The organism is Halorientalis litorea (genome assembly GCF_023028225.1).
GTDB lineage: Archaea > Halobacteriota > Halobacteria > Halobacteriales > Haloarculaceae > Halorientalis > Halorientalis litorea.
The window spans coordinates 1,648,285-1,701,685 of sequence record NZ_CP095482.1 but is presented as its reverse complement, the minus strand read 5'-3'; the positions used below and the strand labels follow the sequence as shown (position 1 = coordinate 1,701,685).

At 67.0% G+C, this 53,401-nt stretch carries 59 protein-coding genes, 1 tRNA gene, 1 other RNA gene and 3 pseudogenes (2 of these 64 running past the window's edge); 25 read left to right on the top strand and 39 right to left on the bottom strand.

What is annotated here, in order from left to right:
* Together MUG95_RS09130 and MUG95_RS09125 are read left to right on the top strand one after the other, a co-directional pair.
* A protein-coding gene (locus tag MUG95_RS09130) for a class I SAM-dependent methyltransferase (RefSeq protein ID WP_247005856.1) crosses the window boundary here: on the top strand, nucleotides 1-394 show its 3' portion. The gene continues 215 nt to the left of window position 1, outside the view; only the last 394 of its 609 coding nucleotides appear in the window; its start codon lies beyond the left edge, outside the window; the stop codon is at nucleotides 392-394.
* A 114-nt stretch (nucleotides 395-508) separates the two neighbouring features.
* Entirely contained in the window at nucleotides 509-1,609 is a 1,101-nt protein-coding gene (locus tag MUG95_RS09125; protein ID WP_247005855.1) for an aminopeptidase, read from the top strand.
* A 57-nt stretch (nucleotides 1,610-1,666) separates the two neighbouring features.
* Here MUG95_RS09125 and rnpB read toward each other — a convergent pair.
* Nucleotides 1,667-2,006: RNase P RNA component (gene rnpB, locus MUG95_RS09120), an RNA gene on the bottom strand.
* Nucleotides 2,007-2,185: 179 nt separating this feature from the next.
* On the opposite strand from rnpB, the gene MUG95_RS09115 reads away from it, so the two are divergent.
* On the top strand, nucleotides 2,186-2,788 hold the full coding sequence (locus MUG95_RS09115; protein WP_372608170.1) for a TIGR00296 family protein: 603 nt from the start codon (nucleotides 2,186-2,188) through the stop codon (nucleotides 2,786-2,788).
* A gap of 109 nt (nucleotides 2,789-2,897) precedes the next feature.
* Here the strand turns inward: MUG95_RS09115 and MUG95_RS09110 are convergent, their stop codons facing one another.
* From MUG95_RS09110 to MUG95_RS09100, 3 genes are all read right to left on the bottom strand, one after another.
* On the bottom strand, nucleotides 2,898-3,317 hold the full coding sequence (locus tag MUG95_RS09110; RefSeq protein ID WP_247005854.1) for a hypothetical protein: 420 nt from the start codon (nucleotides 3,315-3,317) through the stop codon (nucleotides 2,898-2,900).
* A gap of 177 nt (nucleotides 3,318-3,494) precedes the next feature.
* The gene (locus MUG95_RS09105; protein WP_247005853.1) at nucleotides 3,495-4,646 is read right to left on the bottom strand and encodes a nicotinate phosphoribosyltransferase; all 1,152 of its coding nucleotides are present in this window, start codon (nucleotides 4,644-4,646) and stop codon (nucleotides 3,495-3,497) included.
* 31 nt (nucleotides 4,647-4,677) lie between these two features.
* Entirely contained in the window at nucleotides 4,678-6,114 is a 1,437-nt protein-coding gene (locus tag MUG95_RS09100) for an Hvo_1808 family surface protein (protein ID WP_247005852.1), read from the bottom strand.
* Nucleotides 6,115-6,205: 91 nt separating this feature from the next.
* Here MUG95_RS09100 and MUG95_RS09095 point away from each other — a divergent pair, with 91 nt between their 5' ends.
* Complete coding sequence (locus tag MUG95_RS09095; protein ID WP_247005851.1) at nucleotides 6,206-6,775, top strand: cysteine hydrolase family protein; 570 nt, start codon at nucleotides 6,206-6,208, stop codon at nucleotides 6,773-6,775.
* Here the strand turns inward: MUG95_RS09095 and MUG95_RS09090 are convergent.
* The gene (locus MUG95_RS09090; protein ID WP_247005849.1) at nucleotides 6,772-7,221 is read right to left on the bottom strand and encodes a PaaI family thioesterase; all 450 of its coding nucleotides are present in this window, start codon (nucleotides 7,219-7,221) and stop codon (nucleotides 6,772-6,774) included. The genes MUG95_RS09095 and MUG95_RS09090 overlap by 4 nt on opposite strands.
* A gap of 93 nt (nucleotides 7,222-7,314) precedes the next feature.
* On the bottom strand, nucleotides 7,315-8,187 hold the full coding sequence (locus MUG95_RS09085) for a DUF8155 domain-containing protein (protein WP_247005847.1): 873 nt from the start codon (nucleotides 8,185-8,187) through the stop codon (nucleotides 7,315-7,317).
* A gap of 87 nt (nucleotides 8,188-8,274) precedes the next feature.
* Between MUG95_RS09085 and MUG95_RS09080 the strand changes: the two genes are divergently transcribed.
* A complete protein-coding gene (locus MUG95_RS09080; protein WP_247005845.1) occupies nucleotides 8,275-8,985 on the top strand; it encodes a lipoate--protein ligase family protein in 711 nt (236 codons plus the stop codon).
* A gap of 38 nt (nucleotides 8,986-9,023) precedes the next feature.
* Nucleotides 9,024-10,427, top strand: a complete 1,404-nt coding sequence (locus MUG95_RS09075; protein ID WP_247005843.1) for a dihydroorotase — start codon at nucleotides 9,024-9,026, stop codon at nucleotides 10,425-10,427.
* Between the two features lie 17 nt (nucleotides 10,428-10,444).
* Here MUG95_RS09075 and MUG95_RS09070 read toward each other — a convergent pair whose 3' ends face one another.
* The 4 genes from MUG95_RS09070 to MUG95_RS09055 form a co-directional block, all read right to left on the bottom strand.
* Nucleotides 10,445-10,834: a hypothetical protein gene (locus MUG95_RS09070; RefSeq protein ID WP_247005841.1), complete on the bottom strand. Its 390-nt coding sequence runs from the start codon at nucleotides 10,832-10,834 to the stop codon at nucleotides 10,445-10,447.
* Nucleotides 10,835-10,971: 137 nt separating this feature from the next.
* Nucleotides 10,972-11,394 carry a universal stress protein gene (locus MUG95_RS09065; protein WP_247005840.1) on the bottom strand — a complete coding sequence of 141 codons (423 nt, stop codon included), beginning with the start codon at nucleotides 11,392-11,394 and terminating at the stop codon, nucleotides 10,972-10,974.
* Between the two features lie 55 nt (nucleotides 11,395-11,449).
* Nucleotides 11,450-12,019 (bottom strand): hypothetical protein, encoded by a 570-nt coding sequence (locus MUG95_RS09060; protein ID WP_247005838.1) that lies wholly within the window; start codon nucleotides 12,017-12,019, stop codon nucleotides 11,450-11,452.
* 323 nt (nucleotides 12,020-12,342) lie between these two features.
* Nucleotides 12,343-13,002, bottom strand: coding sequence for a DUF5806 family protein (locus MUG95_RS09055; RefSeq protein WP_247005836.1), 660 nt, complete (start codon nucleotides 13,000-13,002; stop codon nucleotides 12,343-12,345).
* A gap of 124 nt (nucleotides 13,003-13,126) precedes the next feature.
* Here MUG95_RS09055 and MUG95_RS09050 point away from each other — a divergent pair, with 124 nt between their 5' ends.
* Nucleotides 13,127-13,495, top strand: coding sequence for a universal stress protein (locus tag MUG95_RS09050; protein WP_247005834.1), 369 nt, complete (start codon nucleotides 13,127-13,129; stop codon nucleotides 13,493-13,495).
* A complete protein-coding gene (locus MUG95_RS09045) occupies nucleotides 13,492-14,016 on the top strand; it encodes a GNAT family N-acetyltransferase (RefSeq protein ID WP_247005832.1) in 525 nt (174 codons plus the stop codon). The genes MUG95_RS09050 and MUG95_RS09045 overlap by 4 nt, the downstream gene beginning before the upstream one ends.
* On the opposite strand, the gene MUG95_RS09040 is transcribed toward MUG95_RS09045, so the two are convergent.
* Entirely contained in the window at nucleotides 14,013-14,462 is a 450-nt protein-coding gene (locus tag MUG95_RS09040; RefSeq protein ID WP_247005830.1) for a universal stress protein, read from the bottom strand. The genes MUG95_RS09045 and MUG95_RS09040 overlap by 4 nt on opposite strands.
* Before the next feature lie 101 nt (nucleotides 14,463-14,563).
* On the opposite strand from MUG95_RS09040, the gene MUG95_RS09035 reads away from it, so the two are divergent.
* From MUG95_RS09035 to MUG95_RS16895, 3 genes are all read left to right on the top strand, one after another.
* The gene (locus tag MUG95_RS09035) at nucleotides 14,564-15,019 is read left to right on the top strand and encodes a universal stress protein (protein WP_247005828.1); all 456 of its coding nucleotides are present in this window, start codon (nucleotides 14,564-14,566) and stop codon (nucleotides 15,017-15,019) included.
* 37 nt (nucleotides 15,020-15,056) lie between these two features.
* Nucleotides 15,057-16,142 carry a DHH family phosphoesterase gene (locus MUG95_RS09030; protein WP_247005826.1) on the top strand — a complete coding sequence of 362 codons (1,086 nt, stop codon included), beginning with the start codon at nucleotides 15,057-15,059 and terminating at the stop codon, nucleotides 16,140-16,142.
* A 206-nt stretch (nucleotides 16,143-16,348) separates the two neighbouring features.
* Entirely contained in the window at nucleotides 16,349-16,483 is a 135-nt protein-coding gene (locus MUG95_RS16895; RefSeq protein ID WP_256463850.1) for a hypothetical protein, read from the top strand.
* Nucleotides 16,484-16,489: 6 nt separating this feature from the next.
* Here MUG95_RS16895 and MUG95_RS09025 read toward each other — a convergent pair whose 3' ends face one another.
* The 5 genes from MUG95_RS09025 to MUG95_RS09005 all read right to left on the bottom strand — a co-directional run bounded on the left by MUG95_RS09025 (nucleotide 16,490) and on the right by MUG95_RS09005 (nucleotide 19,138).
* The gene (locus MUG95_RS09025; protein ID WP_247005824.1) at nucleotides 16,490-16,933 is read right to left on the bottom strand and encodes a DUF5807 family protein; all 444 of its coding nucleotides are present in this window, start codon (nucleotides 16,931-16,933) and stop codon (nucleotides 16,490-16,492) included.
* A gap of 57 nt (nucleotides 16,934-16,990) precedes the next feature.
* Nucleotides 16,991-17,326, bottom strand: coding sequence for a winged helix-turn-helix domain-containing protein (locus MUG95_RS09020; protein ID WP_247005816.1), 336 nt, complete (start codon nucleotides 17,324-17,326; stop codon nucleotides 16,991-16,993).
* 141 nt (nucleotides 17,327-17,467) lie between these two features.
* Complete coding sequence (locus MUG95_RS09015; protein ID WP_247005814.1) at nucleotides 17,468-18,193, bottom strand: RAD55 family ATPase; 726 nt, start codon at nucleotides 18,191-18,193, stop codon at nucleotides 17,468-17,470.
* Between the two features lie 113 nt (nucleotides 18,194-18,306).
* The gene (locus tag MUG95_RS09010) at nucleotides 18,307-18,744 is read right to left on the bottom strand and encodes a DUF7112 family protein (protein ID WP_247005812.1); all 438 of its coding nucleotides are present in this window, start codon (nucleotides 18,742-18,744) and stop codon (nucleotides 18,307-18,309) included.
* A gap of 1 nt (nucleotide 18,745) precedes the next feature.
* Nucleotides 18,746-19,138, bottom strand: a complete 393-nt coding sequence (locus MUG95_RS09005; RefSeq protein WP_247005810.1) for a 30S ribosomal protein S6e — start codon at nucleotides 19,136-19,138, stop codon at nucleotides 18,746-18,748.
* 162 nt (nucleotides 19,139-19,300) lie between these two features.
* Between MUG95_RS09005 and MUG95_RS09000 the strand changes: the two genes are divergently transcribed.
* On the top strand, nucleotides 19,301-19,582 hold the full coding sequence (locus tag MUG95_RS09000; protein WP_247005808.1) for a WNWW family protein: 282 nt from the start codon (nucleotides 19,301-19,303) through the stop codon (nucleotides 19,580-19,582).
* A 45-nt stretch (nucleotides 19,583-19,627) separates the two neighbouring features.
* Nucleotides 19,628-21,406 carry an ABC1 kinase family protein gene (locus MUG95_RS08995; RefSeq protein ID WP_247005806.1) on the top strand — a complete coding sequence of 593 codons (1,779 nt, stop codon included), beginning with the start codon at nucleotides 19,628-19,630 and terminating at the stop codon, nucleotides 21,404-21,406.
* 1 nt (nucleotide 21,407) lies between these two features.
* On the opposite strand, the gene MUG95_RS08990 is transcribed toward MUG95_RS08995, so the two are convergent.
* From MUG95_RS08990 to MUG95_RS08955, 8 genes and pseudogenes are all read right to left on the bottom strand, one after another.
* Nucleotides 21,408-22,271, bottom strand: coding sequence for a DUF58 domain-containing protein (locus tag MUG95_RS08990; RefSeq protein ID WP_247005803.1), 864 nt, complete (start codon nucleotides 22,269-22,271; stop codon nucleotides 21,408-21,410).
* Nucleotides 22,268-22,723 (bottom strand): annotated as a pseudogene (locus MUG95_RS17045) (AAA family ATPase); the annotation flags it as partial. The pseudogene MUG95_RS17045 and the gene MUG95_RS08990, both read right to left, overlap by 4 nt.
* A gap of 12 nt (nucleotides 22,724-22,735) precedes the next feature.
* A pseudogene (locus MUG95_RS16885) lies at nucleotides 22,736-24,994 on the bottom strand (AAA family ATPase); the annotation flags it as partial.
* A complete protein-coding gene (locus tag MUG95_RS08975; protein WP_247005801.1) occupies nucleotides 24,987-25,835 on the bottom strand; it encodes a DUF7502 family protein in 849 nt (282 codons plus the stop codon). The pseudogene MUG95_RS16885 and the gene MUG95_RS08975, both read right to left, overlap by 8 nt.
* The gene (locus MUG95_RS08970; RefSeq protein ID WP_247005799.1) at nucleotides 25,832-26,416 is read right to left on the bottom strand and encodes a hypothetical protein; all 585 of its coding nucleotides are present in this window, start codon (nucleotides 26,414-26,416) and stop codon (nucleotides 25,832-25,834) included. Before MUG95_RS08970 ends, MUG95_RS08975 begins: the two co-directional genes overlap by 4 nt.
* Entirely contained in the window at nucleotides 26,413-28,737 is a 2,325-nt protein-coding gene (locus MUG95_RS08965; protein WP_247005798.1) for a vWA domain-containing protein, read from the bottom strand. Before MUG95_RS08965 ends, MUG95_RS08970 begins: the two co-directional genes overlap by 4 nt.
* Nucleotides 28,737-30,539, bottom strand: a complete 1,803-nt coding sequence (locus MUG95_RS08960; RefSeq protein ID WP_247005797.1) for a DUF7408 domain-containing protein — start codon at nucleotides 30,537-30,539, stop codon at nucleotides 28,737-28,739. Before MUG95_RS08960 ends, MUG95_RS08965 begins: the two co-directional genes overlap by 1 nt.
* A gap of 109 nt (nucleotides 30,540-30,648) precedes the next feature.
* Complete coding sequence (locus MUG95_RS08955) at nucleotides 30,649-31,881, bottom strand: MBL fold metallo-hydrolase (RefSeq protein ID WP_247005796.1); 1,233 nt, start codon at nucleotides 31,879-31,881, stop codon at nucleotides 30,649-30,651.
* 127 nt (nucleotides 31,882-32,008) lie between these two features.
* Between MUG95_RS08955 and MUG95_RS08950 the strand changes: the two genes are divergently transcribed.
* A complete protein-coding gene (locus tag MUG95_RS08950; RefSeq protein WP_247005795.1) occupies nucleotides 32,009-33,658 on the top strand; it encodes a flavin-containing monooxygenase in 1,650 nt (549 codons plus the stop codon).
* A 43-nt stretch (nucleotides 33,659-33,701) separates the two neighbouring features.
* On the opposite strand, the gene MUG95_RS08945 is transcribed toward MUG95_RS08950, so the two are convergent.
* Both MUG95_RS08945 and MUG95_RS08940 read right to left on the bottom strand, forming a co-directional pair.
* Nucleotides 33,702-34,544 carry a lamin tail domain-containing protein gene (locus MUG95_RS08945; protein WP_247005794.1) on the bottom strand — a complete coding sequence of 281 codons (843 nt, stop codon included), beginning with the start codon at nucleotides 34,542-34,544 and terminating at the stop codon, nucleotides 33,702-33,704.
* Between the two features lie 72 nt (nucleotides 34,545-34,616).
* Entirely contained in the window at nucleotides 34,617-35,072 is a 456-nt protein-coding gene (locus MUG95_RS08940; RefSeq protein ID WP_247005793.1) for a hypothetical protein, read from the bottom strand.
* 140 nt (nucleotides 35,073-35,212) lie between these two features.
* On the opposite strand from MUG95_RS08940, the gene MUG95_RS08935 reads away from it, so the two are divergent.
* On the top strand, nucleotides 35,213-36,640 hold the full coding sequence (locus MUG95_RS08935) for an FAD-dependent oxidoreductase (RefSeq protein WP_247005792.1): 1,428 nt from the start codon (nucleotides 35,213-35,215) through the stop codon (nucleotides 36,638-36,640).
* Nucleotides 36,641-36,669: 29 nt separating this feature from the next.
* Nucleotides 36,670-36,918 (top strand): glutaredoxin family protein, encoded by a 249-nt coding sequence (locus MUG95_RS08930; protein WP_247010470.1) that lies wholly within the window; start codon nucleotides 36,670-36,672, stop codon nucleotides 36,916-36,918.
* Nucleotides 36,919-36,948: 30 nt separating this feature from the next.
* Here MUG95_RS08930 and MUG95_RS08925 read toward each other — a convergent pair whose 3' ends face one another.
* The 5 genes from MUG95_RS08925 to MUG95_RS08905 form a co-directional block, all read right to left on the bottom strand.
* Nucleotides 36,949-37,536 carry an FAD-dependent oxidoreductase gene (locus MUG95_RS08925; RefSeq protein ID WP_247005790.1) on the bottom strand — a complete coding sequence of 196 codons (588 nt, stop codon included), beginning with the start codon at nucleotides 37,534-37,536 and terminating at the stop codon, nucleotides 36,949-36,951.
* 100 nt (nucleotides 37,537-37,636) lie between these two features.
* The gene (locus MUG95_RS08920) at nucleotides 37,637-38,617 is read right to left on the bottom strand and encodes an oxidoreductase (RefSeq protein ID WP_247005789.1); all 981 of its coding nucleotides are present in this window, start codon (nucleotides 38,615-38,617) and stop codon (nucleotides 37,637-37,639) included.
* Between the two features lie 115 nt (nucleotides 38,618-38,732).
* Complete coding sequence (locus MUG95_RS08915; protein ID WP_247005787.1) at nucleotides 38,733-39,035, bottom strand: CPCC family cysteine-rich protein; 303 nt, start codon at nucleotides 39,033-39,035, stop codon at nucleotides 38,733-38,735.
* Between the two features lie 69 nt (nucleotides 39,036-39,104).
* Nucleotides 39,105-39,809 (bottom strand): TIGR00266 family protein, encoded by a 705-nt coding sequence (locus MUG95_RS08910; RefSeq protein ID WP_247005785.1) that lies wholly within the window; start codon nucleotides 39,807-39,809, stop codon nucleotides 39,105-39,107.
* 103 nt (nucleotides 39,810-39,912) lie between these two features.
* The gene (locus MUG95_RS08905) at nucleotides 39,913-40,194 is read right to left on the bottom strand and encodes a DUF6360 family protein (protein ID WP_247005783.1); all 282 of its coding nucleotides are present in this window, start codon (nucleotides 40,192-40,194) and stop codon (nucleotides 39,913-39,915) included.
* Nucleotides 40,195-40,814: 620 nt separating this feature from the next.
* Here MUG95_RS08905 and MUG95_RS08900 point away from each other — a divergent pair.
* The gene (locus MUG95_RS08900) at nucleotides 40,815-40,994 is read left to right on the top strand and encodes a hypothetical protein (RefSeq protein WP_247005782.1); all 180 of its coding nucleotides are present in this window, start codon (nucleotides 40,815-40,817) and stop codon (nucleotides 40,992-40,994) included.
* A gap of 19 nt (nucleotides 40,995-41,013) precedes the next feature.
* Nucleotides 41,014-41,250 (top strand): annotated as a pseudogene (locus MUG95_RS08895) (hypothetical protein); the annotation flags it as partial.
* 52 nt (nucleotides 41,251-41,302) lie between these two features.
* Here the strand turns inward: MUG95_RS08895 and MUG95_RS08890 are convergent.
* Together MUG95_RS08890 and MUG95_RS08885 are read right to left on the bottom strand one after the other, a co-directional pair.
* Entirely contained in the window at nucleotides 41,303-43,066 is a 1,764-nt protein-coding gene (locus MUG95_RS08890; RefSeq protein WP_247005780.1) for a nitrite/sulfite reductase, read from the bottom strand.
* An 85-nt stretch (nucleotides 43,067-43,151) separates the two neighbouring features.
* Nucleotides 43,152-43,490, bottom strand: a complete 339-nt coding sequence (locus MUG95_RS08885) for a DUF8134 family protein (RefSeq protein WP_247005777.1) — start codon at nucleotides 43,488-43,490, stop codon at nucleotides 43,152-43,154.
* A 324-nt stretch (nucleotides 43,491-43,814) separates the two neighbouring features.
* On the opposite strand from MUG95_RS08885, the gene MUG95_RS16880 reads away from it, so the two are divergent.
* The 4 genes from MUG95_RS16880 (at nucleotide 43,815) to MUG95_RS08870 (ending at nucleotide 45,266) form a co-directional block, all read left to right on the top strand.
* A complete protein-coding gene (locus MUG95_RS16880; protein ID WP_256463849.1) occupies nucleotides 43,815-43,949 on the top strand; it encodes a DUF8595 family protein in 135 nt (44 codons plus the stop codon).
* 50 nt (nucleotides 43,950-43,999) lie between these two features.
* A complete protein-coding gene (locus tag MUG95_RS08880; RefSeq protein ID WP_247005775.1) occupies nucleotides 44,000-44,668 on the top strand; it encodes a DUF7119 family protein in 669 nt (222 codons plus the stop codon).
* A 41-nt stretch (nucleotides 44,669-44,709) separates the two neighbouring features.
* Nucleotides 44,710-44,821: transfer RNA gene (locus tag MUG95_RS08875), tRNA-Lys, on the top strand.
* Nucleotides 44,822-45,050: 229 nt separating this feature from the next.
* Nucleotides 45,051-45,266, top strand: coding sequence for a DUF8123 family protein (locus tag MUG95_RS08870; RefSeq protein WP_247005773.1), 216 nt, complete (start codon nucleotides 45,051-45,053; stop codon nucleotides 45,264-45,266).
* Between the two features lie 64 nt (nucleotides 45,267-45,330).
* On the opposite strand, the gene MUG95_RS08865 is transcribed toward MUG95_RS08870, so the two are convergent.
* The 4 genes from MUG95_RS08865 to MUG95_RS08850 form a co-directional block, all read right to left on the bottom strand.
* Nucleotides 45,331-45,834, bottom strand: coding sequence for a DUF8231 family protein (locus MUG95_RS08865; protein ID WP_247005771.1), 504 nt, complete (start codon nucleotides 45,832-45,834; stop codon nucleotides 45,331-45,333).
* Between the two features lie 87 nt (nucleotides 45,835-45,921).
* Nucleotides 45,922-47,217, bottom strand: coding sequence for a DUF7405 family protein (locus MUG95_RS08860; protein ID WP_247005769.1), 1,296 nt, complete (start codon nucleotides 47,215-47,217; stop codon nucleotides 45,922-45,924).
* A gap of 72 nt (nucleotides 47,218-47,289) precedes the next feature.
* Entirely contained in the window at nucleotides 47,290-48,186 is an 897-nt protein-coding gene (locus MUG95_RS08855) for a DUF7282 domain-containing protein (RefSeq protein ID WP_247005767.1), read from the bottom strand.
* A 42-nt stretch (nucleotides 48,187-48,228) separates the two neighbouring features.
* Nucleotides 48,229-48,774 carry a DUF6789 family protein gene (locus tag MUG95_RS08850; protein ID WP_247005765.1) on the bottom strand — a complete coding sequence of 182 codons (546 nt, stop codon included), beginning with the start codon at nucleotides 48,772-48,774 and terminating at the stop codon, nucleotides 48,229-48,231.
* Nucleotides 48,775-48,881: 107 nt separating this feature from the next.
* Between MUG95_RS08850 and coxB the strand changes: the two genes are divergently transcribed.
* The 3 genes from coxB to MUG95_RS08835 are packed head-to-tail and all read left to right on the top strand — an operon-like array spanning nucleotide 48,882 to nucleotide 52,631.
* Nucleotides 48,882-49,706 (top strand): cytochrome c oxidase subunit II, encoded by an 825-nt coding sequence (gene coxB / locus MUG95_RS08845; RefSeq protein WP_372608200.1) that lies wholly within the window; start codon nucleotides 48,882-48,884, stop codon nucleotides 49,704-49,706.
* A 1-nt stretch (nucleotide 49,707) separates the two neighbouring features.
* Nucleotides 49,708-52,356, top strand: coding sequence for a cbb3-type cytochrome c oxidase subunit I (locus MUG95_RS08840; protein ID WP_247005763.1), 2,649 nt, complete (start codon nucleotides 49,708-49,710; stop codon nucleotides 52,354-52,356).
* 2 nt (nucleotides 52,357-52,358) lie between these two features.
* Complete coding sequence (locus MUG95_RS08835; RefSeq protein ID WP_247005761.1) at nucleotides 52,359-52,631, top strand: cytochrome C oxidase subunit IV family protein; 273 nt, start codon at nucleotides 52,359-52,361, stop codon at nucleotides 52,629-52,631.
* A 6-nt stretch (nucleotides 52,632-52,637) separates the two neighbouring features.
* Here the strand turns inward: MUG95_RS08835 and MUG95_RS08830 are convergent, their stop codons facing one another.
* Nucleotides 52,638-52,928: a DUF7410 domain-containing protein gene (locus MUG95_RS08830; RefSeq protein ID WP_247005759.1), complete on the bottom strand. Its 291-nt coding sequence runs from the start codon at nucleotides 52,926-52,928 to the stop codon at nucleotides 52,638-52,640.
* Nucleotides 52,925-53,401, bottom strand: the 3' portion of a protein-coding gene (locus tag MUG95_RS08825; protein ID WP_247005757.1) for a hypothetical protein. Its footprint extends 894 nt past the window's final position; the window shows 477 of its 1,371 coding nt (coding positions 895-1,371); its start codon lies off the right edge, out of view; it ends in the stop codon at nucleotides 52,925-52,927. The genes MUG95_RS08830 and MUG95_RS08825 overlap by 4 nt, the downstream gene beginning before the upstream one ends.

The window sequence follows — 53,401 nt, the reverse complement described above, 5'->3', positions numbered from 1 at the left end:
AGGGTTGGAACTGGCAGCCACGAACGTGCCGGCCGCGCGACTGGTGCAGGGCGACATGGCCGCACTGCCGATAGCGGACGGAACTATCGACGCCATCACTGCCTACCACTCGGTGTTCCACGTCCCGAAGGCGCGGCACCCCGAGGTGTACGCGGAGTTCGCCCGCGTCCTCCGGCCCGGTGGGTTCGTGTTGACGACGGTCGGGACGACCGGATACGAGACGACCCGCCGGGGCTGGCTGGGGAGTGACGCGTCGATGTTCTTCTCGACGCCCGGGAAGCAGGCGACCAGACGGCAACTCGAATCGGCCGGGTTCGAGATACGGTGGGAGCGGACCGTCGACGACCCGTTGGGCAGTTCCGCGCTCTTTTTCCTCGCGGAACGGCCCGAGTGAGCGAGGACCGCCGGACCGGGCCGCTCGGCGGTTCGGAAGGACTGGTGTGGCCAGTCGGAGCGACCGGCGGTAAGTGGCCACGGAAGTTATAATGCAACCGGTGAAAGGGTCGACATGGACCAACGAATACGCAACCACGCTGCGACGCTCGTCCACTGGAGCGGGCGGGTCCATCGGGGGGACGACGTTGTTCTCCGGGTGTCGGAGGGAACACACGACCTCGCCGTCGCCGTCGCCGAGGAAGTCGGTGGCCGTGGCGCCAATCTCCTGTCCGTGTACGGCTCTGACGAGGTCGAGCGGGCGTATCTGCGGGCACACGACGACGACTTCGAGACCGACCCCGAGTACGAACTCGCGCTGTACGAGAATGCGGACATCGTCCTCTCGCTCGGGGGCGGACGCAACACCACCGCGCTCGCGGACGTGGCCGCCGACCGCCGACAGGCTGCGGCTCGTGCCCACGAAGGTATCAGAGAGGCGCGGCTCGACACCGACTGGGTGTCGACGGTCCATCCCACGCGCTCGCTCGCCCAGCAGGCGGGGATGGCCTACGAGGAGTATCGGGACTTCGTGTACGATGCCGTCCTCCGGGATTGGCAGTCACTCGCCGAGGAGATGGCGCGGTTGAAGGAGATTCTGGATGAGGGGAGTGAGGTACGACTCGTCGGCGAGGGGACGGACATCACGATGTCCATCGCGGACCGCGTGGCCGTCAACAGTGCCGCCTCCGTCGACTACGACTCACACAACCTTCCGAGCGGCGAGGTGTTCACGGCTCCCGCCGACGCCGACGGGACCGTCACCTTCGACGTGCCGATGACGGTCAACGGCCGTCGAGTGCGTGACGTGTCGCTCACCTTCGAGGACGGCACCGTCGTCGACTACGGGGCGGCACAGGGGGAGGCGGCCATCGAGGAGGTACTCGACACCGACGCGGGAGCGCGTCGCCTCGGCGAACTCGGCGTCGGGATGAACCGCGGTATCGACCGCGTGACGGACAACATCCTCTTCGACGAGAAGATGGGTGGGACAGTCCACCTCGCGCTGGGGCGGGCCTACGCCGCGAACTTCCCGGCCGGTCACGAGGACGAACGGAACGAGTCTGCAGTCCACGTCGACCTCATCAGGCACATGGGCGAGGGGTCACGTCTCACCGTCGACGGTGAAGTCGTCCAGCGGGGCGGGACGTTCCGCTGGGAGGACGGCTTCGAGTAAGAGACGGGTCTCGACTGGTTTTCTTATCGGCGGCGCGGCCGCTCGTCGTGGGAACGTGGCTGAGGGGAGTAAGCCCCCTTCTGTTCGGCCCGGCATTCGGCTGAGCGTCCGCGCGGGTGTCCGGGCTACCAGACTGCGCGGACTTGCACCAGTGAGGATTCGCCGTTCCATCCGTTCTCCGCGGTTCGTGTGATGGCAGGACCACCACGCGCTCGGCGGGTCAACTCCCCGTCCCTTGCGGTTCGGGTTCGCACGCCTCATCGCTTCCGCGAAGCGGTATCGTTTCTGTTCCAGTGCCAGCGGTCTTCCGCTCCGGGCTTGCGCCCGGTCACCTGCCCGGACGGTGGGGGGACTTTCCTCATGGGCGTGGTCTCCGACGGCGGGGACGGCGTCGGCCGCCGACCCGCACACGGAGTGCCCACGGGGGCCGGGCTCCCTCTGCCGGCTAGCTCTACTCGGTGACCCGGATTAAGCCGTTCGGTCGGGGTGGCTCCCAGCGGTCGTGGGTCGTGAGATGTTCACGTTCAGGGGCGAGAAATGAAAGTATTCAAACGGCTGGTCCACATAGACGGTACAATGGCAGGGGCAATGGGCGAACTCACGCCAGCGGACGGACAGCACGCCGTCGAACTGGCACGGAACGCCGTGACGTCGTTCGTGGCGAACGGAGCACGCGAGCAACTGGGCAGTATGCGCGAGGCGTTCTACACCCGAACGGGTGCGTTCGTCCGGTTGGAGAAAGACCGTGGCCGCGGCCGTCTCCGCGGCTGTGCGGGGAGTTACGAGTGGAGCGACCACCTCGGCGAGGCACTGGTGGACGCCGCCATCGGTGCCGCGAGCGAGGACTCCTGTGGCTCGGTCGTCGACGCCGCGGAACTCGACTCGCTCCGGGTGTCGGTCTGTATCGTCGGGAACGTCGTGCTGACCGACGACCCGCTCGCCGACCTCGAACTCGGGACACACGGCGTCGCGGTCGAACGCGGTGCCAAGAGTGGGTGGCTCTACCCGACCGTCCCCGTCGAGAACGGCTGGAGTGCCCGCGAGTACCTCGACCGAGTGAGCCGGACGGCCGGCCTCGCACCGACGGCGTGGGAGGACGAGGACACGATGGTCACGCTGTTCGAGGGCCGCGTCTTCGAGGAGCGCGAACCGGGCGGCACGATTCAGGAACGCACGTAACCGACCCAGCAGTCTCTCTCTGTGGACCGGACCGGTGAGCGACGGCACCGCCGCTCTCGGGGCGGCGGGCCGAAGAAACAGAGTGCCGGGCGCGCCAGCGGGAACCGCGTTACGCGGCGGTTGCGTTGCCGCTCGTCTCGGTACCGCTCGTCTCGTTGCCGTCGTCGTCGGGCGTCACGTCGCTGATGGCGTCACCGAGCGACCCGGAGAGGTCGCCGCTCAGGAACTGCCGAACGGTGTCGTGAATCTGGCTCACGTGGTCGGGCACCTGCTCGGGCAGGCTCACCGGCGGGCCGCGGTCACCCTGTTCGACGGGTGCGGCGTCGGGGCCGCCCGCGCGGTCAGTGTCGTTGGCATCGTCGTCGGCCCGTTCGTCGGCATCGGCGGCGTCCGCCCGTTCGTCGGCGTTGTCGGCCGCGTCGTCGTTCGCGCCAACGTCCACGGGGGCGTTCCCCGGGAGCGCGGCGGCGGTACCTGCAGTCAACACGAGCGCGGCGAGTCCTGCCGCGACGAGTAGTTTGGTTCTCATCGTTGCCTCCACCCGAGTCCAACGGCCAGTGGGTATTGAAGGGGTGCGACGCCGAAGACAAATTTCGGCGGATTCAGGCGTTTTCGGGCCGGTTTAACGCCAGTTAACTCGGATTAATCGGGACGAACAGTGGCGGTCCGAGCACGGTGTCGCGTGGTGGCCCCGAGCGGCGGGCACTCACTCGGCCGCGCCGAGTCCGACCCGAGCCGCGTCGGTCAGCGCCCACTCGCTCGCGGCGTCGATGTCGAAGTCGGCCACGACTGTCCCGTCCTCGACGACCGGTTCTAGCAGAGGGTCGCCGTCCGTGGGAGCATCGCTGTCGGCCAGCGCGACGTGGTGGCCGCCGTCGGCCGTACGGTACACCTGCTTGGCCCCGGAGAGTTTGCCACGCTTTGCGGCCGGTTCGCCGTCGACTGCCACGATGTCGAGGGCGAAGTCCACCGGGTCGGCGTTGCTGACGTACCCGCCGACGCCGAAGCCGTCGGCCACGTCGCGTAGCTCGCGCAACTCGGCCGGGCCGAGGCCGCCGCTGACGAAGATACCGATATCCTCGTGGCCGCGCGCGTCGAGTTCCCAGCGGACCTCTTGGGCGATGTGCCGGAAGTCACCCCGGCGGGACCCGGTGGTGTCGAGGCGGACGCTGTCGAGGTCCGGGACGGCCTCAACGGCCCGGAGTACCTCGTCCACCTCGTCGCTGTAGGTGTCACAGAGCGTGACGCGGGGCACGTCGGGCGCGACGGCCTCGTCGAACGCCCGCCACGCGGCCTCCTGCTCGCCCCGGCCGAAGCAGATGACCAGAGCGTGGGGCATCGTACCGCTCGCTTCGCGGTCGAGGACATCGCCGGCCGCGGCCGACGAGAAGCCGTCGAGTCCACCCACCAGGGCGTTGCGCTCGACGACGGCGGCGATGGACGGGTGGACGTGGCGCGCCCCGAAACTCACAATCGTCGTCTCCGGCGCGGCGCGGCGGGCGCGCATCGCGTTCGTTGCGATGCCCGAGGCGTGTGAGAGAAAGCCCAGTAGAGCAGTTTCGTAGACGCCGAACGCCCGATAGTTGCCCTCGATACGCATCACCGGACCGCCGTCGAAGGCCGTCCCCTCGGGGAGCGCGGACACGTCCACGTCGAGCCCCGAGAGCAGTGCGGCGGCGTCTTTCACGCCACCGAAAACCTCGAACTCGCCGGTCGGGAACTGGTCGGCGGTGACCTCCGCGACGACGTGTGGGTTCCGCCCGGCGTGGGCGAGCGTCTCCGTCGTCCGTTCGAAGTAGGCGTCGGTAGCCCGCCCCGACGCGATGGCCTCGGGCGGCACGATGTCGAACTCAGTCATACCGTGCGCTACCGGTGGCGCGCCGAAAAAACTACGCTTCGGGCCGGACGGCCGACAGGTCGCCGACTGTCGGCGCGTTCGTTATCGTCACCGTCGCACCCGACCGGTCGACCCGGAAGGCGTCCCCGAAGGCGTCCGTCTCGGGGATGCGGTACGTGTCCGCCTGCCCGCCGGCCGACTCCGCGCCCCAGTAGTTCAACAGGGCGCGGTAGCCGCGGGCGAACTCGCGGGCCTCGCCGGGCGAGTCCCACTCGAGACGCCAGACGTAGGCCGTCTCGTTGGTGTCGGCGTCGCGCTGGTAGACGTGGAGTCTGTCGCCCTCCCACCCGCTCGTCACGTCGAGCGCGTAGTCGTACGGGTCCGAGGAGTTGACGCTCCCGTCCTCGACGTTGACGAACGAGCGCGGGTCGACGACCGGCTGTCGGTCCTCGTCGTGAAGCGTGTAGGCGAACATCGACGTGAGGGCCGACTGGCCGAACACCGCGTAGTCCGGGCGGTCCCGGTCGGGTCGGACGCGCGCCCACTCGCCCGTCGCCGTGTCCGTGAGGGTCACGTTCGCTGGCGGGTCGCGGTCGGTGTATCGCGCCGGGTAGATGACCTGCCCGGCACTCTCGGGCGGGTCCTCGAAGGCCGCGTCGACGGCGTCCCATCCACCCTGCCGGACCAGATGCCTGACGAATCCGGGGCCGTCGCTGTACGGGAAGAAGTTGAGGTAGTAGACGCCCCAGTGGAAGTCCTCGCCCACGCCGGACTGGCTCTCCTCGCTGCTCTCGATACAGGTCCACGCGCCGCCACAGCGGGCGGTGTATCGGTCCTGCACTACGCTCGCCTCGCCCTCGATGAGGCCGTTCCGGCCGTTGACGCCGTCGCGGGTGTCGCCGCGGAGCGAGGAGAGGTTGTGTCGCTGGTCCTGTAAGGCGTGGACGAGTTCGTGTGCCAGCGTTCCCTCGCCGTCCAGACTCGGGCTGTCGGACTCGGCGACGATTTTGATGGAGTCGTTGCCCGGAGCGTAGAAGCCGAGGACGTTCGACCCGCTGTTGCCCTCTTGGACCGCGAGCGAGTCGGTGTCCTCGCCGATCAACATTAGTGCCTCGAACTTCGCGTTGTCGAAGGTTCGGAACGCCGCGGAGTGGTTCGAGTCGCCGCGCTCGCGGAACTCCGCGCGAGAGATGATGTCGACGGGGACCGTCTCCTCGAACTCGGCGTCCCGGACGTACTCGACGCGGGCCATCGCACGGGCAACGACTGCCTCGCGTTCGTCGGCGGCGAGGCCGTCCTCGTTGGTCACGTCGAGCGTCTCGTTGTGCCAGTAGCCGTTCTCCCAGCCAACCCGGTCGGTTTCCGGGTCCGGCAGGGTGGCACCCTCGCCCTCGTCCGCACCGGGGTCGGTACCGCCGATGCCTGCGGGGAGGTTACACCCCGCGAGGGCGACGAGGACGACGAGTGCGAGGGCCGGGACCAATCGCATACCACGAGCCACGGCCCGCGCGGCCAAAAGCCCCGCGCATGTGTCCGGCCGCCGGGAAACGGTTTTTCGAGTGCGTCGTCTACACGCAGGCATGGAGTTCGACACCGACAGCACCGCAGTCGTCGTCGTGGACATGCAGAACGGCTTCTGTCACCCCGACGGGAGCCTCTACGCACCCGAGAGCGAGGCGGCAATCGACCCGGTGGTGAGTCTCGTCGAGCGGGCACACGATGCCGGTGTGCGGGTCGTCTACACCCGCGACGTACACCCGCCCGAGCAGTTCGAGGACGCCCACTACTACGACGAGTTCGAGCGGTGGGGCGAACACGTCACGGAGGGGTCCTGGGAGGCCGAACTGGTCGCAGACCTGCCGGTCGGCGAGGACGACCACGTGGTCGAGAAACACACCTACGACGCCTTCCACGGGACGGAACTCGACGGGTGGCTGTCGGCCCGCGGTATCGACGATTTGGTCATCTGCGGGACGTTGGCGAACGTCTGTGTCCTGCACACCGCGGGCAGTGCCGGCCTCCGTGACTACCGTCCGGTGTTGGTCGAGGACGCAATCGGCTACATCGAGGAGGCCCACCGCGAGTACGCGCTGGACCACGCCGACTGGCTGTTCGGCGAGGTGACGGCTCGCGAGGCGGTGCAGTTCTAGTCCGTTTCGGCGCGGAAGACACCCTGCCCGGTGGCCATCGGTTCGACGTTGCCCTCGGGCGTCTTGCTCTCGACGGTCACCGAGGCGACGGCACTGGTATCGTGCGTGTCGACGACTTCCGCAGTCGCAGTGAGGTCGTACACCGCGTCGTAGAGGAAGTTGATGTCGAGACTCAGCGGTTCGACCGTGTCGTTGACCGGGTCCGGCATCGTCGTCCTGATGGCGAGTTCCGCGGCCTGTTCCAACAGCGTCGCCGCGATGCCGTTGTGGACGGTCGGCGGGTCGCGTTCGTCGTCGGTCAGCGACTCGTCGAACGGAATCACCAGCGTCGCGCCACCGTACTGCAGGTCCTCCATATGGACGTCCAACCGCGAGAGATAGCCCTTCTCGCGCTCGACGGACATTCGGAGCATCACCGGTGCACCCTCCGGCAAGTCCTTTGCCATGTAATAGCGTACCGTCAGCACGGTCTTTTGTTTGTTGGTTCATTCACACGAGCGTGTAAATTAGTGCGAGACTACTTGTCGCGTGTTAGCAATTCAGTGGTCGATTATTACGGTCACCCGGTCCCCGACCGCGAAACCGTGGTCCGGACAGACCAGTTTCACGCCCACTGTCTCGCGCCCACAGAACAGCGAGAGGCCGGTAATCGGGTCGCCGGCGGGTCCGTCCGAGTCCGGCGACCCCCGCCGCACCCGAACAGTCGGGTCGGTCCACGACACGGTTCGGTCCTCGGCGACGCCGACGCGGGTGTCCAAGAGGGACACCGGACCGTCCGGGCCGCCGAGCGCGCCGCCCCCGTCGTAGTGGGGGAGGCCGCCGTCGAGGACGCACCCGCCGCCGTCGAGGCCGGCGAAGCAGTCGCCGGGTGCAGGGTGGGTCGGCGCGTCGAGGACGGCGTACGTCTCGCCCGTCTCGACGACAGTCCCGGTCCCGTCCCATCCGACCGGTCGGAGGTCGAGTGCCGGGTCGAGTGTCATCCGGACGGACCCCGAGGCGCGGTACGGGTTCGCGTCGGCCGCCCGGAACCCGAGGTGAAGGTGGTCGTCGACCCACGGCGCGAAGAACCCGGAGCGTGCGAGCGACCCCAGCGAGTCCCCGATGCTCACGCTGTCGCCCGACGCGACGGCGGGGTCGACGTGGAGGATGCGCGCGACGGACTCGCCGGTGTCGAGTAGTATCAGGTGGTCGTGGTCGGCGGCGTAGGGCTTGGGCGGCGCGTCCACGGTCCGGGTGTCGAGTACCTCCCCGGCGACCGGGGACGGTGCGGGGGTGCCGACGTGGGACGCCTCGTCGTGTGGTTCCGGGTAGAGGTCGACCGCCGCCCCCGCGTCGTGGGCCGTGTACGGCGAGTTGTAGAGGGAAAAGCGCGGATACCGACGGAGTACGTCGGCCGAGAGGCGAACTGCCATCGTCCGACGTTGGGCGAGTGCAGGCTTGAACCTCACGACCCGGTGTGAGCCGTCAAGCCCTTATCCGGTGACATCCCTCTCCCGAGTATGCGCGTGGTCCGTGGCCGCGGCGAGGACGCCGACACCGACCGAGCGGTCACCCAGCGACTGCTGGAGTGGGTGGGAACGACGGGCGAGTCGGCGGTGCGCGTCTGGCGACCCCACCGACAGGTCGCGTTCGGCCCGCAGGACCGGACCGCAGCCGGGTACGAGGCCGCCGTTGCGGCGGCCAAAGAGCGCGGGTACGCCGTCCACGACCGACAGGTCGGCGGCCGACCCGTCGCCTACACCGGCGACACCATCGCGTTCGCCCGCATCGAACCTGTCGCCGACGAGCGGACTGGCCTCGACGAACGCTACGCGGGCGTCCGGGTCGACGTGCGGGACGCCCTGCGGGAACTCGGCGTCGACGCCGAGCGCGGGGAACCCGAGGACGCATTCTGCCCCGGCGGCTACTCGCTACAGGCGACGGGCGGGAAACTCGTCGGCGTCGCCCAGCGGGTCACCGGGGACGCCGCACTGGTCGCCGGCATCCTCGTCGTGGACGGCCACGAGGCAATCGCCGCGGTCCTCGAACCGGTGTACGAGGCGTTGGGCGTGGCCTTCGACCCCGAGTCGGTCGGGAGTATCGACCGCGCCGGTGGGGAGGTCGACCCGGTCGCCATCATCCTCCGGGTCGAGGACGCCCTCGTCGGGGACACGCTGGGGAGCGTCGAGTGGGTCGACGACCTCGCCGCCGTCGAGTGGGCGGGCGAGTAGTCCCCGAGATTTAGAACCCCACGGGACGGAGAGGGTGTATGCTCATTCGGAACGCGACCCTCCCGGACGGCCGCGTCCGCGACGTGCGCGTCGTGGACGAGGAGATAGCGGCCGTCGGCGAGGACCTGCCGATGCCCGACCGGGCCGACGCCCGCTTCATCGACGCCACGGGACTGCGGCTCATGCCGGGGATGATAGACACCCACGTCCACTTCCGCGAACCGGGCTTTGCCCACAAGGAGACGTGGGAGACGGGGAGCGCGTCGGCCGCGGCGGGCGGCGTTACCACCGTCGTCGACCAGCCGAACACCGACCCGCCGACGGTCGACGGCCCGGCCTTCGACGAGAAGGCAGACCTCGCCGGGGCATCGCTGGTCGACTACGGTATCAACGGCGGCGTCACCGCGGAGTGGGTTCCCAGCGCGCTCTTCCAGCGGCCGATGTTCGCGCTCGGCGAGGTGTTCCTCGCGGACTCGACCGGCGAGATGGGCATCGACGTGGACCTGTTCGCCAGCGCGGTCAAGACCGCCGCTCGGCAGAACACCGTCGTCACGGTCCACGCCGAGGACGCCACGGAGTTCGAACCCGGCGCGAAAGAGCGGGACGACGCCGACGCGTGGAGTGCCTACCGCACCGCCCGCGCCGAGGCCGCCGCCGTCCGGGCCGCCGGGGCTGTCGCCGACCGCTTCGAGGCCCACCTCCACGTCGCCCACACCTCCACCCCCGAGGGCATCGACGCCGCCACGGAACACGGCATGACCTGTGAAGTGGCACCACACCACATGTTCCTCTCGCGGCGTGACTTGGACGAGTTGGGGACGTTCGGCCGCATGAACCCGCCGCTCCGGCGCGAGCGGTTGCGGAGCAAGGTGTGGGAGCGCGTCGTGGACGGGACAGTCGACATCGTCGCCACGGACCACGCTCCCCACACCCGCGAGGAGAAAGACGCGGGCATCTGGGACGCGCCCTCGGGTGTCCCCGGCGTCGAGACGGCCCTCCCGCTGTTGCTGGCACGGGCCGCGGCGGGGGAACTCTCCTACGAGCGCGTCCGCGACCTGACGGCCAAGAATCCTGCCGAGATATTCGACGTGCCCAACAAGGGGACCATCGCTGAGGGCATGGACGCCGACCTCGTGCTGGTCGACCCAGACCGGCCCCGCGAGATTCGCGGCGACGCCCTCCACTCGAAGTGCGGGTGGACGCCCTTCGAGGGGATGGAGGGCGTGTTCCCCGAGTTGACGGTCGTCCGCGGCGAAGTCGTCTACGAGCGGGTCGGCCCGGACTCGGCACTAGAGAAGGCGGCGGCCGGCGAGCAAGAGGGCGAGCGGTTCGGGACCGCAGTCGGCGAGAACGTTCGCACACTCGCGCGTGACCCCGACACGGCGGGGGCGGCGAACACACCGACCGAGACGGCCGACGGCGAGCGTCGCGACGAGCACTGAGCCGCCGGGTCACATCGTCACACGGCTCGGTCGCGGGCACGCGCGAGTCGCTTCTCCGGGACGGGTCTGAGGACGCCGAAGACGAAGCGGTACCCGACGACGGCACCGCCGAGGCCGAGACAGACCGCGAACGCCAGTGCCGACCCGAGTGGCGGCCGGACCCACAACAGGCCCAACGCCAGCAAGCCCGGGAGGCCGACGAACAGTGCCATGAGGACGACAGCGTAGCCCCTGCTCGCGAGCGCGTCTCGCTCCTCGGAGAACAGCACCGCGGCGGTCCCGAGCGTGGTCACGCCTGCGAGCGGGACTAACCACCACCGGAAGGGGACTGCGAAGGCCATCCCCGTGGCGAGCGCGAGGACGCCGACGAGTCCGTCGGTGAGAAGTACCCTCCGTGTCGGGTCCATATCTGCGGTTCAGGCCGTGGCTACTTCAGCGCGCCGTCGGGCGACCCCTCGAACGGCGGAGATGGTCGCGGTAGTGGGTCGGCTCCCGTGCGTGGACGCAGTCGTAGTTCACCGGAGTGACGAGGCGTCGACTGGTATCACCGTTGGACCGCCAAGACGGGTGTGTCGCTGGCTTGGATGACCTGCTCGGTGACGCTGCCGAAGATGAACCGCTTGGCACCGGACCGAGCACGGGTGCTCATAACTGCGAGGTCGACCCCAGCCTCCGTCATGTACTCCGCGATGACCCGAGCGGGGCTGCCGACCCTGACAGCGGTGGTCGAGTCGACACCCTCGGCGGCGTGTGCCTCGACGAGTCGTTCGGCTGCTGCCATCCGTTCACGCCGTCGCCGGTCGAGTTCTTCGTCGTCTCGCCCGGCGGTCCCGGGGCCACTGGAGAGTTCGACGATCGACAGCACGTGTATCGTGGCGTCGTACTGCTCGGCGTGGCTGAACGCGTGGATGGCGGCGTCGGTCGTTGCCTCGCTACCGTCTGTCGGGAGAAGGATGGTGTCGTACATGAGTTGGCTCGTCGGTCGGTTGCGCTTCTGTCATTCTGTTACTCCGGTGAGGGACCTACTGTGCGCGAGCGATGAGCACTGCGTCGGCGAGCACGTCGTGGCCGATCGGGGCGAGTTGTAGCACTCCACCGAGTACGAACACGTTGGCGGTCACGAACCCGAGCAGCGGTCCCGTACTCGCGGCCAGCAGTCCGAGCGTAACCAGTCCGGTGGCGATGTAGACGTATCGCTCTTGGGGCCGAATCTGTGGACTCTGCCAATTGTACAGCCCCGTTACGAGATAGCCCGTCCCCATCACTGCAAACCACGGGTGCCAGTACGCGTAGGTGAGCAGTTGCGGCGGGAGCGTTCCAGCAATGGCGGCGACGTTGACCACGGTCGCGGCCACGTTGAGCCCGCCCCACACCAACCAGACCCGGTTTCGTCTGACGGTCGGTGCGGTGTAGGTCACGCCGACGAAGATAATCCCGCCGGTCAGGCCGATCCACGTGAGGACGATAGACGGAATCAGTCCGACCGGAGCGAGGCTCGGGTTCTGGCTGAACAGCCAGGACAGTCCCCAGCCGAGCACTCCCTCGAGGAAGCCAAACAGCAGCAGTCCATCGCCCGGAAGCGGGGGGGTCAACAGCCGCCGGAAGTACTGCGACAGTACGACGCTCGAGCGGTGAACACGACCGACAGCCCCGGCAGGTTCACTGGGCACTGGTGGCCAACCCCGGAGACTGTCTGTCTCCAACGAACTCCGCCGTGTAGCGAAGACTGGAACGGTCCATCGTCTACGGTAGGGGCTATAATGTAAAGTCACCTGTGGTTGATATTCGTACTATACTATCGGCGTCTCGATGTGTTACACCGAGTCAGGAGCCGGTTCGACCACGAATGCACGCGCGCTACTCAGCACGATTGCTCGAACGTAGCATCGATAGAAGAGTTCAGACGTGGGACGTTCTAATCGTCCGCTTCGGCGGTCGTCCCGCCGTCGGCGTCCTCGCCGTCGAGGTCGCCCCCGCAGTGTGGACACTCGTCGTGGCGGAGTTGCGTGCTGTGTTCGCGGACTTCCCGCATCACCTCGGAGATGCGGTCCTCGGCCTCCAGTTCCTCCTCGACGGAGAGTTCGACGCCCTCGACTTCCAGCAGGAACTTGGCGACTTCGGTGGCCTCGTACATCACGTCGTCCAGTTCCTCGGCGGTGAAGAAGTCACACATCGCGCCGTAGAGGAAGGTAGCTCCGGCCTTTCGGACCTTCTCCTCGAAGGACGCCCGGGCCTGATTGACCGCTTGGGGCGTGTACGTGTCCGTCATGAAGGGAACGAGGTCGGGTAGGTTCTCGCCGATTTTCGTCATCTCGACGCCCGTCTCGGTGCGGAAGTCCGCACACAGGCGGGCGATGGCCCACTCGCGGGCGGTCACGTATGTCCGCTCCCGGAGGAACTCGTTGGCCCGGTCGTAGGTCCCGCCCTCTATCTTCTTGAACCGGTCGTACTTCTGTACGTCCGCGGGCGGGGCCGCCGTCTCCGGGTCGTCGTCCCCGCCGCCGACCGTCTCCGGGTCGGCGTCGTCCTCGTCGGCGGGCGTCTCCTGACCGTCCGGCAGGGAAGAGTCGGGCATAGCGGCTATCGTCACCGGACGCGAAAAAGCGTATCGGCGGTGTCTGACGCGCGAACGACGGTGTTTCGGGCACCGCCGGTCCCCGAGCGAGCGTTTTTTGACCGCCGGCCGAGAGAGATGACGTATGAAGGTCCTGCTTGCCGTCGGCGGCACCGAGGGGTCCTACGCCGCACTCGACGAGGCGATCGCGCGGGCGGCGGAGGCGGGTGACGACCTCACCGTCGCCGTCGTCGAACGCGACGACGTGGGCGCGACTGCCGAGGACATCGAGGCGGCAGTCCGGGACCGGGTAGCCGAGAGCGACGTGGACGCGGCGGTCCGTCGGGTCGATGGACACGCCGGCGCGCAATTAGTGGAACTCGCGGACGACGGCGGGTTCGACCGACTGGTGTTGACCGGCGGAGAGCGCAGTTCACTCGGGAAGATACAGCTCGACGAGATGATAGAGTTCGTCCTCCTCAACTCCGAAACGACGGTGACTCTCGTCAGATGAGAGCGGAGATATTCCCCGACGAGTCGGCAGGTGAGTTCCCGGAACCGCCGACGACGTTCACCGACGGCGAGGACCGGGACATCAGCGTCCAAGTCGCCGACGCGGACATCCTCGAAGAACTGGTCGAGATGTACGTGGAGTTCGACCCGGAGGACCGCGCACAGGGGATTCCGCCGGTCCGCGAGGACAGCATCCGCGAGTGGCTGGACACACTACTCGACTCCGACTGTCTGAACGTCGTCGCCCGCCACGGCGACAGTGCCATCGGCCACGCGACGCTGGTCCCGGACCGCGGCGAGGCGTACGAACTCGCTATCTTCGTCCTCCACACCCACCAAGGGGCAGGCATCGGGACGGTGTTGCTGAAGCGGTTGCTCGGGCACGCACAAGCCTCGGGCATCGAACTGGTCTGGCTGACCGTCGAACGGTGGAACAAGCCGGCCATCACCCTCTACGAGAAGGTGGGGTTCGAGACGGCCAGCACCGAGGGCTTCGAGTTGGAGATGGGAATCCGGCTCTAGACCGAGAGCACGGGCTGGCTGGCGTACATCAGGACGTACTCGGCGGCTTTCCCCAGCACCGCCTCGGGGGCACCGGTGACGGGTTCGCGCGGGACGACGAGGAAGTCCGCGCCCACGGCGTCGGCGGTGTCGAGGACGACGTTCCCGGGGTGGTGGCTCAGTCGTGACTCGGAGAAGCCGAGTGCCGTCGAGTGGTTCAGCGGCACGTCGTGGTCGCTGGCGAGTCGGTCCACGTCGTCCATAAACTCCTGTGTCCGGGCGGCGACGGCGTCGTCGTCGAGTTCGCCCGCCTCCAGACTGCGGGCGACGGACTCTTCGAGGACGTACAGCGCGTGGACGGCCGCGTCGTAGCGGGCGGCGATTGCGACGGCGAACTCGGCGGCGTCGAGTGCCGCCTCGCCCCCGTCGAGAGATACGAGGACACGGTCGATAGCCACGCCGGTCATATCCTGCTGTCCGTCGGGGAAGGGCAAAAAGCCACCGAGCGACCAGCGCGCGCTACGGGGACGCGTGGAATTTAAGCCGAGAGGGGCGATAGACACGCCCAATGTTCGACACCGTGGTCATCGCGACGGACGGGTCCGAGAGTGCCGCGCGGGCCGTCGCCGTCGCGCTCGACCTCGCGAAGCGGTTCGACGCGACTGTACACGCGCTGTACGTCCTCGACGAGGGCGACATCGAGGGGTCACCCGAAGAAGTGAGCGACGACCTCCGGAACGCATTGACCCAGACGGGCGAAGAGGCTCTGGACGCCATCACCGGGCGGGCCGACCGGGACGTCGTCACGGCCGTCCGGGAGGGCGACCCGGCCACGGAGATAATCGATTACGTCACGGAGGTCGACGCGGACGTCATCGCCACCGGGACGCGGGGCCGGCACGGCGAACACTCGTTCCTGCTCGGGAGCGTGGCCGAGGCCATCGTTCGACGCTGCCCCGTGCCGGTGCTGACCGTCAGGCAACTCGACGGCGACGAGGAACCGCCGCCGGGCGTCCGGCCGTAGCCGACGGCTTCATTGGCCGGGGACCACTCCGAGGAGTATGGACGACTGGCTCATCGACGACGACAGACTCTCTCTCTCGCGGAAATCCCGCCTCCCCGGAGAAGGCTTCTTCCACCCCGATTCGGTCGAGGAGGTCGAACGGGAGCGCGAAGCCGAGGCGACGCTCACCGACGCACCCGCCGTCGTCGTCGCCGACCCCGACGCCGACGGCCTCGCCTGTACCGCGCTGGTCCGGGAAGCCGTCGCCGACGCCGCACTGCTCCCCGCTGGACCGCGGGACATCAAGCAAGCACTCACCTTCGTCACCGAGTACGCCGACGCCGGCGTTCCCGTGTTCGTCTGTGACCTCTGCCCGGACTCGCCCGAGGACGTTGACCCGCTCGGTGCCGTCGCAGAACTGGCGAGCGAGGTCCACTGGTTCGACCACCACCAGTGGGACGAGGCCCTCGGCGAACTCGTGGACGACCACGTCACGCGGCGGGTCGTCGGCGAGTCCGAGGAGGAGTGTACCGCCGACGTGGCGGTGCGGTCGCTGGACTACGACTTCCCCGACCACCTCGAAGCACTGGCGGTCGTGACCCGCGACCACGACCTCTGGCTCCGGGAGGACCCCCGGAGCGACGACCTCGCGGACTACGCCTACTGGGCCGACCCCGAGGAGTACGTCGACGTGGTGCGCGAACACGGCCCTGACCTCCCGGCGGCGGTCGAGGAGTTCCTCGCCGAACAGCGCGTCGAGAAGGAAGCACTCATCGAGTTCGCCGTCGACCGCGCCGAGATTCGGGACATCGGTCCGTGGACCGTCGGCATCACCTACGGCCGCTGTTCCCAGAACGAAGTCGCCGAAGCACTGCGCGAGCAGGGGACCGACGCCGCCGTCATCGTCAAGCCCGCCGGGTCGGCCTCGATTCGCGGGACGGACTCCTTCGAGCACGCACACGAAGTCGCCGGCAAGGTCAACGGCGGCGGCCACCCCAAGGCCGCGGGCTGTAAGCCCGACATCTACGACGACATGCTCGACTACGCCCACCACTGGACGACGGAGGGTGCGGTGGCCAAGCAAGTAATCATCGAGGCGTTCCACGACGTGAAGCGCGAAGTCGAAGCGGCGGACGAGGAGTAGGACAGCCACGAGCGGAGCGAGTGGCTGCTTTTTCGCCCACGTTTTTCGCCGAGCGGTGCGCGGAGCGCGCCCGAGGCGAAAAAGGTGGCAGGTCATCATCGAGGCGTTCCACGACGTGAAGCGCGAAGTCGAAGCGGCGGACGAGGAGTAGGACAGCCACGAGCGGAGCGAGTGGCTGCTTTTTCGCCCACGTTTTTCGCCGAGCGGTGCGCGGAGCGCGCCCGAGGCGAAAAAGGTGGCAGGTCATCATCGAGGCGTTCCACGACGTGAAGCGCGAAGTCGAAGCGGCGGACGAGGAGCGCGGAGCGGAGAGCGGCGAGGAAGTAGACGCCAGCGAGTAGCGATCCCTACCGCTCGCCGGCGACCCACTTCTGGGAGTAGGCGGTGCCACACTCACAGAGCGCGTAGGCGTGAATCACGTCGCCCTCGGCGTAGAGGTCCCCGACCTCCTCGTTCTGGGCCTCGGCGAACGCGAAGATGAAGCGGGGGTCGTGGACGGCACTCTGTTCACCCTCGTCCACGACGGCCGGGCAGTCGCCGCCGGTGCAGTCCGGGGCGATTTCACCCTCGACGCCCATCGCGGAGCCGGCGAGCGACATCGGGTCCACGTCGGTCGCCTGCTGGAAGGCCGTCCGGCCCTTCTCGGCCGCGAGAACGAGGACGACGCCGCCGGAGACGGACTCGCCGACCTCCGCGAGGCGGTCGAGTCGCTCGACGGCAGTCTCGCTGAAGAAGATGAGCACGTCGTCGGGGCGGTCGCCTGCGAGGAACTGCTCGCGTGTCTCGTGCATACTCCGGGTCGCCGACGCGGATACAAAAGCGACGCGACACGCGGAGGCGTGGAACCGCTAGCTCTGTGAGACGCTCCGCCACGCCTCGTCGAGCCGGTTCGTCACGTCGGCGCGTTCCTCGACGGCCACCGAGAGCGACTCCGAGAAGTCGATGGTCACCTCGTCGACGTTGCGCCGGTAGACCTTGATGCGCCGCCTGTCGTCCGAGAGGACGCTGTCGTGGAGTTCCAACAGGTCGTGGTCGGTGAGTTCGTCGATGCGGCGGTAACACGTCGCTATCGGGATGTCCAACTCCTCGCTGAGTGTCTGTGCCGACAGCGGTTCGTCTGTCGCATCGAGGATTTCCGCGCTGTACTTGTTCCCCAGTGCCCGAAGTAGCTCTGCAGGCGGCATCTAATATCAGCATTTATACTCTCCGTATTATAAAATTGACGGGACGGTGCAAATATCCGAAAGCACTGGCGGAAAATGCGCAAAAAAGACGGTGTCTCCGCCAGTTCAAACCGGGCAGAAGTTCGTTATCAGCAGTGATATTCAGATAGGAGAGTCGTCGCCACTCATCATCGAGAAGGCACTCGCGTTCTGGTGGACTTTGATACCGCCCTCCTGAATCTCCAGCGGGAAGATGTCGGTTTCGATGTTCTGCTTTCGCATCTTGGCGACCCAGATGTAGCGGTTGACGCCCGACTCGGTGGGCGTCTGGATGAGGTAGATGTTCCCGTCGGTGAGGTAGTTCTCCAGTCCGATGTCCGTCTCCGGGAAGACGGCGGCCTGTTCGTTGGTCATCAGGGTCGTCAGTTCGTTCTGCCGGAGGATGTCGGTGAACTTCAGGAGGTACGTCCGCTTTTCCGTCTCGTCCTCGAAGAACAACTGGAACATCGTCAGCGAGTCGATGACGATGCGGTCGTAGTCGTCGTCCTGAATGTCGTCGAGCAAGAGGTCGAGCGACGCGCTGAAGTCGTTCTCCCGGAGCAGCACCTGCTTGTCGAAGATCTTTATTTTGCCGTCCTCGACGTACTCTCCCCAGTTCTCGAAGCCGACCGATTCGGCGGCCTCACGGACGTCCTGTTCGTTCTCCTCGAACGAGAGGTAGATGCCACGTTCGTCGAACATCTCGACGCCGTTGTAGATGAACTGGAGTGCGAGAATGCTCTTCCCCGCCCCCGGATTCCCACTTATCAGTGTCGTAGAGTTCTTGACGATACCCCCGTTGAGAATCTCGTCGAGTCCGTCGATCCCCGTTTTTGTGAGTTCAATCATCGTTGCAGTGTCGTAGACGCGTACAGCGGACTATTCGACACTCTGAGTGGCGAATAAAAAAGTCTTGTTCCCGCGTTGATGGTCGCTGCATCGGCAGAGCGTCGCTCGGACGGTCACTCCTCGACATCGCTGGCGATGGACGCGAGGGAGTCACTCGGGGCGTCGGTGGCGTCGTACACCGCCCGGTCACCGGGCGCGCGCAGGCCATACTTGTACTCCGGTGTCACGACGTCGAGGAGGACCGACCCCTCGAGCGACACGTCCGCGTCCGCGACCCACTCGGCGAGGCGGTCGGTTCCGGCCCCGGGGTCGCGAGCGAGCGTCGGCGAGTCGTAGGCTCCCCGGAGTTCCGGCCGCCCGTCGAAGTCCGTCTCGACGCGACTGTGGTAGGTGTCCCCGTCGAGCACGAGGCGAACCACCTCGTCGGTCGGCAGCGTCACGGCCGAGTCGGCGGGCACTGCCACTTTCCGGCGGTCGGTGCGGCCGACCCGTTCGAGGGTGGCACGGACCGTCTCGACGCTGTCGTGGTCACTCGGGACGCGGTCGGCCACGCTACTCGTCGTCGCTCTCGTCGAGCAGGTCGGCGACGGACTCGTCGCCGCGCTCGACTATCTTCGCGTTTATCTGGCGGGTGTCCTCGCTGACCTCGCGGCCGCGGACGGTCACGCGTCGTCGCTCGCCGGGACGGGACGGCTCGTAGCCGGTGCCGCCGTCCGAGAGGAGCGTCGTCAGGTTCGGCCCGCGAACGTCGGCGCGCATCGGCCGACCGGCGGTGTCGGACCCGCCAGTGAGTTCGAGCGTGTACCCGTCGAGGCCGACGGCACTCCCCTCGACCTCGTCACCGATGTCACGACCGATGAATCGGTTGGCGTCCTGTCCCTCCGCATCGAGTTGGCGCGTCTCCCCGTTCTCGGGGTCCGCGACCACGACGGTGAAATCTGCCATTGGTGGCAGAACCCAGTCGGTCCCGCATAAAAACCCTGTCGAACTACCGGCGCGCCCACCGGCCGAGCGGCGGGACGCCGCCGCCCTCCGGGTGTCCGACCCGCGGGAGTGCCAGTGTCTCGGCTTCGAGAGGGTCAAGTACCGTCGTTTCCCAGTGCCGGTGTGGACAGAGCAGTGTTGGAACGCGAACTGGCCGAATCGTTCGGGGGGAGCGAACGGGCCTGTCGGACCATCGCTCGGCAAGCCCGCGACCTCGTCGACGCCGGAACCGCCGAGGAGTTGCTGGGCGGCGAACTGACAGCCAAAGACATCGTCGGCCACCTCGACGACGCGCCCGACGACTACTCGCTGGTCGAGCGGTGGAACTGGTGGCTCGGGTCCCTCGAACTCGCCGAGGGCGGCTACAACCGGTTCCGCGTACGGCCCGACGTTGTACAGGACTGACCCGGACCGCCACCGCCTTGACGCTCGGGGCCGTACGACGGGTCGATGGCGAGCGCGCCCGCGACGACCGAGTCCGATGCCCACACCCGCCCCGAGGACGTGACGTGGTTCCGAACGCGCGTCCTCTGGCGACTGCTGGTCGTCTCCTACCGGTTCCTGCCGCTCGCGCTCACGTACGCCCGTGACCGCCGCCGCTTCCTCCTGTTCGGCAGTGGCCGACAGGTGACCGGCGAGCAACAGGTCGAGCGGGCGCGACGACTGCTGAACGTCTTGGTCGCGCTGGGACCGACGTTCATCAAGGTGGGCCAGATTCTCTCGACCCGCCCGGACGTTCTCCCCGGCCCGTACATCGCCGTCTTACAGGAGTTACAGGACCGTGTGCCGCCGGCCGACTGGGCAGAGGTGAAACCGGTTATCGAGACAGAACTCGGCCCCATTGAGGAGACGTTCGAGGAGTTCGACACGGAGCCGATAAGCGGCGCGAGTCTCGGACAGGTCTACACCGCCACGCTCGACGGCGAACGCGTCGCGGTGAAGGTGCTCCGCCCGAACATCCGCGCCCGCGTCGCCGCCGACCTGCGCGTCATCGAGGCGGTGGTCCCCCTGTTGATTCGCGGGGCCGAACCCGGGCAGGCGTTCACCCTGGAGAACGTCGCCGACGAGTTCGCCGCGACCATCCGCGAGGAGATGGACTACCGCCACGAGGCGCGGATGCTCGAAACGATACGCGCCAACTTCGCCGACGACGACTGGATTCGGATTCCCCGCGCCATCGAGAAAGCCTGCGGGGACCGTGTGCTCACGATGGAGTACGTCGAGGGGACGAAGATAACCGATATCCACACCCTCAACGCGAAGGGCATCGACCGCGAGGAACTCGTCGTCCGTCTGGAAGAGGCCTACGTCCAGATGATACTGGAGGACGGCCGCTTCCACGCCGACCCCCACCCCGGCAACCTCGCGGTGCAGGACGACGGGACCATCGTGTTCTACGACTTCGGCATCACCGGCCGAATCGGTCCCCGACTGCAGGAGCAGATTTTCGACTTCTACGTCGCCATCGCTCGCGACGACATCGACGGCGTCATCGACTCGTTCGTGGCGATGGGGGCGTTAGACCCCACCGCCGACCGACGGCTCCTGCGCGAGATGTTCGAAATCGTGTTGGAGAGTTTCCGCGGACAGGACGTCGACCAGTACCGCGTCCAGCAACTCGTCGCCGACTTCCAGGCGGAACTGTACGAGTTCCCGCTCCGACTGCCACAGGAACTCGCGCTTATCGTCCGCGTCACGACGGTCTTGGAGGGAGTCTCGCGGACGCTCGACCCAGATTTCGACCTCATCGCCCTCGTCACGGACTACGTGCGCGAGGAGGGGTACGCCGAGCAGGGCGTCCGAGAACTGCTCGACAGGGCGGGCGACGAACTCGAAGCACTCGCCCGTGGACTGGTCACCAGCGGCCCGACACTGGAGCGCGTCCTCGACCGGACGAACCGCGGCGACCTCACAGTCCGAGCCGACCTGACCGACGACGGCGGCCTGTTCGACGACGTGGCCGGCCTCGTCGTCTGTGGCTTGGGCTTCGTCGGCTTCGTGTTCGCCGCGCTGGTTCTCGCGCTCGCGGGCGAGTCGACGGCGGCCCTCCTCGCGGGCGGCGGCGCGGGCCTGTCCGTCCTCGGCGTCGTCTGGCTCGGACGAACGCGGTCGGGTGTCAGCGCGACCCCACAGTTCACCCGGCAGAACCTCCGGGCGCGCGAGGACGGCCGGGCCGACGAGGTGGACGGCGGCTACGCCCAAGCCTACGGGGACGTTGGCGAGGAGTGAGTCATTCGACCCACGCCGCGGCGAAAGCATCGAAGAAGTCGGTCCCGGTGTCGACACCGACGTAGCGCGTCCCGGTCCGGTCGGCGGCGGCCTCCACCGCGTCGCGGTGGCCGGTGAGGCGGTCACGGTACTGCCGACGGACGCGGTTCCCGAAGTACGTGCGGCGCTCTCGCTCGCGTTCGGGGTCGCTAAAAATCGTGTCGCCCTGCACCGGCGGGTCCCGTTCCGCGGGCGAGAGAACCTGTGCGAGCGTCACGTCGTTTTTCGAGAGCGCGCGGATACCGGCCTCTATCGCGCCGGGGTCGTCGAGACAGTCGCTGGCCACGAAGACGAGCGATTTCGAGTCGATAGTCGAGGCGTAGTCCTCACAGGCGCGAGCGAGGTCGGCCTCGCCCGAGGGCGTCGTCTCGTTGAACGTGTCCAGCAGGCGGCGGACCTCCCCGAACGTCGAGCGGTCACGGTCGATTCGCTCGAAGGTATCGCCGACCAGCGACACCCGGAAGTCGTTGTGGTCGGCGGCGGCCAGCACCGCGAACCCCAACCCGAGTTTGGCGGCGTACTCGAACTTGTGTGCCGGGTCGTCACGGTCCGGATAGTCCATCGACGCGCTGGCGTCCACGAGGACGTGGACCGTCAGGTTCCGCTCTGCCTCGTACTGTTTGACGTACAGTTCCTCGGTGCGGGCGTACACCCGCCAGTCGATGCGGCGCGTGTCGTCCCCCGGCGAGTACCGGCGGTGGTCGCTGAACGTCAGCCCCTCCCCGACAGCGGTCGACTGTTGTTGGCCCTGCAGGCGTGACTCGACGCGCCGCTGGAGCGAGGCGTCGAACCGCGCCAACTCGTCGAGGAAGGCCGGGTCTATCATAGCAAGTCGCGGATAATCTCGTCCGGCGTGACGCCGTCGCGTTCGGCCTGAAAGTCGACGACGACGCGGTGACGAAGCACCGGCGGTGCCATCGCCTCGATGTCCTCGCTCTCGACGTGGTTGCGCCCGTGCATGAACGCGCGTGCCTTCGCGAGGACGACCAGCCCCATACTCGCCCGCGGACTGGCACCGTATTCGAGGCGGTCGGCCTCACGTGTCGCCCGCACGAGGTCGACGGCGCGGTCGGTCAGGTCGTCGGCGATGGGGACCTGCCTGACGTACTCCTGTGCGGCTACGAGGTCCGTCCGCGAGAGCGTCTGCTCGACGGGGATGTCGGCGTCGAGTCGCCCGGTGTATCGGTCCACGATTTCCCGCTCTGCGTCCCGGCCGGGGTAGTCCACGAGGATTTTGGTCAGGAAGCGGTCGGTCTGAGCTTCCGGCAGCGGGTAGGTGTTGTGACTGATTCCACAGCCGCCGAGTCCAGCGACGTAGTTGTGGTGCTCGGGAACGGAGAGGCCGATAACGGGTCCGTCGTACGGTCTAGAGTCGATGGACGTGATGCGGTCGAAGAATACCTCACCATCAGCTAGGTTCCGGTAGTACTCGGTCAGAGCCTCCGCTTCCTCGATTCGGGACGTGTATTCCTCTACGACGTACTCGGTTGCCTCCCGTGGTTGCGCTTCGGACTGGTACGCCTGCCAGACACGATGTTTCGTGAGCGATGTTTCGTCGACAATATCAGTCATCGACAGGCCGCAGGCTCTCGCAGTGGACTGAATGTCGTTCTCGGCGGTTCGGCGAACACTTCTCAATTTCCGCTCTTCGAGGGTCGATTCGACATCCCTGAGGAACGTGTCGAAGTGTGAGACGGCCATCCTGCCGCGGTCGGAGACCGCAGCGTGGGAGTTGTACCACGGTCGCTCCGACAGAGCACCGTCGTATTTCATCCCGAGCACCGACACGAGACGGGATGTATCGTCCGCTGACAGCGGTATCGTCCGATGTGCAGACTCGAATTCGGTGACGTCCGGTACTTCGCCGCGCCACTCGAATCTCTCAACGTAGCGTTCGGTGTCCTCGCCCTGAATCCTGAGTTCGTATCGGTCGTCGCGTTCGTACACCCACGGAACGATGCCTTCCCCGAGTAGCAGATGCGCAATCAAGTTCGTTGTTTCGCGGTCTTTCTGAACGAACGTAATTCGCCGTCGCTCGGTATCGTAGTGAGACTCAGTGAGGAGGAATATCTCCAAGAACGCGCGTCTGAAATCTTCGGGAGCAGTGAGGAGTCGCTCCGGCTCCTGCAGGTGGAACCGCTCGTCGAGGTAGTCGACGAAGGGCTTTGAGTCGATACGTGCGACGCGACCGGTTGGATGTGACTCGACTGTAACATCCAGACCGATGTCCTCCGCAATGGCGACCCATCTATCGAACGCCTCGGAGAGGTTTTTTTGCGTGATGTCGAGGGACTTGTCGGTGAGATGCCCCTCCGCCAGCACGAACCCGACGAAGAACCCTGCATCCGCGCCGGAGAGTCGGTCGTCGATGCGGTGGCGCGTGAACGCCTCGACGTAGTCGCCGACCTCGATAGCGAGCGTTTGGAGCGTGTCGGCCAACTGTGAGTCGATACCGTTGTCGACGCCTTGGAAGAAGTTACAGACCCGGTCGTAACTGACATCGGCGCGTTCGGCGAGGTCCTTTTTCGAGAGGTCGGCTGCGATTCGGAGCGCGTCGAGAGTACCCACGTCGAGCGGTTCGCCGGCATCGAGTCGTGCTTTCGCTCGGCGCAGTTCGTCCCGTCGAACCACCGTGTACCCGTTCGATTCGAGTTGTGTCAGTGCCGTCTCGTGCCCGCCGAGTTGCCGTGTCGGAAGTGACAGTTCTGCCGGCGTCACGAGCGCGTCGTCGGATTCCAGTTCGCTGGCTTTCTTCCATCGAATTACTCCAGCACAGTTGACGAGGAACGGGTGGTTTCCGGACACCTCGATGGTCCGCCCCGTTTTCGTCTCGAAGGTGTATATTTCGCCCTCGTACTCCGTCTCGTACACCAGACACTCGGTTTCAGTCATCTCACCGTCCGGCGTCAGAGCCTGTGTCGTCGCGTCGACATCGTACAGTTTCGTCGACCCCGAGTCGTGGACGAGTTCCCCCTCCGTCTTTGCGTGCTCAAGGGCCTCTGATGCCGTCCACAGCTGACCGTCCATGTACACGGATTCAGCAGGGTGCAAACTCCCCTCCTGTTCTATCGGGTTCTGTGTCGCCAGCACGAAAAACGGGTCCGGGAGTTCGCGCGTCTCCCCGCCAGCGGTGACCTGTCGCTCCTGCATCGCCTCCAGAAGCGCGGCTTGGGTCTTCGGCGTCGCGCGGTTGATTTCGTCGGCCAGCACGACGTTGGCGAACACCGGGCCAGGTTCGAAGGTGAACTCACGGCCCTCGCGGGTGTCTTGGATTATCTCGGTCCCGGTGATGTCGCTCGGCATCAGGTCGGGCGTGTTCTGGATGCGGGAGAAGGACATGTCCGTCACCTCCGCCAGCGTGCGGACGAGCATCGTCTTGCCGAGGCCGGGCGTCGATTCGAGCAGCGCGTTCCCGTCGGCCAACAGGCTGGCGAGAATCTGGTCTAACACTCGCTCCTGCCCGACGAGGCGGCGTTGCACCTCCGTCCGGGCCTGTTCGAGTCTGTCCTGCAGTCGGTCCACCTCGTCGGTCGTGTCGTCCTCAGTCATCTGAATCGTCCTCGTTGAGTCGTACGTTGTACTCGCGAACCAGGTCCGCGTCCTCGACTGTCTCCGAGTCGTCGAAACCCGCCTCCTGCGCGCTGACGGACGTGTCGTCCGCGGAGAGCCCGCTGTTTTCGTACTGGGTCGTGTCCTCGCCCGACTCGCCGCCGCCGGACGTGGAGACGTTCGCCAAGATATCCTCCGTGCCGCTGTCGATGTCTTTCGGGTCACCGAGTACCGACCCGCCGTCCTGCAGTCGCGTCTGTGACGGCTGACCGCCACCGCCGTCGGTGTTGTTCGAGGAACTCGTCGTGCCGGTGGTGGGGCCGTTGGTCGCGTCGTTCCCGGACCCGTCGAGCGAGATGTCGACACCGACGGACGCGACGCCGAGGGTCGCCCCGCTCAACACGAGCACCGCGAGGACGCTCGCGGCCAGCAGGCGGGCGTTCACGAAGCCGGTCGCCGACGTGTCGCCGAGGCGGTCGGTCACGTCCGCGTACAGCCGCCGGGCCATCACGGAGTCGGAGTCGGCCGTCGTCGCGTCGCGGGCCGTCCGCAGGGCGTCCGCGACGACCGGGTTCTCGGCCTCGAACCGCTCGACGGTGTACTGGCGGGCACGCAGTCCGAACTCGGCGGCGAACGCGAGGAGACCGACGAGGCCCGCCACCGCCAGCACGCCGTCGGCGGGCCACGGACCGGGGACGGTGAGGCCGAGAACGGGACCGGCGACGAGGTTGACCGCCAGCGCGACGACCACAGCGTCGACGAGGCTGTGGACGAACGCCGCCTTGTACCCCTCGTGGCGTATCTCGCGGACCGCCTGCCGGATGGTCTCCGTGTCGGTCACGGCGGACACCGTCCCGAAACGTCGACGCGGGTGCGGTTGACGCGGTTACAGAAGTAACGCACGTCGTTTTCCAGTTCGTCGATGCGGTTGTCCCGCTGGGTGATTCTGTCGTTCAGTTCCTCGATACGGTCGTCCAGTTCGTCGACACGGTTTTCGAGGCGGACGTTCTCGTCTTCGAGTTGCGAGATGTTGTACCGGAGGTTCTGGTTTTCCTCCTCCAGCCGGTTGGCCTCGGCCCGCGAACGGTCCAATCGGGTGCGAGTCCCGTTGAGTTCCTCGCGGGTGTCGGCCAGTTGCCGCTCGGTCCGTTCCAGCCGCGACAGGAGGTCCTGCAGGTCGGTCTGTCGTGTCTGGAGCGACCGGTTCAGGGATTCGAGGCGGTCTCTGGTCCGGTTCAGTTCGGACCGTAACTGTTCGGTTCGGTTCTCCAGAGCTGCGTTCTCCTGTCGGAGTTGGTCGGTCTGTCCTCTCGTGTCCTCGACGGACTGCTGGTAGTACACCGTCGCACCGGCGGTTCCGACGACGCTGAGGCCGACGAGCGCGACGAGGACGACGTTGAGTCTGGTTCCGATGAGCGTCATGTTCTGATGCGTGTCAGTCTGCGGGCACTTGTTTCGGCCACGTAGGCGAGGAGTGCGACGAGGAGTGCGAGCCACGTCCAGTCGGTCCGCACCGTCCGAACCTGAGTCGCGCGCTGGCGCACCTCCCGTGCGATGGTCGCCGCCTGTGCGGGTTCGTACACCCGGCCGCCGGTCCGGTCGACGGCGTCTCGGAGTGCCGGCGCGATGCCGAAATCGGCGTACTCGGCCGGGTAGTTCACGGCGTACTCGGCTCCGAGGACCGACTCGTACCCCGGCGACTCGGGGACGAACGTCGCGCGGTACTCCCGTGGCCCGACTCGGGAGAACCGGACGCCGTCGGCACTCGGCCGTTCCTCGCCCTCGTAGGTAACTGTTGTCGGCGAGCCGACGCGCGCACCGTCGACGCTGGTGACGCCGGTTTCGAGGCGTTCGGGGTCGCCGATGGCCCAGTTGACCGCCTTCGTCACGCCGAGAGAGTCGGGCCGGGAGAGCAGGCCGTCGAGCGTGCCGTCGGGGCCGTAGGCGGTGATGGCGACGGTCCGCCCGAGACCGTACCGCCACGCGGTGATGGCGGGCGCGCCCGACGGGCCGGCGACGAGGAAGTCGGCGCGCTCCTCGACGGCGACGGCGTTGCTCTGGCCGGGGTTGGACTCGAATTGGACGCCGCTCGTGACGAAGTGGTCGTCGTCGACGACGGTGAGGCCGGTACCCTCGTACTCGCGGGACTCCCCGCCGAAGCGGATGCGGAGGCGGTTCGTCTCGTCGGCAGAGAGGTACGTGCCGCCGCCGGCGTTCGCGGTGCGACGGAGGTACTCGTCGTCGACGATGCCACCGACGCCGACGGTGATGACCCGGACCCCGTCCTCGGCGACACGGGCCGCCGTCGCCGGCGCGCCACCGTCGTCGCGGCCGTCGCTGATGAGGATGACCGTCCCGCCGCCCTCGCCGAGCATCTCGGCGGCCCCGTCGATGCCCGCGGCGACGTCGGTGCCGCCGCTGCTCTGTAGCCGTCGTATCTGGGTCGCCAGTGCCTCGCGGTTGTTGCCGAGTAGCGACAGCCCCGCGATGGCATAGGGTTGTTCGTTGAACGCGACGAGGCCGACGCGGTTCTCGTCGCCCAGTTGGTCGAGTGCGTCGAGCGCGAGGGCCTGCTGGACCGACAGCGTTCCCCGGGTACTCCCGGAGATGTCCACCGCGAGCGCGACCCGTGCGGTTCGGCCGCCCTCGCCGATGCTGACGGGGAGCATGTCTGCCAGCAGGGACTCCCGGTAGTCGCCGGCCTCGAAGGAGTTCCGGCCCCCGACGGTCACGAGTCCCGTCCCGTCGATGACGGCGCGCTGGAGCGATGCGACGTTCCCGAGGTCGTCGGCCGCAACGTCCTGCACGACGACGGCGTAGTAGTCGGAGACATCTTCGGGGATGGAGCGGGCGCGGTCCACGTCGTACACCTGCCCGAGGAACTCTTCGAGGGGGTAGTCGCCGCGGGCGACGTACAGAATCTGCGACGGTTCGACGACGCGGACCGTCTTGCGGGCCACGTCGTTGCGGTCGAAGCGGTCGTCACTCTCGATGCGGGCGGTCACGCGGTGGCTCCCGGTCGTCGCGAACGTCTCGGCTACTTCGAACCCCCCGCCGGTAACCTCCCGCTCCGCGACTGTCTCGCCGTCGACGCTAACCGTGACGGTCACCGGGTCGTTGAGGCGGACACCGTCGAGCGAGACGAGGAAGCTGTTGCGGACGCCGGTCGACGTCTTCGCCGGGCCCGCGACCGACACCGCCCGTTCGGTCGCCGTCGCGGTCAGGTTCACCGCGTCGATGGTGGCGTTGACCTGCCGGGCGATGCTCGCGGCCGCCGGGAGCGAACGACCGTCGGTGACCTGTCCGTCCGAGACGACGAGGACGCTCCCGTTGGTTTCGAGCGAGTTGGCGATACCGTCGCCGACCGGGGAGCGGTCGCCGTCCGCGACGACACGGGTCGACACGTCGACCCCGCGGTCCTCGATGGCCGCCGCGAGGTCACCGGAGATGTTGCCCGTCACCGACGTACTGGCCGAGCGGTCGGCGAGCATCGTCACCGACGGGTCACCCGTGGTCTGGCGTGTGTCGGCGGTGTACGGCCCGGCCGCACCCACGACCAGCAAGGCGACGACCACCACCCGAGCGGCGAACACGAGCGTGCGCGTCCGGCGGTCGAAGGTGGTCCCGTCGCGGCCTCGCAACAGGAGGACGCCGAGGAGGGCGACGACGACCGGCACCGCGATCAAGAGGAGCGGGCGGGCGAGTCCGACCTGCACACCGGCCACGGTCGTCTCGACCGCCATCAGATGTCACCCCGGTAGCGGAGGTAGCCGAGTTCGCCGACGACGACCAGCAGCACGGCGAGGACGGCGAACGGCGTCAGGTCCTGCCGGACCGGGTCGCTGGCCGCTGTCCCGTTGCCCGCACTGCCGGCCACGTCGGCGTCGGGCGCGGTCACGTTCGACTCGGCGGCTGAGAGCAGACTCGCGCTCGCACGCCGCTCGCTCGCGGTGTAGACGCCGGCGGTGTCGAGGCGGACGGTCGCGGCCGTCCGCGACCCGGTCGGCGTCTCGACGGTCGTTCGCTCCGCGAACTGGAGCGTCGTGCCGGTCCGCCGGTTCAATTCGGACAGCGACGGCCGTTCGGCGAGCCAGTTCGTGGCGCGCTTCCAGAAGACGGGGTATCGGTAGCTGTATCGGAAGGCCGTCTGGTCGGGCAGGTATCCGTAGTAGAGGACGCGCCCGGCCCGCCGGTCGGCCGCCGCGAGGAGCGGGGACCCGTCGGCCGTCGAAACGAGCGTCGTCCCCTCCGTGAAGTTCGCGGTCAAGTGCCGGTCTGGTCGCGGGAACTCGAACGAGCGAGTCAGCGGATGGGGCGCGGCGTCGCCGACACCCGCGGTATCGCGCACGCCCTCCGACCGGAGGGGCAGCAGGTCGCCGTAGCCGACCGACCCCACGTCCGCCTGTGCCTGAATCGCCACGCCCCCGCCGTCGGCGGCCACGTCACGGGCCACAGAGACGGTCGAACGCAGCAGTCGGTCCCCGTCCACGTCGGCGAAGACGACGACGTCGTAGTCGCTCGGGTCGTCGACGGCGGCCGGCGGGCGGGCGACGGTCAGCGACACCGTCTCGATGACCGACAGCGCGGTTTCGAGGTTGCGGTTGTCGCCGTTGGTCACGAGCAACACGTCGACGGTGCTGTCGGCCGGTGTGGCGACGTACGCGACGTCGTCCGTCGGGAAGTCGTCGGCCGGCGAGAGCCGTGCCTCGCCGCCGTCGGCGGGGAGGGTGAGCGTCTCGGTGGCCACGTCACCGGGTTGGAGCGACAGCGACCGGGACTGGTCGCCGAGCGTCAGCGTCCGGTCGGCCGCCGTCCCGCCGGTGTTCTTCACCGAGAGCGTGACCCGATTCCCGCTGAACTGCCGGTCGACGATGCCGACGTTCCCGTCGCCGCCGCCCGAAACCTGCCGGAGCGACACGTCGAGGCCGGCGGCACGGGCGGTCTGGACGGCCCCCTGCCAGTCACCGTCGGCCGCGAAGTCGCTGACGACGACCAGCCGCGACTCGTCACCGGCCAGCGACGCGGCCCTGCTGATGGCCGCCCGGAGGTCACCCGGCGCGTCGGTCACGCTCGCCCCGTCGAGGACGTCCCGGACCGCCGACGGCGAGTCGGCCTCGACCGGCACCCGTGTCACCGCCCCCGCGACGACCAGCGTCGTCGGCCGCCCCAGTTCCGACTCGGCGGCGGCGACGGCACGCGAGAAGCGCGTCCCGTCGCCCGTCTCGGTCGCCATGCTGGCCGAGGCGTCGAGGACGACCACCGTCGGCTGGGTACTCGTCGCTTGCGTGGTCGTGACGGCGGGGCCGGCGAGTGCCACCGCCAGCAGGGCGATGGCGAGCAACTGGAGCAACAGGAGCGCGTTCCGGCGCAGTCGTTCGAGAACCGGGTTCGACCCGCCCTCGTCCGGGTCGTCGGTGAGGAACTGCATCGTCGGCAACTGCATCCGACGCGGGTCCGGCTGGATGAGATAGAGAACGACGAGCGGGATGGCGGCGGCTACCGCGGCCAACCCGAGCGGGGTAGCGAACGCGTCTGCGAGCACCATGGGGACCAATCCGCTACCGATGCTGTGAGCCAGAGAACTATAACCCCAGCGGACGGTGAGATGTCGCTTTTAGTTTGTGTCTCGTTCCCACTGAATTATCGCCGACAACTCACACCGTCACTGTCTCGCCGAGGTCCGGGGCCGACGCCCGGTAGCCGTCGGCGGTGAGTTCCTCGGCGAAGGCTCCACAGCGGTCGCCGTGGTTGACGAGGACGGGCGTCTCGCGGTAGGCGTCGAGGAACGCCAGCAGGCCCGTCCGGTCGGCGTGGGCGGAGAAGTCGTACGATTCGACCTGCGCGGCGACGGGCATCACGCGCCCGTCGATTTCGGCACTCCCGGTGTCCAGCAGTTCACGGCCGGGCGTCCCCTCGACCTGATAGCCCGTCATCGTTATCTTGTTCGTCGGGCGGTCCCGGATTTCGGGGATGTACGTCATCGCGGGGCCGCCCGAGAGCATCCCGCTGGTCGTGACTATCGCGGTGTTCTGGTCGGCGACGCGCTTTCGCTGGCCGTCCCGACCGGTGACGAAGCGAGCGTGTGATTTGGCCCGCTTGAGCGCGTCGGCGTCGCGGACGAACTCGGAATGGCGGCGGAGCATCTCGGTGACCTGTTTTCCCATCCCGTCGACGTAGCAGTCGATGTCGTGGGCCGCACAAATCAGGAGCATCTCCTGTGTCCGCCCGATGGCGAAGGCGGGGACGACGACGGTGCCCCCCTCCCACAGCGTCGTCCGGACGCTCTCGGCGAACCGCTCCTCGATGTTCGCGCGCTCGCTGTGTTCCACGTCGCTGTAGGTACTCTCACAGAGGACCACGTCGGCGTCGGGGCGGGCAGTCGTCCCCGAGACGAGACGCTGGTCCTCCGTGTGGAAGTCGCCAGTGTAGAGGAGTCGCGTGTCGCCGTCGTCCACGAGGACGTGCGCGCTCCCGGGGATGTGGCCCGCGTTGTAGAAGGTGATTTCGTGGCTCGCCGCGGTGAACGTCTCCCGGTAACCGTGGGCCTCCGAGACTTGGGTGACCCGCTTGACCTCCGTCTCGGTGAACGGGCAGTCGTACGTCCCGCCGTGTAGCTTGAGGGTATCGCGGGCCAGCGTCAGTGCCAACTCCCGCGTCGGTGGCGTCCAGTGAATCGGCGGGCGGCGGTCCCCCGAGAGGAGCGTGGGAATCGCCCCCACGTGGTCGAGGTGCCCGTGAGAGACGACGACGGCCTCGGGGTCGACCGAGCCCACGGGGTACTGTGGCGGGGTGTCGGTCTTCATCCCGTAGTCTAACAGGAGCGAGTCGTTGACGAGAATCGCGCTCCGGCCGACTTCCCCCGCGCCGCCGAGGAACCGCAGGTCCATGACGAACGGCTTGGCGGCGGGCGCGTTTGGGTCCGTCGGTTCGGCCCGGTCACACTCATATACGGCCGATAGTGTGGTGGAGTGGATTTAATGAGGGGCATCCCTAGCCTCTGGACAGTGAGAATTAGTGTCTAGCACGGAGACGGACACGGGCGGTGGAGAGACGGACACCGACGTCGACGCCGTCGTCATCGGGGCGGGCTTTTCGGGGCTGTACATGCTCCACCGCCTGCGCGAGCAGGGACTCGACGTTCGCGTCTTCGAGAAAGGCGGCGAGGTGGGCGGGACGTGGTACTGGAACCGCTACCCCGGGGCGCGCTGTGACAGCGAGAGCCACATCTACTGTTACTCATTCGACGAGTGCCTCCACGAGGAGTGGGAGTGGAGCGAACGCTACCCCGAGCAACCCGAGATACTGGAGTACCTCCAGTGGGTGGCCAACCGACTGGACCTGCGCCGGGACATCGCGTTCGAGACGGAGGTGACGGGGGCCACCTACGACGAGGGAACGGGGACGTGGACAGTCGAGACGGCAGACGGCAACCGCGTGACGACACGCTTTTTCGTCACAGCCGTCGGCTGTCTCTCCAAGCCCTACCGCCCGGACTTCGAGGGGATAGAGGAGTTCGAAGGCGAGTGGTACCACACCGCTCGGTGGCCCGAGGAAGACCCCGACTTCTCGGAGAAACACGTCGGCGTCATCGGCACGGGGTCGACGGGTATCCAGTTCATCTCGGAGATGGGCGGCCGGGCCGGTCACCTCACCGTCTTCCAGCGGACACCCAACTACGCGGTTCCGGCGCGGAACCGGCCGCTCTCGGAGGACGAGTACGAGGACATCCGGGAGAACTACGACGACATCTGGGAGCGGGCGCGGGACTCCCGGCTCGGGATGCCCTTCGACAGCGAGGCAAACTCCGCGTACGACCTCTCGGAGGGTGACATCGAGGAACTGCTGGAGCAGCGCTGGCAGGAGGGTGGCTTCCGGTTTTTCCACACTTTCGAGCCGGGGACGATTCTCTCGGACGCCGACCTGAACGAGACCGTCGCCGAGTTCATCCGCGGGAAGATACGCGAGAAGGTCGACGACCCCGAGACTGCAGAGAAACTGGTGCCGACCGACCACCCCTACGGCGCGAAGCGGCCGCCGATGGACTACAACGACTACTACGGGACCTACAATCGCGACGACGTGAGCCTCGTCGACGTCGACGAGACCCCCATCGAGCGGCTGACCGCCGATGGCATCCAGACGACGGCGGACCACTACGACCTCGACGTCGTCGTCTTCGCCACGGGCTTCGACGCCATGACCGGCGCGATTCTCGCACTGGACATCGAGGGCCGGGACGGCCGCACGCTCGAAGAGAAGTGGGAGGCGGGGCCGCGGACGTACCTCGGCCTCGGGACGCACGGGTTCCCCAACCTGTTCACCATCACCGGCCCCCAGAGCCCGTCGGTGCTGACGAACATGCCGCTGTCCATCGAGCAACACGTCGAGTGGATAGCCGACTGCATCGCGCACATGGACGAACACGGGTACGACCGCATCGAAGCGACCGCAGACTCCGAGTCACAGTGGGTACAGAACACCAACATGCTCGCCGATAACATGCTGTTCTCGGAGGCGAAGTCGTGGTATCGCGGTGCGAACGTCCCCGGGAAGACACAGGTCTTCACGCCCTTCCCGGGCGGCCTCGACAACTACCGCGAAATCTGTGACCGGGTCGCCCGAGAGGACTACGACGGCTTCGAGTTCGACCGGGTGGGCGGCTGATTCGTGGTCAGGAGCCTCGGGAACTGGGGAACGGTACCCGGCGTCAGTACGGGTATTCGATGACATTCGTCCCGGTGTCGTCGTAGACGAAGACTGTATCACCGGAGTTGTTCCAGACTGGCGTCCCGTTGCCCCAGTACAGTTCTATGTCGCCGTTGTTCGCCGTGTTGTCGGTCCCGCTTCCGGTGCGGAGGGTGATGGTCGCACCCGGCGCGACGGCGGTAATATCGACACTCGCATCGTCGAACGCGTAGGTCTTTGCGACTTCGTCTTCGATGGTCCATCCCGACAAGTCGAGAGCCGTCGGGCCGTCGTTCTCGAAGACGACGTACTCCCGATTGAGTGAGCCATTGCCGTCCGCTTTGACCCGCTTGACCGCGAGCGACGTCGTGTTCGTCGACTCGGGGAACTGGTCGCGGAGTGTCCCGCTCGCGTCGTAGAGGTACGCGATATCGCCGTTGTTGTTCCAGATGGCCCCCCCACCCCAGTACAGTTCGGTGTTCGTGTCGGTGCCGTTCCCCGACCGAAGCCTGACGGTCGCTCCGGGGTCCAGTGTGAACATCGGGAACGTGTAGCGATTGCCGGCCTTGTCCTCGACGTACCAGTTCGTCATGTCGGCAGGGTAGCCGCCGGTGTTCTGGAAGTCGACGTACTCGCCGTTCGGCCCTTGGTTTCCTTGGTCGTACTTGATATTCGTAATCTCGACGGTCACACGGCCTGCTTCGACGCTCGCAGTGGCGGTTCCGTCGTCACGTAGCACCGCGTCCGTGCTGTTGCTGACGAGCGAAGCAACAGTACCGACTGCGAGGACGGTCCCGAGAAGGAACCGGCGACGTGACAGTGGGCGGAACCGGCGCGAATGGCCGCGTTCAGGCGGGTCAACCATCCAGTTGCAGTTCTCGTTGGCTCGTATGTCGCGGGGAGCAAGTGTTTTTTGTCTGCCGGAGCGGCGGCCGTCTCACTGCGTGCCGTTCGCGGGGGCCGCGTCGAGACTGTGGAGGACTTCACCCGCGTACGAAGAGAGGTCGTCGGCGTCGGGGTGGACCAACTGCTCGCCGTCGGCGATATCGTGGAACGGTGACTGGTCGGTGTCCGGGGGCCACCGCCACGGGAGCAGGCGTTCGAGCAAGGACGGCGACCTGATGATTTGGACGTCCCAGACGTCGGTACAGACCCGTTCCGTCGTCACTATCTCCGCGGCGTCGGCCGGACACTCGAAGACGACGGTTCGTTGCACTCCCACGCTCCCACCGGTCGCGGCGATGTCGGTGACCTCCACGAACGCCAGTTGGCCGTCGCGGCGGGCACAGTAGTTCGCCTCGACCGTCCGCCGGTCACCGTCGACGCTGACGGTGTACTCGAACCGCGGCCGCTCGTACTCGTAGGCGATGGTGACTGGGCTCGGGGAAGTCATGAGCGGCGTGGCGTCTACGTGACGCTTCGGCCGACGGACTGTTGCCTATTACGATGTTCCGTGGTGCGGGCCGCTCGGGCGCGGTGTGGTTACCCGGAACTCACAGAGGAACTACATGGGAGGGCGGCGACGGTGTGGACATGAGTGCCCCCTTCGTGGTCGTCGGCGGCGACGCCGCCGGGTTGAGTGCCGCAAGCAAGTGCAAACGCGAAGACCCGGACCGCGACGTCGTGGTCTTCGAGAAGGGTCAGTGGGTGTCCTACGCGCACTGTGGCGAACCGTACTTCGTCAAGGGGGAGGTCGACACGCTGGCAGACCTCCTGTCGCTGACGCCCGAAGACGTCGCCGAGCGTGACATCGACCTCCGACGAGGTCACGAGGTGACCGGCGTCGATACCGACGCACAAACCGTCACCGTCGACGGACCCGACGGCACCTTCGAACAGCCGTACGGCGACCTGCTCGTGGCGACCGGTGGACGTGCCGTCACCGCCCCCATCGAGGGGGCCGACCTCGGCGGCACGTTCCCGGTCCACGGCCTCGACGACGCGGCGGCCATCCGGGCGTACCTGCTCGACCCCGACGTGGACGCGCTCGCCGACGTGGGCGGCGAGGCGTTCGTGGACCGCGAGCGCGTCGAGCGATACGGCGCGATGACCCCGCCGGAGACGGCGGCCATCGTCGGCGGCGGGTACGTCGGCGTCGAGATGGCCGAAGCCCTCGCCGACTGGGGACTCGACGTCCACGTCTTCCAGCGGTCGGCACACGTCCTCGGGCCGTTCGGCGAGGCCGTCGCCGAGGTAGTCGAGGACCACCTCCGCGAACAGGGCGTGACGCTCCACCTGAACGAGGAAGTGGCTCGTCTGCGCGGGGACGAGGAGGGCCGTGTCGAGAGTCTGGAGTGTTACGACGGGTCGGAACTCGATGTGGGCCTCGCCATCGTCGGCGTCGGCATCCGGCCGAACACCGAGTTGCTCTCGGGGACCGGCGTCGAACTCGGCGAGTCCGGTGCGGTGGCCGTCGACGAGTACGGCCGGACGAACGTCGAGGGCGTCTACGCCGCCGGCGACTGCGCCGAGGACACCCACACCGTCAGCGGCGAGCAGGCGTGGGTGCCGCTCGGCCTCACGGCCAACCGGGCGGGGCGAGCCATCGGCCAGACCGTCGCGGGCGACCCGGAACCGGTCGGCCACATCGCCGGCACGGCCGTCGTCAAGACCTTCGAGATGGAGTGTGGGCGGTCGGGACTGCTCCCCGAGGAAGCCAGCGACGCCGGGTTCGAGCCAGTGAGCGAGACCATCGAGACGCGCTCGCGGTCGGGTTACTACCCCGGTGCGGCCGAGACGACGGTGACACTCGTTGCCGACGAAGGCACCGGAAAGCTCCTCGGCGGGACCATCGCCGGCACCGACCGGGCGGCCGTCCGCATCGACACCGTGGCGACGGCCCTCGAAGCCGACATGACGGTCGGGGAGTTGGAGCGGACCGACCTCGCGTACGCGCCGCCGTTCAGCCCAGTGTGGGACCCGATTCTCGTCGCGGCGAAGGTGCTGAACGGCCGGTTGTGAACGCGAGATTAATGCCGCCAGCGGCCCGAGTGTCGGCCGTGCCGACGGTCACCGTCTACTCCCGGGAGAACTGCCACCTCTGTGCGGAGGCACTCGACACCGTGCGGAGCGTCGCCGACGAACTCGACGCCGACGTGTCCGTCGACGTCGTCGACGTGGACGAGGCGGGCCTGCGCGAGGAGTACGGCGAGCGCGTTCCGTACGTGTTCGTGGACGGGACGCCGAAGTTCAAGTACCGCGTCGACGCCGGCGAGTTGCGCCGGACACTCACGGCGTGAGCGGCCGGACGCGCCGCGTCCGCCGGCCCGTCACTCGTCCTCGACCAACCCGCCGAACACCTCGTCCGCCGTCGCTGGCGTGTCGAAGTCGTGGAAGTGTTCCCCCTTTTCCTTCGTGAGTATGTTGAGGGCAGCGGCGGCACCGTCGCCCGCGGAGATGACTGCCTGCCACTCCTCGGCGCGGACCATCGCGCCGGTGGCGTAGGCGTCTGCGACGCTCGTCTCCATGGAAACGCCGACGTCGACGGTTCCCTCGTCGGTGTGGTCACAGCCGAGACTCTCGGCGAGGTCACGGTTGGCACCGGTCGCGAGGACGACGTAGTCGGCGTCGTAGTCGTCGTCCTCGGTCGCGACGGTGAAGCCGTCGCCGTCACCGTCGACGCCGGTGACCTCGGTGCCCTGGTGACGTTCGACGCCGAAGTCGTCGGCCTGCTGTCTGAGCGTCGCCATGTACGCGCTGCCGTCGACCGACCCGATACCGGGGTAGTTGAACAGGTGTGCCTTGTGCATCCACGTCCCGTCGGTGTCGAAGACGGTCGTTTCGAGGCCGTTCTTAGCAGTGAACAGTGCCGCGCTCAGTCCGGCGGGGCCGCCGCCGACGATTGTGACAGTCGCCATGGCAACTGAGTACGGTCGGCTCACATATATCGTTCCGGGGGCTGTGAGATGCCGACCGCCGGGCGGAGGGGGCTGTCACAGTCCGATACGGGGCGGCCGCTCAGTCGGCCGTCGTCGTCGGCCGGAGGTCGAAGGAAACGCCGGTCAGTTCCTCGGAGGCGGTCCAGACGCGGCGGGCCAGTTCCTCGTCACGGGCACGACTGCTCGGCGTCTGTCGCTCCGGGTAGCCCCGCATCTGCATGAACCCGCCGGGACCGACGTACTCGCCGCCCTCGATGCCGTCGGCTGTCGCGGCGTAGCACATCGGGAGCGTGCCCGTCTCGGCGTCCTGTGCGACGACGGCGTTGGCCACCTTCATCATCAGCAACCGGAGCGTCGACCCGGCCTGTTCGGGGCCGCGTCGCTGGAGGCCCGTGTCGGCGTAGCCGGGGTGACAGCCGAGGCTGACCACCTCGTCCTCGCCCGCCGCCGCGAGTCGCCGGTCCAACTCGAAGGCAAAGAGGAGGTTCGCGAGCTTGCTCCGTCCGTAGGCGTCCCACTTGTCGTACGCGGCCTCCGCGTGGAGCAAGGACGCGGCATCCTCGTCGGTCAGGTCCGGGAACGCGCCGCGCTCGTGGAGGCCACTGGACTGGGTGACGACGCGGCTCTCACCCGGCGTGGCACACAGCACGTCGAGCAGGTGGCCGGTCAGCGCGAAGTGACCGAGGTGGTTGACGCCCATCTGCCGCTCGAACCCGTCGGCCGTCTCGCCGTACGGCAGGGCCATCACGCCCGCGTTGTTACAGAGGACGTGCAACTCGTCGTACTCGTCGGTGAACCCCTCGGCGAAGGCCGCGATGGAGGCACCGTCACCGAGGTCGAGTTCCCGCACGTCGAGCGTGGCGTCCGGGACCGACCGCCTGATGTCCTCGGCCGCGGCCGCCCCCCGGTCGACGCTCCGGCAGGCCAGCACGACGGCCGCGCCGTGCCGGGCGAGGACGCGCGCGCCCGCGAGACCGAGGCCGCTGTTCGCGCCGGTCACTACGACAGTCCGACCGTCGAGATTGGGTACGTCGTCGGCCGTCCACGTCCCGTCTGTCATGGACTGACGTAGAGCGGCCAGCTACAGAAAGCCACCGGCGAAGCCGAACGTCGGGTCGGGCCCGGCACGGACCTCAGACGGTCAGGTCTCTCGTGTGGATTTCGGCGGGAGCGGGCTACCCGTCGGCGTCCTCGTACGGCCAGTTCGGGTCGCGAACCTCGTCGTGGCGGGGGTGTCGGGTGTCCTCGGCGGCGGCGGGGACGCAGGCACCGTGTCGCTCGAAGTTCCGCCGGGCATCGGACAGCGACACGTGGTTGGTGTCGCTGACGTACCCCGTGTTGTGGAACTGGACCGGGTCGTCTATCCAGTCACAGACCGGACAGACCTCGTAGGACCCCGGTTGGTCCGCCGGGAGGGTCCGGTAGCCACAGCAGGGGCAGAACCCGAGTTCGCGCGACGCCGGGTTTCCCGGAGGCATGGCTGTGAGATACGGTTCCAAGCCACATATACCGTCTCCCGTGCTAGTTGGGTACTCGGGTGCGAGCGGTCAGAACTCCACGTCCACGTCACCGTCGCCGTCACCCGAGCCGGGAATCACGTCGGCTATCGTCTCCGCGAACGTGTCGAGTCCGCGGGTCTGGTACCACACCGTTCCGGGGCCAGTGAACTCCATCACGAGGCCCTCACCGCTGAGGAGGGTCGACTTGAGTCCGCCGACGCGACGCGCGTCGAACTCGACGCCGCCCTCCCACGCGACGACGTGTTCGTTGTCGACGACGTAGGATTCGCCGTGGTCGAGTTCGACACGCTCGATACCGCCGAACGCCTCGACGAAGACGCTGCCGCGCCCCTTCAGTGCCAGCGGCGTGATGCTCGCACCCGCAAGCATCGACTTCAGGCCGCCGAACTCGGCGTCGATGTCGATGGCCGGGTCCGACGCGAGGAACGCGCCGTCGACGGCGTAGAGCGTCTCGTCGGCGAGTTCGTGGTGCTGGACGTCGCCGGGCGTCGGCGGCGAGAGCGTCACGGTGCCGGGTTCGCCCTCGGCGGTGAACTCGTTCGCGAACATCGACTCGCCGCCGAGCATCGACTTCGCGGAACTCAACAGGCCGTCGCGACTGGACGTGGTCGCAATCGAGACGGACGGAGAGTGGCTGACCATCGCCCCGGGTTCGGCCAGAATCGTCTCGCCGGCGGCGAGTTCGACGACTAAATGCGTGTACGACGGTCGGTGAGTGAACTCGAATTCCATAGTGAGACCGGACGGCAGTGCGTCCGTCGGGCAGTTCGCCGACGCGTCCAATAAAACGTCGTGCCGAGTTTCCGTGTCAGAAACACAGCCGATGCCGGCGGTGCTACTCCTGTGCGTCCTCGACCTGCTGGGCGTACTCCTCCAACTCCGCGGCGAGTTCGCGTGCCTGTGCCGCCGAGAGCGTCACCTCGTCGGCGTGGGGCGTCACCGCCGAGAGTTGCGTGTTGTCCATCTCCAACTGGAGTGTGACGTGGTCGGGGTCCTTGCGCGGTGCCGAGACGTTGAGGACGGCCATCGCGTCCTCCTCGAAGCCGTGGCCCTCGACGCGGCCGTCGAGCAGGTCGAAGGTTGTGTACGCGTTGACCGTCATGATTCGGTCGACCATACACCACGGTTGGGGCGGATGGCCCTTACAACCCACCTTTTTCTATCGTTCGAGAGAGACATGTGCAACCGGTTACGGCGCGATACGGGACAAGAATCGACGACCGGCCCGACAAATGCCGAGGACAGTGAGAGCAGTAACATAGGTAATGAGCAGCGCGACGAATTTTAGTACAGAAGCTAGTGCGGGCCGTGGCAGGTTGTTCCGCTGTGAAGTGTTCTCTTCTGTGTGAATCCTATCGCTGAGAGCCGGGGATTCTCTGACTCTGCGCGGTTCAACCTGCGGAGACATGCATCTGTCTATGCAGCGGGCCGGTATAGTAAGACGTGCACTGATTCACTGTGAGAAACTCTGAGCGTCGCATAGCACCGTCGAACCTTGCACTCTGATTTCGTCAGTGTCTGTAACCGTCGAAACGGGCGTCCGAGATGGACAGCGTGTCTCGCGCTAGCTCTCGGCATGTCCAAGAGGGGCTGAACTGGTCAACAGAGCGCGTATGCTTCCCTCTGTGAAACGGTGCAATAGCCCTGGCGGGCCATCCTCCGTGTCGGATACGCTCTGGCCGCTACACGTGGTAACATATCGGTGCCGTTTTGCGGTGTTTGCCTGTACAGGTTGGTATGGGGAAGACGCTCGAGCGAAAAATCAGCCAAGTGGCCGGTCTGCTGTTGGTAGGGGTTCTCGGGCTCGGAATCACCGAGTTGGTCGGCGTAACCGATTTCCTCTCCTTGCAGTCGTTTGTAATCCTCTTTTTCGGCCTCGGTGCTTGTATGACAGTACTTCGGTGGGTGGCGTCTTGAGTCGAAAGTAGCGGTTACGCCACCCCCGACAACCGGTCGAACTGTGGAATTTTCAGATGCGATCGAGCAGTTCCAGACAGAACGACGAGAGATGGCACTCGTCATCGAAGACAGCGTGGTCATTGGACTGGTGACTGTCACTGACCTACTGGAAGCGGTCACCGGTAATATCGAAGCCCCACTCGACCGAGGCAACCGAGAGACGACTGTTGTTTCTGACTGCCGTGGTATCTCGTTTCTCCGTACCGAACACTGACATCCGCGTAAGCAGCGCGAGCGAGGAAATCCGCCGCAGTGAAGCGTGGCCGTCAGTCGTCGGACGGAATCGGTTCGCCGGCTCCGTCCGTCGGCGCGGGCGAGGCACCCATGTCGTCCTCGTCGGCGTAGGGGTACCACGTCATCTTCGTGTTGTGCATGTACGGGTCCTCGTAGCTGGTCTCCTCGGGGTCGGCGAGGGCCTGTAACTCCTCCTCGTCGCGGGCCGCGACGAACTCCCGGAACGACTGCCCGTCCGCGCGTTCGTCCTCGAAGGCCGCGAGCAGGTTCTCGATGTAGCCGGGTACCTCGTCGGCGGCGACGCGCATCTCCACCCAGTCGGCGAATCGGGGGTTCTCCCCGAGGCCACCGCCGAGGCCGATGTCGAACGCCTCGACTGGGTCGCCGTCCTTGCGGGTCTTCATCCCCCGCAGGGAGATGTCCGCAATCTGGGGCTGGGCACACGAGGCGGTACAGCCCGAGAGGTGGATGTGGAAGTCCTCGACGCCGGCGGGCAACTCGACGTTGTCCTTCAGCCAACGGGCGTAGCGGACCTGTCGGTTCTTGGTCTCGGTGATGGAGAGCGAACAGAACTCCGTGCCCGTACAGGCGATAGAGCCACGCATGAACGGGTGCGGGTCCGGCGAGTAGTCTTCGAGTAGGGGTTCGTCGAGGAACGCGTCGAGGTTCTCCTCGGGCACGTCCGTGACGATGATGTTCTGGCGTTGAGTCAGGCGGACCTCGCCGGAGCCGTACTCGTCGGCGAGGTTGGCAAGTTCCAGCGTGTCGTCGGCACCCATCCGGCCGACGAGGACGTCGAGGCCGACGTAGTAGTTGCCGTCGGGTTGCTCGTGGACGCCGACGTGGTCGCCGTGTTCGTCGGTGCGGCCGGCGTTGTAAGTGTAGTCCTCGCGCATGTCCTCGCCAGCGGTCGGGAGTTCGAAGTCGACGAACTCCTCCTGCAGGACGCGGCGCATCTTCTCGGGACCCCACTCGTCCACGAGGAACTTGATGCGGGCGTTGAAGCGGTCCTCGCGGTCACCGTACTCGCGGAACAGCGCGGACATCCCGGCGGCCACGTCGCTGGCCTGCTCCGGGGGCACCCACACGTCGATGTCGCGGGCGAAGCGGGCCTCCTTCCGGGAGAGGCCGCCGCCGACCCGGACGTTGAAGCCGAGTTCGCCGTCCTTCTCGGCGGGTTCGAAGGCGAGGTCGTTGATGTCGCCCTGCCCACAGCCCTGGTCACAGCCGGTGACGCTGACCTTCCACTTCCGGGGGAGGTTGGCGTAGTCGTCGTTGCCCTTGAACGTCTCGTGGAGTTCCTCGGCGACGGGCCACGCGTCGATGTGTTCGTGTTCGTCCTTCCCGGCGACGGGACAGCCGACGATGTTGCGCCACGAGTCACCACAGGCTTGCTGGGTCGAGAGACCGTGTTCCTCCAGTTTCTCGAAGATGTCCGGCACGTCCTCCAGTTTTATCCAGTGGAGTTGAATCGACTGGCGGGTCGTCCAGTCACAGTACGCGCCGCCGAACTCGGGGTTCTCGGCGGGACCGGTGGCGTACTCCTTTGCCACCTCGCCGACGACTTCCAGTTGGCCCGGTTCGAGGACGCCGTTGGGCGTCCCGATACGCATCATGAAGTAGCTCTCTTGGCCGGACCGCTGGTGGTACAGGCCCCACCACTTGAACCGCTCGAACCACGCGTCGTGTTCGTCGTCGGGGATAGCGTCCCACCCCTCCTCGGCGAAGCGCATGAGGTGCTCGCGGATTTCGTTCCCGTACACCTCCGATTTCCAGTTCTCGACCTTGCTCGGCATATCGACTCTCTAGCGGGTCACACATATACTACCATCACCTCCGACAAGCCTGCCCACCTCTGCAGGATACCAGAACTTGTTGCCGCTACTCGGGCGTCGCCAGCCGCGTCCGCTTCCGGGGCACGTGAACGCTCTCGGGGACGACGGAGTAGAATTCGCCGTCCTCGGGGTTGATGACGCGGCCGACGGTGAGCCAGTCGGTTACGCCACTCTCGCCACACTGGATACACTGGCCGGCGAAGCGGGCGGCGATGTCCGGCGGGTCGACGCCGACTTCGACGACGCCCTCGGCGAGGAAGTCCGCGAGGTCGCAGGGACAGAACTCGTGGCGGGCGACGCGCCACAGGTCGCTGACGTTCACTTCCCGAGAGTCGTTGACGCTTATCCACGCCCCGTCGTCTAACTGGTGAACGTCCGTCGTCATTCGTCCGTGCTACGCCGTCCGGGCATGTGAGTCGTTCGTTTCCGGTCAGTGTTCGGGATACACCACGAGACTGGCGCGACAGCCCACGAGAATGGCGATTCCACGCCGAGGGTCGACCGGCGGTGGCCGTCAGAGATAGGGCACACGTTTTGCCGGTATGTGGGAGTACGGGTATGGTTTACGCCTGAAAGAGCCCTTATTGTGTCGGGGTTCGTATAGAGAACCGATGAGAGAGACCGACGGTGTGGCGCGAGGTGTTCGGCAGCACACCTCCGCCGACGTTGCACCCGAACTGTACGAGTTGCCACGGGAGCGGGGATACCGATGACAGAGGAATCAGACCCCGAAGAGGAACCGGAAGTCTCGACTGACCACCTCGACGACATCGACGACGGCTGTGGCTGTGCCGAAGTGTGGGAACACACGAGCGAGCGTCGGCAGGCTGACGCCGACGACTGAGCCCGCGACTACGGGACGCTTTTGTCCGTTGGCTTCCATAGCCACGAGTGATGACTGACCGGCCCACAGAGGGTCCGCCGACCGACCGTGAGTCGCCTGTGGGGCACCCGGTCGTGCGTGGCGACCCGCGACTCACTGGCGAACACGCCGAGCGTGCGGTCGCGTTCGACCCCGAGGACCCCGAGAGCCTCGCCCGGGCCGCCGAGACAGTCGCGCAGTTCTCACAGAACACCGCCGGAGCCGCCGACAACGTGTACGTACTCCGCGGTGCCGCGGCCTGTGCCGCGCTGGTCCGTGGCGAAGGGTCGTACAAGGCCGCCGCCGAGCGCGCCGGTGGTGAGGCGACCATCGCCTTCATCCGCAAGTGGTCCCGCGTCCACGACCTCCCGCGAGCCATCCGCAAACACGTCGCAATGGGAGAAGTCGCACCGACGGCGGCCAAACACATCGCCCGTGTCAGCGGCGAGGCGCGCCTCCTACTCGCGTGGGCCGTCCTCGACCACGACATGACCGTCCGGCAGGTCCGATCGGTCGCCAGTACCGTCAACGACGGTGCCGACGTGGAGCGTGCCCTCGCCGACGAGGGCATCACGCTCGGCCACATGAGCCTCGACCTGCCCCGCGAGGAGTACTGTGAACTCCGTCGTCGGGCCTCCCTCGAGGATGTGGCACCCGGCGCGCTCGTCGCCGACGCCCTCGCGGAGTACCTCGATTCCTGAATCGTAACTGTTTACCACTCGACCGCCCGACTGGATTACGAGGGCCGGTAGCTCAGTTAGGCAGAGCGTCTGGCTTTTAACGAAACCGCACGCCGGGTTTGGGTGGTTTCGGAAGATACCAGATGGTCGGGGGTTCAACTCCCTCCCGGCCCGCTCCTGTGACGAACGGACGTGAAGAGCGGAGCGGCTACGGAGGGAGTTGAACCCAGTCAGTCGCGCACAGCAGTCTTGAGCACGTCTGGCTCCGGTTCAACTCCCTCCCGGCCCGTTGTCCCGCGAACAGTAGTGAGCAGTGACAACGCCAGTGGGAGAATCGAACGGTCGGCGACCCCAGTCCGTTCGAACCGCACGATTTACCACCGAGACGACAGAGAGAGACGGTATGGACGGGACACTGTTCGCTGACAGACTAGAGGTACTGGGGTTGGTCATGGGTGCGTTTCTGGTGCTCGTGGGGTTGGGCGCGCTCGTGGGACTGCCGTGGCAAACGTCACGGACGCTCCTCGTGGGACTCGTGCAGGTCATCGGCGCGCTACTGGCTATCGCAGTCGGGGCTGGACTGGCACTGCTGACGCGGGACGGCCAGCCGCTGGCCTGATCGGTTACGCGGCGTTTCGTGTCGAGACGTGGGGGTATCGGCGGCGAGTCGAAAACGAGGCTTCTCAGTCCTTGACGGGCAGGTACGCGGCGGCGAGCAGGATGATGGCGGCGAAGAGGCCGACGATTGTCACGCCCCAGAAGCCGTTCATCCGCTCGGCGAAGTACGCCTGCCGGTCGAGGTCGGCGGCGTAGTTCTGGTAGTTGGCAGTGAGTTGGACGGTACTGTTGTCGGGCATGTACGCCAAGTACGTCTGGCCGTTGAGCGTCGTGTTCGCGCCGCTCGCGATGTTGACTTCCTCCGTCGTGGCGTTCGCGCCCGACTCGTTGGTCCATTCGAGAGTGCCGCCTCGCTCGATTTCGCCCTCCTCGGTCGACTCGGCGGTGATTTCGGCGAGGGTGTACTCGCGGCCGTCGACTGTGAACGATTCACCCTGCGACACCGTGTAGGCGGGGTCTTCGAGTGACACGGTCGGTCGTTGGGCGTCGGCGACCGACATGTACCCGAAGGCACCCGCCCCGATGACGAGGAAGAAGACGAAGTAAATCGCCGCGGCTCGTCGTTGCATATTCTGAGCGACGGTAGCCCCGGTTTTAACGGTTGCTTTTCACCACGAGACGAGCAGATGCGGAGCGTTCCGCCGTTGAGGCGGCCGTCACTCGGGTCGCGGGGTCGGGAGCGCGCGGTGGCGACGCGGCGGCACGAGGAAGTTCCCCCGGTGTTTGACGAAGATGTATTCGAGAATACCGTTGTTGACCCGCTGGCGGATGGCGGGGTTGTCGGTGAGGTCCGCGCCGTTCATCGCCTCGCGGACCGCCTCGAAGGCCGAGATGCCGCGCTGGAGCGAGGGGAAGTGGAGGCTCGCCACGTCGTCGTCGGTGGACTCGAAGTGCCGCCGGAGCAGGCGGACGTTACCGTCCGCGTCGCGATTGGCGCGGGCGGCCTTCTGTGCGTGGCCGACGCGGCCGTGTTCGCGGATGTGCTCCCGTATCGTCTCGGAGTCGAGGAACTGGTCGATGCCGCTGTCGCTCCCGAGATTGTCCCCGACACCGGAGACTAGTTCCTGCTCGGCGTGGGCAGGGCTGAACATCTCCATCACCCGCTCCTCGAAGGTCTGCTCGCCGTACCAGTCGTCGAGCCGCTGGCGGAGGTTCGAGACGTGTTTGGTCGTCCCGCCCGCGAACGGCCCCGCGTCGATGGTGACGTACTCCTCTGTGGCCTGATTGCCGCGAAAGCCCGCCTCGAAGCCCATGAACAGCGGGGACGCCTCGGGGACGGGGTTGGAGTCGGGGATACCCGCCACGTCCTGTCGCTCGGCGGGCATCCCGGGGCCGACGAACCCCGTCCGACGGTCGTCGACGGTCATCGCGTCGGTCAGTTTCGCGTCCACGCCGACGCCGTTGGCCTCGCTCCGGTCGCCCACGACGGCCGCCTCGGCTTCGAGCACCACGTCGGCGCGGTCGCTGGCGAGGTGGAGCAGGGCGTCTTGGGTGTCGAGCGTCGGCGTCTCGAACCCCGACAGGCGGCGTGGCTGTGGGAGGTCGATTTCGTCGGGCAGGGCGGCGTCGAACCGCTCGAAGTACGACGGGGAGTAGGCCATCGAGTAGACGAGGCCCTCGTTGCTCCGCTCGTAGGCCCGGTCGAGGGTGGCGAGGGCCGCCTCGACGGTTTCGCGGTCACCCGCACCGGGCGGCCCCGTCCCGTCGAGGGTGAGGTACAGGAGCGTCTGGTGACGGGGGAGGCTGGTGTTGCCGTCGGCGTCCGTCCGCACGTGGTCGTTCCACGCGTGCTGACGGTCGGGGAGGGTCGCCGGGTCGTCGACGCCGGCGGGAACGGGGTCGGCCGAGCGCGGTGCGGCGTCGAGACACGCGCTCAGCGCGCTCGCGCCGCCGGCCGCGACGGCGGCCTTCAGGAACTGTCTGCGGGGGAGCGAGTCGTCGAGGTCGGTCATCGACTCACCTCGCACCGTCCGGTCATGGGTTCGAGGTAGCCGCCCGGGACAAAAGACCGTTCTGTTTGCTCGTCACCGGTCCCGGACGACGGCGGCGAGGGCGAGGAGTGCGAGGAACCCGAGGCCGACACCGAACCCGCCGCCCGTCGCGTCCGTCGTGGTTCGTCCGGGTGCCTCACCCGGCGTCGGAGTGGTGATGCTGACCGACTGGCGCGCAGTCGGGTCGTACCGGCTGGCGACCGGGTTCCCGGCGACCCGGACCGGCGGGTCCGCGGTGGGGTCGAACTCGCCGTCGCCGTCGTCGGCGTGGACCGCGACGACCACCGACCCGTTCGGTCGTCGGTCCAGCGGCACGGTCACGTCGGTGTGGTGGCCAGCCGAGAGCGACAGCGACCCGAGCGGGTCACCGTCCGTCCCGTTCGCGGCCGGGTAGACGGCGAGGTGTCCCGGACGGGCGAGACTCGTGGCGGCGACCGGGATGCCGTCCGCGGCGTCGCCGGCGCCGGCCGTGACGACGGTCACCGGCGCGTCGCCCGTCCGGAGTGGGAACCGGTCACCGGCCGGCTCACCGAGCCTCAGCAACATGCTGTCCGTCTCGGGGTCGAACTCGCCGTCGCCGTCGTCGGCGTGGAGGACGGCCCACACCGTCGTGTTGCCGGTCACTCGGTCCCACGCGTCGGAATCGAACTGCACGCGGACGCCAGTGTGGCGGCCCCTGTCGAGCGGGCGGGACCCGAGGACGCGCCCGGGTGAGCCCCCATCGTCTGCCCGGAGAACGAGGTGGGCCGATTCGGCGACCACGGCTTCCTCGACGACGACGGAGCCGTTCGCGGAGACTTGCGGCGTGGCAGTGGCGTGGTTCCCGTGGGCGGCGGCGACACCGGCGGCCGCCACGAGGAGGACGACGGCGACGCTGGCGAGGACGAGGAGCGAGTGGGGAGACAGGGGTGACCGGCGACGGGACGCCATCGACAGCCCGTCGGGGCGGCCCGGACTTGTGGGTTCGGGTCCTCAGACCAGCGTGTCGGGCCGGTCGGAGAGGTAATCGAACACGGACCCGAGAGAGAATCCGTACGCGAGGTGGGCGACGAGGGTGAGGACGGCGTACAGCACCAGCGTCGGCAACCCGGCGGCGATGCCCTCGGAGAAGGCCAGCACGAACCCGGTCCAGAGGACGAACCCGTACGGCAGGCCCTTCGTGGCGAACTTCTCGCCCGGGAGGTACGAGCCGATGGAGGCGAACAACAGCGGCCACGTCACCATCCCGCCAGCGAGGAAGATGAGGTACCCCAGCGCGAGCGGGCTGATGGGAACGACAGCACCGAGGCCCGTGAGTTCGGCCAGCAGGGCGAACGTCGCCATGTCGAAGGCGTTCAGTGCCGAAGCGATGAACAGCCCCACCGTCATCGCGGCCGTCCCGACGAGGCCTCCGACCGCACCGATGAGGCCGTCGGTGAGGATACCGGCGAAGTGGTCGAAATCCGGTTCGGCGACCTCCGACCCGACTTCGGGGCCGAGTTCCTCCGTCGCTCCGGTCTGTGTGTCATTGTCTGCCATGTGTGTTAGTACCACGTGCTTCGCATAAAATCTTCCCCACATGTTCGGCCCAATAATGTCAATAACCCCCAAATGAATAAGTACCATGGCAATAGATAACGCGCAACATTGTGACGGGGACAGAACCACTCGCCCCGGTGCCCGGACAACTCGGTGGGTTGTTGCCCAGGGGGACCCGCGTGGAGGTGTTCGAGAGCATCTACGAGGTGTTTCTCGTCCTCGGGACGCTCGTCGGTGTCGTCGTCGTCGGCTACATGCTGTACAACGCCTACAAGTACCGGGACGACGGCTCGGCGGTAGCGTCCGAGGAAGACCGGCCGACGCTCGGTGAGTTACCCGAGGGCGGCGGGAAAGGGCGGAAACTCGCGCTCTCGTTCGCCCTGAGTGCGATAATCGTCATCTCGCTCGTCCTCTGGACGTACGCGATGTTGCTGTACGTCGAGTCCGGGACGCCCGCGAACGCACAGGCGGCGGTCCAAGACGGGGGACAGGCCGCGGCGACAGACGGCGGGCAGGCGGCACAGTCGGACCCGGTGACGGTCCGAGTCGAGGGATTCCGGTTCGGGTGGCGGTTCGTCTACCCGAACGGCCACGGGTCCTCGACGTTGCGCGTCCCGGCGGACAGACGCGTCTGGCTGAACGTCACCGCGACGGACGTGTTCCACAACTTCGGCATCCCGGCGTTCACGGTCAAGACCGACGCCATCCCGGGGATGACGACGCGAACGTGGTTCATCGCCGAGGAGACGGGCACCTACACGGCCAAGTGCTACGAACTGTGCGGGGCCGGCCACTCCTACATGACTGCCCCCGTCGAAGTCATGCCGCCGTCGGAGTACGAGACGTGGTACGCGAACACGACGGCCGCGAACGACACTGAGACGAGTGAAACCGAGTCGACGGCGGCGGTCCGCCCGGAGGTGACGCCCTGACATGCCCGAGGACACCGACCCGACCGACGGGGGGGCACCGAGCGGCGACGACGTGGCCGGCGTCGCGGCCGACGGTGGCCGTCCACAGGAAGCCGACGGCGGACACGTCGCGGGGGACCTGCCGGCATCCGAAGCGGACGACCACAGTCACGAGTTCCCCGGGAAGGAACAGCTCAAGCGGTGGTTCGTCACGACCAACCACAAGGACATCGGCGTCCTCTATCTGGTCACCTCGCTGTTTTTCTTCGTCTTCGGCGGCGTGTTGGCACTCCTGATGCGGGTCCAGCTGCTGGCACCGCGCGCGCCCGGCGAGGGCATCATGGGCGCGCTGGCGTACAATCAGGCGGTTTCGGCCCACGGCCTGTTGATGGTGTTTTTCTTCATCTCGCCGTTCGCCTTCGGGCTGGCGAACTACCTCGTGCCGCTCCAGTTGGGCGCGAAGGACCTCGCGTTCCCCCGCCTGAACGCCCTCTCGTACTGGCTGTACCTCGCTGCGGGACTGCTGTTCGGCGTTTCGTTCTTCCAAGAGGCGACGTTCTCGGGCGGGTGGACGCTGTACGCGCCACTGAACGTCCCCGCGTTCACGCCCGAGGTGGGTGCGACGACGGCGGTGTTCGCCCTGCTCCTGTTCGTCGTCTCCGTCACGGTGTCGGGGGTGAACTTCATCACGACGATGCACCGCATGCGCGCCGAGGGGCTGACCCTCCGGCGGATGCCCATCTTCAGTTGGACAATCCTGCTGACGGTGTGGATGATGCTTTTCGCCTTCGCCGCGCTGCTGGCCGCCCTGCTGATTCTCTCGGCCGACCGCCTGCTCGGGACCACCTACTTCACCACCGAAGTCGGCGGGTCCCTGCTGTGGACGCACCTGTTCTGGTTTTTCGGCCACCCCGAGGTGTACATCGTGTTCTTCCCCGCGCTGGGCGTGATGGCCGAGGTGTTCCAGACGTTCACCGGCCGCCGCCTCGTGGGACGCAAGTGGTTCATCCTCGCGATGGTGCTGGTCGCGCTCCAGAGTTTCGTCGTCTGGATGCACCACATGTTCCTGACGGCCATCAACCTCGAAATCAAGACGCTGTTCATGGCGACGACCATCGGCATCTCGCTGCCGTTCGACCTGATGGTCTTCTCGCTCATCTACACCATGATAAAGGGCCGCATCCGCTTTTCGACGCCGTTCCTGTTCGCCTTCGGCGCGCTGGTCCTGTTCATCATCGGGGGCATCACCGGCGTGTTCCTCGGCGCGGTGGTGCTCGACTACGAATTCCGGGGGACCTACTGGGTCGTCGCGCACTTCCACTACGTGATGGTCGGCGGCGCGACGGCCCTGTTCGGCGGCCTCTACTACTGGTTCCCGAAAGTCACGGGCAAGATGTACGACGAGGTCCTCGGGAAGGTCCACTTCGCCATGTACTTCGTCGGGTTCAACCTGCTGTACTTCCCGATGTTCCTCGCGTGGCAGACGCCGCGCCGCGTGTTCCAGTACGACCCCGCCTTCACCGGGTGGCACCAACTGGCGACGGTCGGCGCGTTCGTCCTCGGGGCCTCCTTCCTCGTGATGTTCTACAACCTCTTCGTCAGCCTCGTGGCGGGCGAGGACGCCGCGGACAACCCGTGGCGGTTCTCCCGAACGGCCGAGTGGGCCGTCCCCTCGCCCCCGCCGCTGGAGAACTTCCCCGGGATTCCGAGTTACGCGGAGGGGAGACTCTCCTTCCACTCGGACGGGAGCGCGACGGCCGCCGCGGACGGGGGCGAAGCGACCGACAGCGGCGTCGTCGACGCCTACGACGACCACGCGGACCACGTCGAGAGCCACGCGAGCGTCTGGCCGTTCGCCATCAGCGTCGCGTCGTTCGTCCTCTTGGTCGGTCTCTCGGGCATCACGTCGGGTGACCCGGAAACAGTTCCGACGAGTCTCGGCGTGTTCGAGTCGCTGGGGCTGACGACCATCCAACCCACGTACTTCGTGGTGGCACTCGGCGGGTTCCTCGCCCTCGGCGCGACGCTTTTGGGCCTGACCCGCGAGCGGTTCGCCGGACCCGAGGGGCCGTTCGGCGAGTCGTGGCCCTTCGCCGGCGTGGACAACACGAAACTCGGCGTGTGGGTATTCCTGGCCTCGGACGTGGTGCTGTTCGGCGCGTTCATCGGCTCGTTCGTCTTCCTCCGGGTCGCCGAGGGGTGGACCCACTGGCACCACGCCCTCGTCCCGGCGGAACACGTCGTGATGCCGGGACTCGTCAACACCTACCTGCTGTTGACCAGCAGTTTCGCCGTCGTGCTGGCGATGGTGTTCGCCCGGCGTGAGAGCCGGGCGGGTGTCGTCGCCAGCCTCGTGGCGACGGTAGCGTTGGGCGTCGGCTTCCTAATCAACAAGGGCATCGAGTGGGACCACCTGTTCCACATCAGCACGGAGGCGTTCCCGAACGGCTGGGGGCTGACCACGAACGTCGCGTCTTCGACGTTCTACCTGACGACGGGGTTGCACGGCCTGCACGTCACCATCGGGCTGGTCATCGCGGGGTACATGATAGTCCGGGCGTGGAACGGAGCCTACCTCGGCGACGACGAACCCATCGAGTTGTTCGGGTTGTACTGGCACTTCGTGGACATCGTGTGGCTGTTCCTGTTCCCGCTGTTCTACATCCTGTGACAATGACCCGAACGAAACTCTACGCGGCGATATACGTGGTCCTGTTCGTCCTCGCCACGGTGCAGGCGGGACTGGAGATGTTCACGGACCTGCTCGATTCGGCCTACTGGTTGGCGTTCGGGGTTATTATCGTGCTGTCCGTCGCCAAGGCCGTCGTCGTCGCGGGCTACTACCAGCACCTCCGTTGGGAACCGCGGTCGCTGACCTATCTCTATCTCATCGGCGTGGGCGCGGCACTCGCGCTGACGATGGCCGCCTCCTACTCCATCCTCTGACCGCCGTCACCCGCCGGCCTGTAGGCTCAACACGACGAGATAGAGGACGAACAGGGCGGCGTAGGTGGCCACGAGCGCGCCCACGACCTTGAGGTGGTAGACGAACAGGTCGTCGCGTTCGTCGTCGACGGCCGCCGCCACTGCCGTCCGTTCGTCGTCGGTCAGAGTATCGCGGTGGCACTCCCCGAGATGTACGTCGCGCAACCGTTCACGCGGGAACGGCCGGCCACAGTACGGACAGCGCGCGGGCGTCTCGTCGGCGGGGACGCGAGTCTCGGGTGTCGGTGTCTCGGTCATAGGAACGGGGGTTCGGTGAACGGTTGAGACACTATCCACATGCTCGTCGCCGTGTAGCACACCATCGCGGCGAGGAAGGGGTACTGACTCCGCAGCGGCTGGATGTGGCCGGTGAACACCTCGAACGAGCGACTGTGTGCGACCCAGACCGCGAGGAGGTGGCCACCGACGACGAGGGCGAGTTGGAGGCCACCGAACCACCCCGGCAGGACGGCGACTGGCACGGTCGTGGGTGGGGTGAACGGCTGGCCGAGGACGGCCAGAAGCGACGGCGCGAGGCTCAGGAAGTACCCCAGAAAGTGCGCGAGGTGATACCCCGCCGCGATGGGGAGCAGGGCGGGCGCGAACCACCCCGCGAGGTAGCGCGCAGAGACGTAGGTGTCGGCCGTGCGACGCGCCCACCGGGCGACGCCACGGTAGACGGCGAGAAAGAGCACGAAGCCCGCGAACATGGCTACCGCGTACACCGCGAG

Excerpts from the sequence above, each read along its gene's own strand:
- MUG95_RS08970 (WP_247005799.1), bottom strand. The coding sequence starts at position 26,416 with ATGACGCTCATCGGAACCAGACTCAACGTCGTCCTCGTCGCGCTCGTC.
- MUG95_RS08955 (WP_247005796.1), bottom strand. The coding sequence starts at position 31,881 with ATGGACCTGCGGTTCCTCGGCGGCGCGGGGGAAGTCGGCCGGAGCGCG.
- MUG95_RS08850 (WP_247005765.1), bottom strand. The coding sequence starts at position 48,774 with ATGGCAGACAATGACACACAGACCGGAGCGACGGAGGAACTCGGCCCC.
- MUG95_RS08890 (WP_247005780.1), bottom strand. The coding sequence starts at position 43,066 with ATGCCGAGCAAGGTCGAGAACTGGAAATCGGAGGTGTACGGGAACGAA.
- MUG95_RS09125 (WP_247005855.1), top strand. The coding sequence starts at position 509 with ATGGACCAACGAATACGCAACCACGCTGCGACGCTCGTCCACTGGAGC.
- MUG95_RS08830 (WP_247005759.1), bottom strand. The coding sequence starts at position 52,928 with ATGACCGAGACACCGACACCCGAGACTCGCGTCCCCGCCGACGAGACG.
- MUG95_RS09085 (WP_247005847.1), bottom strand. The coding sequence starts at position 8,187 with ATGGCAGTTCGCCTCTCGGCCGACGTACTCCGTCGGTATCCGCGCTTT.
- MUG95_RS09105 (WP_247005853.1), bottom strand. The coding sequence starts at position 4,646 with ATGACTGAGTTCGACATCGTGCCGCCCGAGGCCATCGCGTCGGGGCGG.
- MUG95_RS08995 (WP_247005806.1), top strand. The coding sequence starts at position 19,628 with ATGGCGAGCGCGCCCGCGACGACCGAGTCCGATGCCCACACCCGCCCC.
- MUG95_RS08835 (WP_247005761.1), top strand. The coding sequence starts at position 52,359 with ATGACCCGAACGAAACTCTACGCGGCGATATACGTGGTCCTGTTCGTC.
- MUG95_RS08940 (WP_247005793.1), bottom strand. The coding sequence starts at position 35,072 with ATGACTTCCCCGAGCCCAGTCACCATCGCCTACGAGTACGAGCGGCCG.
- MUG95_RS08865 (WP_247005771.1), bottom strand. The coding sequence starts at position 45,834 with ATGCAACGACGAGCCGCGGCGATTTACTTCGTCTTCTTCCTCGTCATC.
- MUG95_RS09040 (WP_247005830.1), bottom strand. The coding sequence starts at position 14,462 with ATGACCGGCGTGGCTATCGACCGTGTCCTCGTATCTCTCGACGGGGGC.
- MUG95_RS08880 (WP_247005775.1), top strand. The coding sequence starts at position 44,000 with ATGACTGACCGGCCCACAGAGGGTCCGCCGACCGACCGTGAGTCGCCT.
- MUG95_RS08840 (WP_247005763.1), top strand. The coding sequence starts at position 49,708 with ATGCCCGAGGACACCGACCCGACCGACGGGGGGGCACCGAGCGGCGAC.
- MUG95_RS08920 (WP_247005789.1), bottom strand. The coding sequence starts at position 38,617 with ATGACAGACGGGACGTGGACGGCCGACGACGTACCCAATCTCGACGGT.
- MUG95_RS08860 (WP_247005769.1), bottom strand. The coding sequence starts at position 47,217 with ATGACCGACCTCGACGACTCGCTCCCCCGCAGACAGTTCCTGAAGGCC.
- MUG95_RS09045 (WP_247005832.1), top strand. The coding sequence starts at position 13,492 with ATGAGAGCGGAGATATTCCCCGACGAGTCGGCAGGTGAGTTCCCGGAA.
- MUG95_RS09030 (WP_247005826.1), top strand. The coding sequence starts at position 15,057 with ATGGACGACTGGCTCATCGACGACGACAGACTCTCTCTCTCGCGGAAA.
- MUG95_RS09100 (WP_247005852.1), bottom strand. The coding sequence starts at position 6,114 with ATGCGATTGGTCCCGGCCCTCGCACTCGTCGTCCTCGTCGCCCTCGCG.
- MUG95_RS09110 (WP_247005854.1), bottom strand. The coding sequence starts at position 3,317 with ATGAGAACCAAACTACTCGTCGCGGCAGGACTCGCCGCGCTCGTGTTG.
- MUG95_RS09025 (WP_247005824.1), bottom strand. The coding sequence starts at position 16,933 with ATGCACGAGACACGCGAGCAGTTCCTCGCAGGCGACCGCCCCGACGAC.
- MUG95_RS09080 (WP_247005845.1), top strand. The coding sequence starts at position 8,275 with ATGCGCGTGGTCCGTGGCCGCGGCGAGGACGCCGACACCGACCGAGCG.
- MUG95_RS09015 (WP_247005814.1), bottom strand. The coding sequence starts at position 18,193 with ATGATTGAACTCACAAAAACGGGGATCGACGGACTCGACGAGATTCTC.
- MUG95_RS16880 (WP_256463849.1), top strand. The coding sequence starts at position 43,815 with ATGACAGAGGAATCAGACCCCGAAGAGGAACCGGAAGTCTCGACTGAC.
- MUG95_RS08910 (WP_247005785.1), bottom strand. The coding sequence starts at position 39,809 with ATGGAATTCGAGTTCACTCACCGACCGTCGTACACGCATTTAGTCGTC.
- MUG95_RS09005 (WP_247005810.1), bottom strand. The coding sequence starts at position 19,138 with ATGGCAGATTTCACCGTCGTGGTCGCGGACCCCGAGAACGGGGAGACG.
- MUG95_RS09075 (WP_247005843.1), top strand. The coding sequence starts at position 9,024 with ATGCTCATTCGGAACGCGACCCTCCCGGACGGCCGCGTCCGCGACGTG.
- MUG95_RS08990 (WP_247005803.1), bottom strand. The coding sequence starts at position 22,271 with ATGATAGACCCGGCCTTCCTCGACGAGTTGGCGCGGTTCGACGCCTCG.
- MUG95_RS08900 (WP_247005782.1), top strand. The coding sequence starts at position 40,815 with ATGGGGAAGACGCTCGAGCGAAAAATCAGCCAAGTGGCCGGTCTGCTG.
- MUG95_RS08855 (WP_247005767.1), bottom strand. The coding sequence starts at position 48,186 with ATGGCGTCCCGTCGCCGGTCACCCCTGTCTCCCCACTCGCTCCTCGTC.
- MUG95_RS08905 (WP_247005783.1), bottom strand. The coding sequence starts at position 40,194 with ATGGTCGACCGAATCATGACGGTCAACGCGTACACAACCTTCGACCTG.
- MUG95_RS08935 (WP_247005792.1), top strand. The coding sequence starts at position 35,213 with ATGAGTGCCCCCTTCGTGGTCGTCGGCGGCGACGCCGCCGGGTTGAGT.
- MUG95_RS08965 (WP_247005798.1), bottom strand. The coding sequence starts at position 28,737 with ATGGCGGTCGAGACGACCGTGGCCGGTGTGCAGGTCGGACTCGCCCGC.
- MUG95_RS09095 (WP_247005851.1), top strand. The coding sequence starts at position 6,206 with ATGGAGTTCGACACCGACAGCACCGCAGTCGTCGTCGTGGACATGCAG.
- MUG95_RS09070 (WP_247005841.1), bottom strand. The coding sequence starts at position 10,834 with ATGGACCCGACACGGAGGGTACTTCTCACCGACGGACTCGTCGGCGTC.
- MUG95_RS08885 (WP_247005777.1), bottom strand. The coding sequence starts at position 43,490 with ATGACGACGGACGTTCACCAGTTAGACGACGGGGCGTGGATAAGCGTC.
- MUG95_RS09115 (WP_372608170.1), top strand. The coding sequence starts at position 2,186 with ATGGCAGGGGCAATGGGCGAACTCACGCCAGCGGACGGACAGCACGCC.
- MUG95_RS09090 (WP_247005849.1), bottom strand. The coding sequence starts at position 7,221 with ATGGCAAAGGACTTGCCGGAGGGTGCACCGGTGATGCTCCGAATGTCC.
- MUG95_RS08870 (WP_247005773.1), top strand. The coding sequence starts at position 45,051 with ATGGACGGGACACTGTTCGCTGACAGACTAGAGGTACTGGGGTTGGTC.
- MUG95_RS09065 (WP_247005840.1), bottom strand. The coding sequence starts at position 11,394 with ATGTACGACACCATCCTTCTCCCGACAGACGGTAGCGAGGCAACGACC.
- MUG95_RS09035 (WP_247005828.1), top strand. The coding sequence starts at position 14,564 with ATGTTCGACACCGTGGTCATCGCGACGGACGGGTCCGAGAGTGCCGCG.
- MUG95_RS09055 (WP_247005836.1), bottom strand. The coding sequence starts at position 13,002 with ATGCCCGACTCTTCCCTGCCGGACGGTCAGGAGACGCCCGCCGACGAG.
- MUG95_RS08915 (WP_247005787.1), bottom strand. The coding sequence starts at position 39,035 with ATGCCTCCGGGAAACCCGGCGTCGCGCGAACTCGGGTTCTGCCCCTGC.
- MUG95_RS09050 (WP_247005834.1), top strand. The coding sequence starts at position 13,127 with ATGAAGGTCCTGCTTGCCGTCGGCGGCACCGAGGGGTCCTACGCCGCA.
- MUG95_RS08960 (WP_247005797.1), bottom strand. The coding sequence starts at position 30,539 with ATGGTGCTCGCAGACGCGTTCGCTACCCCGCTCGGGTTGGCCGCGGTA.
- MUG95_RS09020 (WP_247005816.1), bottom strand. The coding sequence starts at position 17,326 with ATGCCGCCTGCAGAGCTACTTCGGGCACTGGGGAACAAGTACAGCGCG.
- MUG95_RS08945 (WP_247005794.1), bottom strand. The coding sequence starts at position 34,544 with ATGGTTGACCCGCCTGAACGCGGCCATTCGCGCCGGTTCCGCCCACTG.
- MUG95_RS08925 (WP_247005790.1), bottom strand. The coding sequence starts at position 37,536 with ATGGCGACTGTCACAATCGTCGGCGGCGGCCCCGCCGGACTGAGCGCG.